The sequence below is a fragment of the Rhodococcus sp. MALMAid1271 genome (assembly GCF_049195265.1).
In the GTDB taxonomy this organism is placed as follows: Bacteria; Actinomycetota; Actinomycetes; order Mycobacteriales; family Mycobacteriaceae; genus Rhodococcoides.
Genome location: NZ_JBMIRQ010000109.1, coordinates 114,520 through 168,301, shown reverse-complemented (window position 1 = coordinate 168,301; position 53,782 = coordinate 114,520). Strand labels below are relative to the sequence as shown.

At 65.7% G+C, this 53,782-nt stretch carries 49 protein-coding genes (1 of these 49 cut by a window edge); 3 read left to right on the top strand and 46 right to left on the bottom strand.

The features are described 5' to 3' along the window. Window positions 1–25: 25 nt before the first annotated feature. The 15 genes from ppc to rpe all read right to left on the bottom strand — a co-directional run bounded on the left by ppc (window position 26) and on the right by rpe (window position 16,219). The gene (gene ppc, locus ACOQFP_RS20735) at window positions 26–2,857 is read right to left on the bottom strand and encodes a phosphoenolpyruvate carboxylase (protein ID WP_421585378.1); all 2,832 of its coding nucleotides are present in this window, start codon (window positions 2,855–2,857) and stop codon (window positions 26–28) included. Window positions 2,858–2,907: 50 nt separating this feature from the next. Continuing rightward, the gene (gene secG / locus ACOQFP_RS20730) at window positions 2,908–3,141 is read right to left on the bottom strand and encodes a preprotein translocase subunit SecG (protein ID WP_206488525.1); all 234 of its coding nucleotides are present in this window, start codon (window positions 3,139–3,141) and stop codon (window positions 2,908–2,910) included. Between the two features lie 174 nt (window positions 3,142–3,315). Beyond that, window positions 3,316–4,101 (bottom strand): triose-phosphate isomerase, encoded by a 786-nt coding sequence (tpiA, locus tag ACOQFP_RS20725; protein WP_206488524.1) that lies wholly within the window; start codon window positions 4,099–4,101, stop codon window positions 3,316–3,318. A 3-nt stretch (window positions 4,102–4,104) separates the two neighbouring features. Further along, window positions 4,105–5,316: a phosphoglycerate kinase gene (locus tag ACOQFP_RS20720; protein ID WP_206488523.1), complete on the bottom strand. Its 1,212-nt coding sequence runs from the start codon at window positions 5,314–5,316 to the stop codon at window positions 4,105–4,107. A 3-nt stretch (window positions 5,317–5,319) separates the two neighbouring features. Next, window positions 5,320–6,339: a type I glyceraldehyde-3-phosphate dehydrogenase gene (gap, locus tag ACOQFP_RS20715; RefSeq protein WP_206488522.1), complete on the bottom strand. Its 1,020-nt coding sequence runs from the start codon at window positions 6,337–6,339 to the stop codon at window positions 5,320–5,322. A gap of 121 nt (window positions 6,340–6,460) precedes the next feature. Then, window positions 6,461–7,444, bottom strand: coding sequence for a DNA-binding protein WhiA (gene whiA / locus ACOQFP_RS20710; protein WP_008716540.1), 984 nt, complete (start codon window positions 7,442–7,444; stop codon window positions 6,461–6,463). Beyond that, entirely contained in the window at window positions 7,435–8,460 is a 1,026-nt protein-coding gene (locus ACOQFP_RS20705) for a gluconeogenesis factor YvcK family protein (protein WP_206488521.1), read from the bottom strand. Before ACOQFP_RS20705 ends, whiA begins: the two co-directional genes overlap by 10 nt. Continuing rightward, on the bottom strand, window positions 8,457–9,356 hold the full coding sequence (gene rapZ / locus ACOQFP_RS20700; protein ID WP_421585390.1) for an RNase adapter RapZ: 900 nt from the start codon (window positions 9,354–9,356) through the stop codon (window positions 8,457–8,459). The genes ACOQFP_RS20705 and rapZ overlap by 4 nt, the downstream gene beginning before the upstream one ends. Window positions 9,357–9,406: 50 nt before the next feature. Next, the gene (gene uvrC / locus ACOQFP_RS20695) at window positions 9,407–11,497 is read right to left on the bottom strand and encodes an excinuclease ABC subunit UvrC (RefSeq protein ID WP_206488520.1); all 2,091 of its coding nucleotides are present in this window, start codon (window positions 11,495–11,497) and stop codon (window positions 9,407–9,409) included. Between the two features lie 72 nt (window positions 11,498–11,569). Then, window positions 11,570–12,040 (bottom strand): PH domain-containing protein, encoded by a 471-nt coding sequence (locus tag ACOQFP_RS20690; RefSeq protein ID WP_206488518.1) that lies wholly within the window; start codon window positions 12,038–12,040, stop codon window positions 11,570–11,572. Then, window positions 12,037–12,534, bottom strand: coding sequence for a 6,7-dimethyl-8-ribityllumazine synthase (gene ribH, locus ACOQFP_RS20685; protein WP_206488516.1), 498 nt, complete (start codon window positions 12,532–12,534; stop codon window positions 12,037–12,039). The genes ACOQFP_RS20690 and ribH overlap by 4 nt, the downstream gene beginning before the upstream one ends. Continuing rightward, a complete protein-coding gene (locus ACOQFP_RS20680; protein ID WP_206488513.1) occupies window positions 12,531–13,820 on the bottom strand; it encodes a bifunctional 3,4-dihydroxy-2-butanone-4-phosphate synthase/GTP cyclohydrolase II in 1,290 nt (429 codons plus the stop codon). Before ACOQFP_RS20680 ends, ribH begins: the two co-directional genes overlap by 4 nt. An 84-nt stretch (window positions 13,821–13,904) precedes the next feature. Beyond that, window positions 13,905–14,516, bottom strand: coding sequence for a riboflavin synthase (locus ACOQFP_RS20675; RefSeq protein WP_206488511.1), 612 nt, complete (start codon window positions 14,514–14,516; stop codon window positions 13,905–13,907). Further along, complete coding sequence (gene ribD / locus ACOQFP_RS20670) at window positions 14,517–15,509, bottom strand: bifunctional diaminohydroxyphosphoribosylaminopyrimidine deaminase/5-amino-6-(5-phosphoribosylamino)uracil reductase RibD (protein WP_341243376.1); 993 nt, start codon at window positions 15,507–15,509, stop codon at window positions 14,517–14,519. A gap of 35 nt (window positions 15,510–15,544) precedes the next feature. Further along, window positions 15,545–16,219 carry a ribulose-phosphate 3-epimerase gene (gene rpe / locus ACOQFP_RS20665; RefSeq protein ID WP_206488509.1) on the bottom strand — a complete coding sequence of 225 codons (675 nt, stop codon included), beginning with the start codon at window positions 16,217–16,219 and terminating at the stop codon, window positions 15,545–15,547. 36 nt (window positions 16,220–16,255) lie between these two features. Here rpe and ACOQFP_RS20660 point away from each other — a divergent pair, with 36 nt between their 5' ends. After that, a complete protein-coding gene (locus tag ACOQFP_RS20660; protein WP_341243365.1) occupies window positions 16,256–16,645 on the top strand; it encodes an MmcQ/YjbR family DNA-binding protein in 390 nt (129 codons plus the stop codon). Here ACOQFP_RS20660 and ACOQFP_RS20655 read toward each other — a convergent pair whose 3' ends face one another. The 3 genes from ACOQFP_RS20655 to ACOQFP_RS20645 all read right to left on the bottom strand — a co-directional run bounded on the left by ACOQFP_RS20655 (window position 16,646) and on the right by ACOQFP_RS20645 (window position 19,825). Continuing rightward, a complete protein-coding gene (locus ACOQFP_RS20655) occupies window positions 16,646–18,115 on the bottom strand; it encodes an RsmB/NOP family class I SAM-dependent RNA methyltransferase (RefSeq protein WP_421585377.1) in 1,470 nt (489 codons plus the stop codon). Continuing rightward, window positions 18,112–19,035 (bottom strand): methionyl-tRNA formyltransferase, encoded by a 924-nt coding sequence (gene fmt, locus ACOQFP_RS20650; protein WP_421585376.1) that lies wholly within the window; start codon window positions 19,033–19,035, stop codon window positions 18,112–18,114. The genes ACOQFP_RS20655 and fmt overlap by 4 nt, the downstream gene beginning before the upstream one ends. Before the next feature lie 88 nt (window positions 19,036–19,123). Continuing rightward, window positions 19,124–19,825, bottom strand: a complete 702-nt coding sequence (locus tag ACOQFP_RS20645) for a PadR family transcriptional regulator (RefSeq protein ID WP_421585389.1) — start codon at window positions 19,823–19,825, stop codon at window positions 19,124–19,126. Between the two features lie 329 nt (window positions 19,826–20,154). Between ACOQFP_RS20645 and ACOQFP_RS20640 the strand changes: the two genes are divergently transcribed. Further along, window positions 20,155–21,864 carry a diguanylate cyclase domain-containing protein gene (locus ACOQFP_RS20640; RefSeq protein WP_421585375.1) on the top strand — a complete coding sequence of 570 codons (1,710 nt, stop codon included), beginning with the start codon at window positions 20,155–20,157 and terminating at the stop codon, window positions 21,862–21,864. Here ACOQFP_RS20640 and ACOQFP_RS20635 read toward each other — a convergent pair. The 17 genes from ACOQFP_RS20635 to ACOQFP_RS20555 all read right to left on the bottom strand — a co-directional run bounded on the left by ACOQFP_RS20635 (window position 21,780) and on the right by ACOQFP_RS20555 (window position 40,160). Beyond that, the gene (locus tag ACOQFP_RS20635) at window positions 21,780–22,631 is read right to left on the bottom strand and encodes a cyclase family protein (RefSeq protein ID WP_421585374.1); all 852 of its coding nucleotides are present in this window, start codon (window positions 22,629–22,631) and stop codon (window positions 21,780–21,782) included. The two genes, ACOQFP_RS20640 and ACOQFP_RS20635, sit on opposite strands and share 85 nt — an antisense overlap. Before the next feature lie 80 nt (window positions 22,632–22,711). Next, window positions 22,712–24,679 (bottom strand): primosomal protein N', encoded by a 1,968-nt coding sequence (locus ACOQFP_RS20630; protein ID WP_421585388.1) that lies wholly within the window; start codon window positions 24,677–24,679, stop codon window positions 22,712–22,714. A gap of 150 nt (window positions 24,680–24,829) precedes the next feature. Continuing rightward, window positions 24,830–26,044: a methionine adenosyltransferase gene (metK, locus tag ACOQFP_RS20625; RefSeq protein WP_206488497.1), complete on the bottom strand. Its 1,215-nt coding sequence runs from the start codon at window positions 26,042–26,044 to the stop codon at window positions 24,830–24,832. Window positions 26,045–26,188: 144 nt separating this feature from the next. Further along, the gene (coaBC, locus tag ACOQFP_RS20620; RefSeq protein WP_421585373.1) at window positions 26,189–27,442 is read right to left on the bottom strand and encodes a bifunctional phosphopantothenoylcysteine decarboxylase/phosphopantothenate--cysteine ligase CoaBC; all 1,254 of its coding nucleotides are present in this window, start codon (window positions 27,440–27,442) and stop codon (window positions 26,189–26,191) included. Window positions 27,443–27,465: 23 nt separating this feature from the next. Continuing rightward, window positions 27,466–27,771: a DNA-directed RNA polymerase subunit omega gene (gene rpoZ / locus ACOQFP_RS20615; RefSeq protein ID WP_008716576.1), complete on the bottom strand. Its 306-nt coding sequence runs from the start codon at window positions 27,769–27,771 to the stop codon at window positions 27,466–27,468. Window positions 27,772–27,843: 72 nt separating this feature from the next. Continuing rightward, the gene (gene gmk / locus ACOQFP_RS20610; protein WP_341243362.1) at window positions 27,844–28,458 is read right to left on the bottom strand and encodes a guanylate kinase; all 615 of its coding nucleotides are present in this window, start codon (window positions 28,456–28,458) and stop codon (window positions 27,844–27,846) included. A 5-nt stretch (window positions 28,459–28,463) separates the two neighbouring features. After that, entirely contained in the window at window positions 28,464–28,784 is a 321-nt protein-coding gene (gene mihF, locus ACOQFP_RS20605) for an integration host factor, actinobacterial type (RefSeq protein ID WP_206488490.1), read from the bottom strand. Window positions 28,785–28,993: 209 nt separating this feature from the next. Continuing rightward, window positions 28,994–29,821 (bottom strand): orotidine-5'-phosphate decarboxylase, encoded by an 828-nt coding sequence (gene pyrF, locus ACOQFP_RS20600; protein ID WP_341243361.1) that lies wholly within the window; start codon window positions 29,819–29,821, stop codon window positions 28,994–28,996. 46 nt (window positions 29,822–29,867) lie between these two features. Further along, window positions 29,868–33,206 (bottom strand): carbamoyl-phosphate synthase large subunit, encoded by a 3,339-nt coding sequence (gene carB, locus ACOQFP_RS20595; protein WP_206488486.1) that lies wholly within the window; start codon window positions 33,204–33,206, stop codon window positions 29,868–29,870. After that, window positions 33,206–34,336, bottom strand: coding sequence for a glutamine-hydrolyzing carbamoyl-phosphate synthase small subunit (carA, locus tag ACOQFP_RS20590; protein WP_421585372.1), 1,131 nt, complete (start codon window positions 34,334–34,336; stop codon window positions 33,206–33,208). The genes carB and carA overlap by 1 nt, the downstream gene beginning before the upstream one ends. Continuing rightward, a complete protein-coding gene (locus ACOQFP_RS20585) occupies window positions 34,333–34,839 on the bottom strand; it encodes a transporter (RefSeq protein WP_421585371.1) in 507 nt (168 codons plus the stop codon). The genes carA and ACOQFP_RS20585 overlap by 4 nt, the downstream gene beginning before the upstream one ends. Window positions 34,840–34,843: 4 nt before the next feature. Then, window positions 34,844–36,160 carry a dihydroorotase gene (locus tag ACOQFP_RS20580; RefSeq protein WP_206488481.1) on the bottom strand — a complete coding sequence of 439 codons (1,317 nt, stop codon included), beginning with the start codon at window positions 36,158–36,160 and terminating at the stop codon, window positions 34,844–34,846. After that, window positions 36,157–37,137 (bottom strand): aspartate carbamoyltransferase catalytic subunit, encoded by a 981-nt coding sequence (locus tag ACOQFP_RS20575; RefSeq protein WP_206488479.1) that lies wholly within the window; start codon window positions 37,135–37,137, stop codon window positions 36,157–36,159. Before ACOQFP_RS20575 ends, ACOQFP_RS20580 begins: the two co-directional genes overlap by 4 nt. Next, entirely contained in the window at window positions 37,134–37,721 is a 588-nt protein-coding gene (gene pyrR, locus ACOQFP_RS20570; protein WP_421585370.1) for a bifunctional pyr operon transcriptional regulator/uracil phosphoribosyltransferase PyrR, read from the bottom strand. The genes ACOQFP_RS20575 and pyrR overlap by 4 nt, the downstream gene beginning before the upstream one ends. Window positions 37,722–37,859: 138 nt before the next feature. Beyond that, window positions 37,860–38,414 (bottom strand): transcription antitermination factor NusB, encoded by a 555-nt coding sequence (nusB, locus tag ACOQFP_RS20565; protein WP_341243360.1) that lies wholly within the window; start codon window positions 38,412–38,414, stop codon window positions 37,860–37,862. Between the two features lies 1 nt (window position 38,415). Further along, the gene (efp, locus tag ACOQFP_RS20560) at window positions 38,416–38,979 is read right to left on the bottom strand and encodes an elongation factor P (protein WP_206488475.1); all 564 of its coding nucleotides are present in this window, start codon (window positions 38,977–38,979) and stop codon (window positions 38,416–38,418) included. A 77-nt stretch (window positions 38,980–39,056) separates the two neighbouring features. After that, on the bottom strand, window positions 39,057–40,160 hold the full coding sequence (locus ACOQFP_RS20555) for a M24 family metallopeptidase (RefSeq protein WP_206488473.1): 1,104 nt from the start codon (window positions 40,158–40,160) through the stop codon (window positions 39,057–39,059). A 107-nt stretch (window positions 40,161–40,267) separates the two neighbouring features. Between ACOQFP_RS20555 and ACOQFP_RS20550 the strand changes: the two genes are divergently transcribed. Further along, on the top strand, window positions 40,268–40,924 hold the full coding sequence (locus tag ACOQFP_RS20550; protein WP_341243359.1) for a B-4DMT family transporter: 657 nt from the start codon (window positions 40,268–40,270) through the stop codon (window positions 40,922–40,924). A 90-nt stretch (window positions 40,925–41,014) separates the two neighbouring features. On the opposite strand, the gene aroB is transcribed toward ACOQFP_RS20550, so the two are convergent. The 11 genes from aroB to ACOQFP_RS20495 form a co-directional block, all read right to left on the bottom strand. After that, on the bottom strand, window positions 41,015–42,127 hold the full coding sequence (aroB, locus tag ACOQFP_RS20545; protein WP_206488470.1) for a 3-dehydroquinate synthase: 1,113 nt from the start codon (window positions 42,125–42,127) through the stop codon (window positions 41,015–41,017). Between the two features lie 10 nt (window positions 42,128–42,137). Continuing rightward, window positions 42,138–42,692, bottom strand: a complete 555-nt coding sequence (locus ACOQFP_RS20540) for a shikimate kinase (RefSeq protein ID WP_206488468.1) — start codon at window positions 42,690–42,692, stop codon at window positions 42,138–42,140. After that, window positions 42,689–43,876 carry a chorismate synthase gene (gene aroC, locus ACOQFP_RS20535; protein ID WP_421585369.1) on the bottom strand — a complete coding sequence of 396 codons (1,188 nt, stop codon included), beginning with the start codon at window positions 43,874–43,876 and terminating at the stop codon, window positions 42,689–42,691. Before aroC ends, ACOQFP_RS20540 begins: the two co-directional genes overlap by 4 nt. Before the next feature lie 12 nt (window positions 43,877–43,888). Beyond that, complete coding sequence (locus ACOQFP_RS20530) at window positions 43,889–44,473, bottom strand: prepilin peptidase (protein ID WP_421585368.1); 585 nt, start codon at window positions 44,471–44,473, stop codon at window positions 43,889–43,891. A gap of 159 nt (window positions 44,474–44,632) precedes the next feature. After that, on the bottom strand, window positions 44,633–45,445 hold the full coding sequence (locus tag ACOQFP_RS20525; RefSeq protein WP_421585367.1) for a shikimate dehydrogenase: 813 nt from the start codon (window positions 45,443–45,445) through the stop codon (window positions 44,633–44,635). 1 nt (window position 45,446) lies between these two features. Then, a complete protein-coding gene (locus ACOQFP_RS20520; RefSeq protein WP_421585366.1) occupies window positions 45,447–46,883 on the bottom strand; it encodes an endolytic transglycosylase MltG in 1,437 nt (478 codons plus the stop codon). After that, the gene (gene ruvX, locus ACOQFP_RS20515) at window positions 46,880–47,410 is read right to left on the bottom strand and encodes a Holliday junction resolvase RuvX (protein ID WP_374222352.1); all 531 of its coding nucleotides are present in this window, start codon (window positions 47,408–47,410) and stop codon (window positions 46,880–46,882) included. Before ruvX ends, ACOQFP_RS20520 begins: the two co-directional genes overlap by 4 nt. A gap of 5 nt (window positions 47,411–47,415) precedes the next feature. Further along, on the bottom strand, window positions 47,416–50,085 hold the full coding sequence (alaS, locus tag ACOQFP_RS20510) for an alanine--tRNA ligase (protein WP_421585365.1): 2,670 nt from the start codon (window positions 50,083–50,085) through the stop codon (window positions 47,416–47,418). Between the two features lie 42 nt (window positions 50,086–50,127). Beyond that, the gene (locus tag ACOQFP_RS20505; RefSeq protein ID WP_421585364.1) at window positions 50,128–51,519 is read right to left on the bottom strand and encodes a replication-associated recombination protein A; all 1,392 of its coding nucleotides are present in this window, start codon (window positions 51,517–51,519) and stop codon (window positions 50,128–50,130) included. Between the two features lie 49 nt (window positions 51,520–51,568). Continuing rightward, window positions 51,569–52,738, bottom strand: a complete 1,170-nt coding sequence (locus tag ACOQFP_RS20500) for a kinase (RefSeq protein ID WP_341244427.1) — start codon at window positions 52,736–52,738, stop codon at window positions 51,569–51,571. A 156-nt stretch (window positions 52,739–52,894) separates the two neighbouring features. Continuing rightward, window positions 52,895–53,782 carry the 3' portion of a transglutaminase family protein gene (locus ACOQFP_RS20495; protein ID WP_206488457.1) on the bottom strand. The gene runs 12 nt beyond the window's last position, so 888 of the gene's 900 nt are visible here — the last part of the coding sequence; its start codon lies beyond the right edge, outside the window; it ends in the stop codon at window positions 52,895–52,897.

Sequence of the window (53,782 nt, the reverse complement as noted above, 5' to 3'; positions counted from 1 at the left end):
AACGCCCCACGACGGGAGAGTGCTTCTAGCCGCTGTTGCGCAACGCCGTTGCGAGACCGTTCATCGTCAGCAGGATTCCGCGCTTGACGCGTTCGTCCTCGTCACCGCTGCGGTAGCGGCGCAGCATCTCGACCTGCATCTGGTTCAGGGGCTCGAGATACGGGAACCGGTTGTGCACCGAACGCTCGAGCGAGGGATTGTCCTCGAGCAGTCGGCTGTGGCCCGTGATCTTCAGATACATCTGCACCGTTCTGGCGTGTTCGACCTCGATCATGCCGAAGATGTGGGCACGCAGTTCGGCGTCGGGCACCAGCTCGGCGTACCGCGCCGCGATGCCCAGATCCGACTTGGCCATCACCTGCGCGAGGTTCGACAGAACGGTCTGGAAGAACGGCCACTTTCGATACAGATCGGTCAGCACCTCGAGTTTGGCGTCGTCGCCGTCGACCCACTCCTCGAACGCCGAGCCGGTGCCGTACCACCCGGGCAGCATGACGCGGCACTGACTCCACGACATCACCCACGGAATAGCGCGCAGGTCGTACACCGAGTTCGTGGGCTTGCGTGATGCAGGACGCGAACCGATGTTCAGCTCGCCGACCTCGGCGACCGGGGTCGACGTGCGGAAGTACTCGACGAATCCGGGCTCCTCGTGCACCAGGCGACCGTATGCGGCACGTGCCTTGGCAGCCAGGTCGTCCAGAACCTCGTAGGCCGCCTCGGCACCGTCACCGAGACCCTCGACATCGAGCAGCGTCGACTCCAGGGTGCCCGCGACCAAGGACTCGAGGTTCCGACGCGCCAGGGACGGCTCGGCATACTTCGCAGCGATGATCTCGCCCTGCTCGGTGAGCCGCAGAGATCCCTGCACCACTCCTGGCGGTTGCGCCAGGATGGCGTCGTAGCTCGGGCCGCCACCGCGACCGACCGTCCCTCCCCGGCCGTGGAACAGCCGCAACCGGATTCCCGTCTTCCGCGATGCCTCGAGCAGATCCAGCTCGGCCCGGTACAACGCCCAATTCGCCGCAAGGAACCCGCCGTCCTTGTTCGAGTCCGAGTATCCGAGCATCACCTCCTGGTTCATCCCGCGTCCGGCGACCAGGGCCCGGTAGATGGGAACGTCGAGCGTGGCGAGCAGAGTCGCTGCACCGTGCTGCAGATCCTCGATCGTCTCGAACAGCGGAACCACGCCCACGGTCGATGTGGGCGACGAGCCGTCCGCACCGGGGTCGAAGATGCCGGCTTCCTTGAGCAACAACGCCGCTTCGAGCATGTCACTGACCGACTGGCACATGCTGATGATGTAGTTCTGGATCGTGTCGGGCCCCAGGTGGTCGATGGCTTCCTTGGCCGCCTTGACTATGCCGAGTTCCTTGGTCGCGAGCTCACTGAGTTCTGCGTGCGGGCCGATCAGTGGGCGACGAGTGGTGAGCTCCTGCGACAGCACGCGGACCCGCTCGTCTTCGTCGAGCGAGCGATAGTCGGGGTGTACCCCGGCCCAGGACAGCAGTTCGGCCACCACTTCCTCATGCGTTTCGGAGTTCTGCCGCATGTCCAGAGCCTGCAGATGGAATCCGAACGTCTCGACCGACTGCCGCAGCCGCAGCAACCGATCGTCGGCGATCACGGCGTCCCCATCGGCGCGCAGAGCACGATCGATGACGTCGAGATCGTCGAGAACGTCCTGCGGACCGTCGTACTTCCGCGCACCGAGGTCGATCCCGGAAACCGGCACAGCGTCGAGTACCGACCGGGCCGTGGCCGTCAACCGAGCTCGAATGCCCACGACCGCGACCCGATAGGGCTCGTCCGATCGCCGATCGTCCGGCTCTGCCGATGCATCGGCCAGCGCCTTCAGGTCCTCGGTGACGTCCACCAGGCGCGCGGACATCGACAATTCCTTCTCCAGCGCTACCAGTTCGTCCAGATAGCGCTCGAACGCGACATACCCGGCCTGATGCGTCGCCGTGTGTACCACCTCGGCCGTGACGTTCGGGTTGCCGTCTCGGTCTCCGCCGATCCAGGATCCGGGGCGCAGGATGGGACGAGGCAGTAGGTCACCCTCGGGCCACCGCGCCCGCAGCGCGGCACGTACATCTGCATTGAGGGCGGGCATCACCTCGAAGAGGGAGGACTCGAAGTAGCGCAGACCCACCTCGATCTCATCCTGGATCCGCAACCGCGACAAGCGAATCAGCGCCGTCTCCCACAGAGTCAGCACCTGCCTGCGGATCTGCAGGTCGATGGCGGCCAATTCTTTGGTCGCGCTGGCGGCTTTGCCCTCCTGCGCAGCCGATGCCACCTCACGCCGTCGCATCAGCTCGGTGATCTTCGATTGCACGTCGAACACAGTTCGCCGTCGCGTCTCGGTGGGGTGTGCGGTGATCACCGGGGCCACCAGGGCGTCGGTCAGTGCGCTCGCAACCTGTTCGCGTGAGGGAGCCAGGGTATCGATCTTGAGCCAGGTTGCGTCGAGACTGCTGTCCTGCGGCGGGTCCTCGCGGTCGAGATGAATTGCACGACGGCGTTCGCGGTGCAGATCCTCGGCGAGGTTGGCCAGCAACGAGAAATGACTGAAGGCTCGAATCAGTGGAACTGCCTGTGCCACCTCGACATCGGTGTACCGACCGACCGAGTTCTCGCGTTCGATCTCCGACCTGCGCACGGCGAAGGACTCGAGCCGGGCAGATTCGATGAGATCGAAGACTGCCTCGCCCTCGTGCTCACGAATGATCTCACCCAGGATGCCGCCGAGATACCGGATGTCCTCGCGGAGCGGCTCGGTCAACTCCCGGCCCTGAGCGGTCGGTGTGACGAATGCTGGGGAACCGACTGAATCGTAAGAGGATTCGCTCATCCATCCAGTATCGCTGCTTCACCGAGAACTCGCATTCGGAGGAACGCCGATCAGGTGTACTTGATCTCCAGGCCGATTCCGAGGATCGCAATGAGCCAGACCAACCCGGTGAAGATCGTCAGACGGTCCAAGTTCTTCTCGACGACGGTGGAACCGGACAGGCTGGACTGCACTCCGCCACCGAACAGACTGGACAATCCGCCGCCCTTGCCGCGATGCAGCAGGATCAGCAAGATCAGCGCCAGGCTGGTGACGACCAGCAGAATATCCAGAAACAGATCCATGTCCACCTCAAACTCGATTCGATGCCTCCAGCAGCCTACCTGTCCCCACGAACTGCTTCGGACACCCCGCCGTCCGCGGGATGTCCGAAGCAGTTCTGTGCAGCATCACCGATGAGCCGACACAGCGATCGGCGCGATTATCAGTGCATGTCCACGATCAGGGCATGGCCACGATCAGGGCAGTGGTCCGCCTGCTGCGATGGCAGACAGTGTGGCGAACTCGTCGGCCTTCAGCGAGGCTCCACCGACCAGTGCACCGTCGACATCGGGCTGGCCGACGATCTCGCCGACGTTCTTGGCGTTGACCGAGCCTCCGTAGAGCACCCGAACGCCCGCCGCCACCGAGTCCGAGGACAGCGACTTCAGTTCCTCACGGATGGCACCGCACACTTCCTGCGCGTCCGAGGCCGAGGCGACCCGGCCGGTGCCGATTGCCCACACCGGCTCGTACGCGATGACGACCTTGGAGATGTCCTCGGCCGACAGTCCGTCGAGCGATCCCCGAAGCTGGGCCACGTTGTAGGCCACGTGCTCGCCCGCCTCGCGGATGTTGAGGCCCTCGCCGATGCAGACGATCGGAGTCAGGCCGTTCTTCAGGGCCGCCTTCGTCTTGGCCAGTACGACGGCGTCGTCCTCGCTGTGCAACGTCCGACGTTCGGAATGACCGACGACGACGAAGGTGCATCCCAGCTTGGCGAGCATCGAACCGCTGATCTCGCCGGTGAAGGCACCCTTGTCCTCCGCCGAGACGTCCTGTGCCCCGTAGGTCAGCAGGAGCTTGTCGCCCTCGACCAGAGTCTGCACACTACGAATATCGGTGAACGGCGGAATCACCGTCACGTCGACCTTGTCGAAGTACTTCTCGGGCAGAGAGAACGCGATCTTCTGCACCAGCGAGATGGCCTCGAGGTGGTTGAGGTTCATCTTCCAGTTGCCCGCGATGAGCGGCTTGCGTGCCATGCGTTACGCCTCCAGGACGGATAGACCGGGCAGCTGCTTGCCCTCGAGGTATTCGAGGGAAGCACCGCCGCCGGTGGAGATGTGCGAGAAACCGTCGTCGGGCAGTCCGAGGGTGCGGACCGCTGCCGCGGAGTCACCGCCGCCGACCACACTGAATGCACCCTTCTCGGTGGCCCCGATGATCGCCTCCGCGATGCCCTTGGTACCGGCCGAGAACTTGTCGAACTCGAACACCCCTGCCGGGCCGTTCCAGAAGACGGTCTTGGCGTTCGAGAGCACCACGGCGAAACGACTGACCGAGTCCGGGCCGATGTCCAGTCCCATCCAGCCGTCCGGAATCTCGGAGGCCTTCACGGTCTTCGCCTCGGCATCGGCAGCGAACTTGTCCCCGACGACGATGTCGACCGGAAGGTGGATGACGTCACCGAAGCGCTCGAGCAGGTCCTTGCAGACGCTGATCTGATCTTCCTGCAACAGCGAGCTTCCTACCGAATAGCCCTGTGCTGCAAGGAAAGTGAATGCCATACCGCCGCCGATGACGAGGGTGTCGACCTTGGGGGCCAACGCCTCGATGACACCGAGCTTGTCCGAGACCTTGGAGCCGCCGAGCACCACCGCATACGGACGCGTCGCATCCTCGGTCAGCTTGGCCAGGACCTCCACCTCGGCCGCGACGAGCGTGCCTGCGTAGTGCGGCAGCAACGTGGCCACGTCGTACACCGACGCCTGCTTGCGGTGCACGACGCCGAATCCGTCGGAGACGAAGGCCGCGTCGTCCCCGGCCAACGCGACGAGTTCGCGAGCCAACGCCGCGCGCTCCGACTCGTCCTTGCTGGTTTCGCGCGGATCGAAGCGGATGTTCTCCAACAGCAGCACGTCACCGTCGGTCAGCCCCTCGGCCCGCGCCTCTGCGTCCTGACCCACCACGTCGCCCGCGAGTTGCACGTGGCGTCCGAGTAGCTCACCGAGCTTGGCCGCGACCGGAGCCAGACTGTACTTCGCATCGGGCTTGCCCTCGGGCCTTCCCAGGTGCGCAGTGACGATGACCTTGGCACCGGCCTCGACCAACGCCTGCAGCGTCGGAATCGAAGCCTGAATGCGGCCGGGATCGGTGATCGTGCCGTCCTCGAGCGGGACGTTGAAGTCCGATCGCACGAGGACGCCACGTCCTTCGACACCGGTATCGAGCAGATCTTGCAGTGTCTTGACAGCCATCGGTCAGAGGGACTTGCCGACGAGACCGATGAGGTCGGCGAGGCGGTTGGAGTAGCCCCACTCGTTGTCGTACCAGGAGACGATCTTGACCTGGTCGTCGATGACCTTCGTCAGCGGCGCGTCGAAGATCGACGAGTGCGGGTCGGTGACGATGTCCGAGGACACGATCGGGTCCGTGCTGTACTTCAGGATTCCCTTCAGCGGGCCCTCGGCAGCAGCCTTCATCGCCGCGTTGATCTCCTCCACCGAGGCGCTCTTGGCCAGGTTCGCGGTGAGGTCGGTGACCGAACCCGTGGGGATCGGGACACGCAGGGCGTAGCCGTCGAGCTTGCCGAGCAGCTGCGGGAGCACCAGGCCGATGGCCTTGGCTGCGCCGGTGCCGGTGGGCACCACGTTGAGCGCGGCGGCACGCGCGCGGCGCATGTCCGAGTGCGGGCCGTCCTGCAGGTTCTGATCCTGCGTGTACGCGTGGACCGTGGTCATCAGGCCTTTGACGATGCCGAATTCGTCGTCGAGGACCTTGGCGATGGGACCGAGGCAGTTGGTGGTGCACGACGCGTTGGAGATGATGTTCTGGCTGCCGTCGTACTTGTCGTCGTTGACGCCCATCACGATGGTGATGTCCTCGCCCTTGGCGGGCGCGGAGATGATGACCTTCTTGGCACCGGCGTCGAGGTGGCCCTTGGCCTTCGCAGCGTCGGTGAAGATGCCGGTGGACTCGACGACGACGTCGACGCCCAGGTCACCCCACGGAAGTGCGGACGGGCCCTCGCGCAGCGACAGTGCCTTGATCTTCTGGCCACCGACGACGATGGTGTCCTCGCCCTCGAGCGATACATCGTGCGGCAAGCGACCCAGGATCGAGTCGTACTTGAGCAGGTGTGCGAGCGATGCGTTGTCGGTCAGGTCGTTGACAGCAACGATTTCGATGTCGGTGGTACCGAGCGCCTTCTGCGCGTCGACAGCCCTGAAGAAGTTACGCCCGATGCGGCCGAAGCCGTTGACGCCTACCCGGATCGTCACTGTTCGCTCCTAAAAGTTGTGTAAACAGATGTCTGTTCGTGCCTGCGTGCGGGGTTGCCACACGCGATTACCACCCTAGTGTGCGCGTTGGCCGAGCGCGCGCGTCACTCGTGCGTGGCGATCACGCCTCGTCGAGCAGCTCGGCCGTGACCGCGGACTCGGTGTCCGGAATTCCGGTTTCCTTGGCCTTGCGATCGGCCATGGACAGCAGCCGTCGGATTCTGCCTGCCACCGCGTCCTTGGTCATCGGCGGATCGGCCAACTGGCCGAGTTCCTCGAGTGAGGCCTGACGATGCTGCACGCGGAGCGAGCCGGCCGCGGCCAGATGATCGGGCACGTCGTCGCCGAGGATGTGCAGTGCCCGCTCGACGCGCGCCGCGGCGGCAACGGCGGCGCGAGCCGACCGGCGCAGGTTGGCGTCGTCGAAATTGGCCAGTCGGTTCGCCGTGGCTCTGACCTCGCGCCGCATCCGTCGCTCTTCCCAGACGAGCCGGGTGTCCTGTGCCCCCATCCGAGTGAGCAGCGCGCCGATCGCCTCGCCGTCCCGGACGACCACCCGATCGGTTCCGCGAACCTCACGAGCTTTTGCGGCCACGCCGAGCCGCCGGGCGGCTCCGACGAGGGCGAGCGCAGCTTCCGGCCCTGGGCAGCTGATCTCGAGCGCCGAGGATCGGCCGGGTTCGGTGAGGGAGCCGTGCGCCAGGAACGCACCGCGCCAGGCCGCCTCGGAGTCTCCGACGGTGCCGCCGACGACCTGAGCGGGCAACCCGCGAACCGGACGGCCACGCAGGTCCAGCAGGCCGGTCTGGCGGGCCAGCGCCTCCCCGTCCTTCGCGACACGGACCACGTATCGCGAGGTCTTGCGCAGTCCGCCCGCGCCGAGCATGTGCACGTCCGAGGAGTAGCCGTACAGCTCGAAGATTTCTCGGCGTAGGCGTCGTGCGATGGACCCGAGATCGACCTCGGCCTCGACTACCACTCGGCCGGCGACGATGTGGAGTCCACCGGCAAATCGCAGAAGCGCGGACACCTCGGCCTTGCGACAACTGACCTGACTGACGGTGAGCCTGCTCAGCTCGTCCTTGACCTCCGCTGTCATGGCCACGAAGTGATCCCCTCTCTGCGTGCGGCAGCCGACCCGGTGTCGCCGGTGGACGACACGATGGAGCCGAGAGCCGCAGCAAGCTTGCCGTAATGATGTGCGTGAGTGCCGTTTTCGGCAACGTCGACGTAGACGACCTCGGCACCGAGCCGAGCCGCAGCCCGCGCTACATGTTCGCGGTTGTTGCCTTCCGGGACCGAGGCGGAATCGACCACGATGTAGTCGATTCCCAAATCAGGTGCGTGTTGGGAGAGTACGTGGACATGGCGCTCTGCGGAGAATCCGGTGGTCTCTCCCAGTTCGGGTGCCAGGTTCAACACGAGCACTTTCGGAGCGGACGTGCGAGCCAGCGCGGCCCGTTGATCCGGCACGAGCACGTGCGGAATCACGCTCGAGAACCACGAGCCCGGCCCGAGTACCACGAGGTCGGCCGCCTCGATTGCGGCGAGCGCCTCCGGGCAGGCAGGCGGGTCCGGTGGCAGCAGTCGCACTCGTCGAACCTTGCCTGGAGTGGTGGCCACGGCAACCTGTCCCCTGATGACGCGGCTGACGCGGGGATCGTCCTCGAGTCCCGAGACGTCCGCTTCGATGTCGAGCGCGATCGGCGACATCGGAAGCACACGTCCCTCGATTCCGAGGGTGCGCGCCATCTCGTCGAGGGCGGCGATGGGGTCGCCCAGCACCTCGGTGAGCCCGGCCAGAATGAGGTTACCGACGGAATGTCCGGCCAACGCGCCGGTACCACCGAACCGATGCTGCAGGACATCGGTCCACAATCGCGTCCGCTCGTCGGGGCTGGACAGCGCAGCCAGCGCCATGCGCAGGTCCCCGGGGGGAATGACCCCGAGCTCAGCCCGTAGCCGTCCCGAGGACCCGCCGTCGTCCGCGACCGTGACGATGGCCGTGACGTCGTGTCCGAGAAGCCGGGCCGCCGACAGGGTGGCATACAGACCATGTCCACCGCCGAGGGCGACGACGTTCGGACCCGATCCGAGCACCTCGGTACCGAATTCGCTCATTCGCGACCCAAATCGCGATGCAGCACCCGGACCGACACGTCACCCTGTTCGGCGAGAATGCCGGCCAAGGCCTCGGTCATGGCGACACTTCGATGCTTGCCTCCGGTGCAACCGACGGCGACCGTCATGTATCTCTTGCCTTCCCGCACGTATCCTTCGATCGTCAGATTCAACAGGTGGGTGTACGTCTGCAGATAGTCCCGGGCACCGTCCTGCCCCAGGACGTAGTCACGGACGTCCACGTCCTGGCCGGTGTGTTCTCGCAGCTCGGGTACCCAGTGCGGATTGGGCAGAAATCTGACGTCACAGACCAGATCGGCGTCCATCGGTAGGCCGTATTTGAAACCGAACGACTGCACGGTGACACCGACACCGGTAGCGCCACCGTCACCGAAGACGGTCTCGATCTTGCGACGCAACTGATGGACCGACAGCGCCGTGGTGTCCACCGTGAGATCCGCCGCCGCCTTGACCGCAGAGAGCCGCAACCGTTCGGCGGTGATGCCCTCGGTCAGCGTGGCGTCCTGACCGTCGTTCTGCAGTGGGTGGCTGCGCCGGTTGGATTCGAACCTGCGGATGAGGACGGCATCTGATGCGTCGAGGAACAGCACTCGGTTGCGCACGCCCTTGGAATCGAGCTCACGCACCACCCAGCCCAGATCCCCGGTGAACAGTCTGCTTCGGACGTCCATCACCAGGGCGAGTCTTTCGATTCGCGGTTTGGATTCCAGTCCGAGATCGACCATCTTGGAGATGAGCTCGGGGGGTAGGTTGTCGGCGACGTACCACCCGAGGTCTTCGAGAATCTTCGCTGCGGTGCGCAGCCCGGCACCGGAGACTCCGGTGACCAGTGCCACCTCTATCCCGTCGTGCCGCGACCGATCCTGCGCGAGCAGCTCGACGCGCTCCTCGGACGGTGGATGTCTCTGTGTCTGGTGTTCGCTCACTACGAAGCCTGTCCCGCCGATTCCACACGCGGTGCAATCGCATGTTCCGTCGTGTTCTCGCCCGATGTCGTTGACGTTGCGCTGTCATCATCGCCTACATCGGCGTCGTCCGTGTCGGAACCGAGCGCGGCCAGCACCGACTTGGCCGTGGTCTCGCCGATTCCCGGTACCTCTACGATCTCCGCGACCGTCGCACGTTTGAGATTGGCGACCGAGCCGAAATGTGCGACCAGGGCCGTTCGACGCGACTCACCGAGTCCGCGAACCGAATCCAGTGCCGATGCCGTCATCCGCCGCGAGCGCTTACTGCGATGGAACGTGATCGCGAACCGATGTGCTTCGTCGCGGACACGCTGCAGCAGATACAGCGACTCGCTCGTGCGCGGCAGAATAACCGGATCCTCCTCCCCCGGTACCCACACCTCTTCGAGCCGTTTCGCAAGACCGACCACCGCCACGTCGGTCACTCCGAGCTCGTCGAGCACCGCGGCCGCCGCGGCGACCTGAGGTGCACCGCCGTCCACGACGAACAGGTTGGGTGGGTAGGCGAATTTTCGCGGTCGGCCGGTCTGCGGATCCAGCGCGGCCTCCGGTGCGAGATCGCCACCGCTTCCTCCGGCCGATCCGTCGGCCGAGTGTCGTAGGAACCGGCGACGAGTCACCTCGGCGATGCTGGCGACGTCGTCCGAATGTCCGTCGCCGGCCGCCTCCTTGATCGCGTAGTGCCGGTAGTCGCTCTTGCGAGGCAATCCGTCCTCGAAGACGACCAGCGACGCGACCACGTCGGTTCCCTGCACGTGTGAGATGTCGATGCACTCGATGCGCAGCGGTGCCGAATCCAGATCGAGAGCTTCCTGAATACCCTGCAGCGCGGCAGATCTCGACGTGAAATCGCCTGCCCGCTTGAGCTTGTGCTGCTGCAGGGCCTCCTTGGCATTGCGCTCGACGGTTTCCGCCAACGCCTTCTTGTCGCCGCGCTGGGGAACGCGCACCGTGACGTTCGACCCCCGAAGTTCACTGAGCCACTGCTGGACCTCGTCGGCATTGTCCGGTAGCACCGGCACCAGTACCTCGCGCGGAACGGCATTGGATCCACCGTCATCACCGCTCGGTGCCTGTGCCGTCAGCGCGGCCTGCTCGCCGTAGAACTGAGTGAGGAACTGTTCGACGAGGGCCGGCAGATCGGCCTCGTCCTGCCGCTCGATCACCTCACCTGCCTTTTCCACCACCCAGCCGCGTTGACCTCGCACTCGGCCTCCGCGGACGTGGAAGACCTGCACAGCGGCTTCGAGGGCATCGGTGGCGAAGGCGACGAGATCGGCATCGGTGCCGTCCCCCAACACCACCGCCTGCTTCTCCAACGCGCGGCGTAGCGCTCCGACGTCGTCGCGCAGTCGGGCGGCGGTCTCGAAATCCAGATCCTCGGACGCCGCTTGCATCTTCTTCTCGAGCTGCCGGACGAGCTTGTCGGTCTTGCCTGCCAAGAAATCACAGAAGTCCTCGACGGTGGCGCGGTGCTCCTCGGGGCTGACCCGACCGACGCACGGAGCCGAACACTTGTCGATGTAGCCCAGCAGGCAGGGACGACCGATCTGATTGTGTCGCTTGAACACTCCGGTCGAACAGGTCCGCGCAGGAAACACCCGGAGCAACAGATCCAGCGTCTCGCGAATCGCCCAGGCATGTGCGTACGGACCGAAGTACCGCACACCCTTGCGCCGGGGCCCTCGGTAGACGAACAGCCGCGGGAACTCCTCGTTCATCGTCACCGCGAGCATCGGGTAGCTCTTGTCGTCGCGATACCGAACATTGAACCGAGGATCGAACTCCTTGATCCAGTTGTATTCGAGCTGCAGTGCTTCGACCTCGGTGGTGACCACCGTCCATTCGACGGACGCCGCGGTGGTCACCATCTGGCGTGTGCGGGGATGTAACGAGGCGACGTCGGCGAAGTAGGAATTGAGCCGACTGCGCAGGCTTTTGGCCTTTCCTACGTAGACGACGCGACCGTGCTGATCACGAAATTTGTACACCCCCGGCTCCACCGGGATGGTTCCGGTGGCCGGGCGGTAGGTAGCGGGGTCGGACACGGGTTCCACGTTAGCCGTCGGGTCCGACGTTCTCCGCATCCGCAGCTCAGCTGCCGTGCCGACCCGAGGACGTCAGTCCTGATCGACCTCGACGGGCGCATACTTGCGTTCGAGGGTGCGGAACCTGCGAACCGCCGCGACAGCATGCTCGCGATCGTTGGACTGGATCGCCATCACATTGATGAACTCGTCGTCGGGAATGTCCACTCGGGCCCACATCGCACCGTCCGGGAACGACAATCCGCGCACGAGGTCCCACTCGATCAAGCGTTCCGAGAACACGTTCCGCACCGCGACACCCGCAGGACCGACGCGGATACGGGGCCGAGTGAGCAGCAGGGCAAGGCCGCCCAGCAGGATCCCGATCCCTGCCATCGCGAGTTGGTCGGCAGTGCGGAAGTACACGCCCGTCGGAGAGACTCGAAGCAGGACGGCGACGGTCGAATGAGCCACGACCAGCAGCACCGCGGCCGCGATGGCGAACCGCGCCGACTTGCGCGACTTCACTTCCATGTCCCAGCCCGGCGGCGTACCGGTACTCATGTGAACTCCTGGTTGGTCCAGGGCTGGCGTAGATGCTTGAGCGTCAGGGCGGTGTCGATCGCGGCAGCGGTGGCCTGGGCACCCTTGTCCTCGAACGAACCGGGCAGGCCGGCACGATCACGGGCTTGCTGCTCGTCGTTGGTGGTGAGCACGCCATTGGTCACCGGGGTGCCCTCGTCCAGCGACACTCGCGTCAGGCCTGCGGTGACGGCGTCGCACACGTACTCGAAATGTGGAGTGCCCCCGCGGATCACGACACCGAGCGCCACAACGGCATCGTGGTTGCGGGCCAGCGCCTGTGCAACGACAGGCAGCTCGATGGCCCCGGCGACGCGAATGACCGTGACGTCCTTGACCCCCGCGGACTCGGCTTTGCGTAGTGCGCCGTCGAGCAACGCCTGAGAAATCTCTCGATGCCACTGGCCTGCGACGATGGCCAGTTCGAGGTCGCTCGCGCCCGCGAGCTGCAGGGTCGGCTCGCCTTCACCACTCATGGGTTGACTCCGTTCTCTTGGGCGGGAGTGGAGCCTGCGGAATGACCGTTTTCGTACTCGTCGAGGCCGGTCAGATCGTGTCCCATCCGGTCGCGCTTGGTGCGTAGATAGGTGAGGTTCTCGGCGTTGGCGCGCAGCGGCATCGGCACCCGCTCGGTGACCTGTAGTCCGTACCCGTCCAGTCCGACTCGCTTGGCCGGATTGTTCGTCAACAGCCGCATCGAGGAGACGCCGAGATCGACGAGAATCTGTGCGCCGATGCCGTAGTCGCGGGAATCGGCAGGCAAACCGAGTTGAAGATTGGCATCGACGGTATCGGAGCCGGCGTCCTGGAGCTGATAGGCCTGGAGCTTGTGCAACAGGCCGATTCCGCGGCCCTCGTGCCCGCGCATGTACAGCACGATGCCGCGATCCTCGGCGGCCACCATTTCCAGGGCGGCGTCCAATTGCGGTCCGCAATCACAGCGCAGCGAGCCGAAGACATCGCCGGTGAGGCATTCGGAGTGCACTCGAACCAGGACGTCGCTGCCGTCACCGTCGGGCCCGGCGATGTCACCGCGCACCAACGCAACGTGCTCGACCTCGTCGTAGATGCTCTGGTAGCCGACGGCGCGGAACGTGCCGTGTTCGGTGGGGATCCGGGCATCGGCAACTCGGACGACATGCTTTTCGTGCTTGCGACGCCATGCGATGAGATCGGCGATGGAGATCAGCGCGAGATCGTGCTCGTCGGCGAAGACGCGCAGTTCGTCGGTCTGGGCCATCGAGCCCTCGTCCTTCTGGCTGACGATTTCGCAGATCACGCCCGCAGGCCGCAGATCGGCCATCCGGGCGAGATCGACGGCTGCCTCGGTATGGCCCGGGCGACGCAGTACGCCGCCGTCCTTGGCCCGCAGTGGCACCACATGGCCGGGGCGGGTGAAGTCGCCCGCGCCGGTGTCGGGATCGGCCAGCAGTCGCATCGTGGCCGCGCGATCGGAGGCCGAGATTCCGGTGCCGATGCCTTCGCGTGCGTCGACGGTGACGGTGTACGCGGTGCCGTGCTTGTCCTGGTTGGTGGCGACCATCGGTGGGAGACCGAGGCGGTCGCAATCCTCACCCGACAGTGGCACACAGAGGTAGCCCGAGGTGTAGCGAACCATGAAGGCGACCAGTTCCGGAGTGGCCTTCTCGGCGGCGAAGATCAAGTCGCCCTCGTTCTCGCGGTCCTCGTCGTCCACGACCACCACTGCTTTGCCCGCAGCGATGTCCGCAACTGCGCGCTCGATACTGTCGAACCTGGTCACGAAAGTGCGCTCCATACGTCTCGGGCCTGGCTCAGCGCCCTGGAATTCTCCGTGCATCGCTCACGGCGTGCACCTCAACAGTACTTACTGTGCGTCGATCGTCTGCAGCCGCTCCACGTACTTGGCGATCACGTCGACTTCGAGGTTGACCGGCGAACCGACCTCCGCCCTGCCGAGGGTGGTCAGGTCCAAGGTGGTGGGAATCAGGGAGATCTCGAACCAGTGCGAGCCGTCGTCGACGCCCAATCCGGACACGGTGAGCGAGACGCCGTCCACCGTGATCGAGCCCTTCTCCACCACGTAGCGCGCGACCGAGGTGGGCATGCCGACACGCACCACGGTCCAGTTCTCGGACGGCGAGCGGCCGAGGATGGTTCCGGTGCCATCGACGTGGCCCTGCACGAGGTGCCCGCCGAGTCTGCTGCCCAGTGCGGCTGCACGTTCGAGGTTGACGCGGCTGCCCACGCTCAGGGCTCCGAGCGACGATCGGTCGAGGGTCTCCTGCATCACGTCGGCGGTGAAACCGCCGTCGGCGAGCACCTCGACGACGGTGAGGCAGACTCCGTTGACCGCGATGGAGTCGCCGTGGCCCGCGTCCGAGGTCACCACCGGGCCGCGGACGGTGAAGCGAGCAGCGTCGGACAAGTCGTCCTTCGCGAGGATCTCGCCGAGTTCTTCGACAATTCCGGTGAACATCTACTTCGCTCCTTCGGGCACGACGCCGATCAGGATGTCGTTGCCGATCATGGTCACTGTTTCCGTGCGAAACCGAATTGCGTCGGCAATTGTTCCGATGCCCGCATTCTCCACCGCTGCAGATCCGCTGCCCAACACGGCCGGGGCGAGGTAGGCCACGACGCGATCGACCACCCCGGCAGCGAGGAACGCGCCGGCCAAGGTGGGACCACCTTCGATCTGGATGTCGGTGTACTCGTCCAGCGCATCGATCACCGCCAGCGGATCGTGCGTGTCGAGGAACATCGTGCGCGCATCGGCATTACGAATTCTCGCCGTCGAGGGCGTCGGTCTCGAGCCCACGACGACTCGCACGGGCTGATGCGGAGCAAGGGTGCCGTCGGGCAGGCGTGCGGTCAGCCGCGGGTCGTCCGCCAGGACTGTTCCGGTGCCGACGACTATCGCGTCGAGCTTGGCCCGCTCGGTGTGCACGTGCTCTCGCGCCTGTGGTCCGGTGATCCACTGGCTGGTTCCATCTGCTGCGGCGCTGCGCCCGTCGAGGGTTGCGGCGTACTTCCACGTCACGTGCGGCCTCCCGGTGCGCTGCTTGTGCAACCAGGCTCGCAGCGGACCCTGGCGCACCTCACGTTCACCGATTCCCTGTTCGACGCGAACGCCCGCAGCCCGCAGGGTCTCTGCGCCGCCGGACGCGAGTGGATTCGGATCGGCGACAGCGTGCACGACCGCGACGATGCCTGCGTCGATCAGGGCCTTCGAGCACGGTCCGGTGCGGCCGGTGTGGTTGCACGGCTCCAGCGTCACCACCGCCGTACCGCCCCGGGCCCGATCCCCGGCCTCGGCCAGGGCGACCACCTCGGCGTGAGGCCCACCAGGCGGCCGCGTCGACCCGATGCCGACGACGGTGCCGTCGATGTCGAGAATCACCGCACCGACGGCGGGATTGGGGCTGCTGATTCCCCGGGCCGTCTCGGATGCGTCGACGGCGAGGGCCATGGCCTCCGCGATCGAGACGGCGCCCGGAGCAACCACTACGACAGGTGGTGCGAGGCGCGGGCGGCTCGGGCACGCAGACCGCGCACGGCAGCGGCCGGGTCGTCGGTGTTGTAGACGGCCGATCCTGCGACGAAGCAATCGATGCCTGCCTCCGCGGCCTGCTCGATCGTGTCGGAGTTGATGCCCCCGTCTATTTCGATCACCAATCGCAGATCACCGGAGTCGACCAATTTCCGAACCGCCGCGGCTTTCGAGAGCACCTCGGGCATGAACGACTGCCCGCCGAATCCCGGTTCCACACTCATCACCAGCAGTGTGTCGAAGTCGCGCAGGATCTCGAGGTACGGCTCGATGGGGGTTCCGGGCTTGACGGACAGGCCCGCTTTGCCACCGGCGGCCCGGATGTCGCGCGCCACCGCGGAGGGGTCGTCGCTCGCCTCGGCGTGGAAGGTGACGTTGTACGCGCCCGCCTCGGCGTAGGGCGGAGCCCAACGCGCCGGATCCTCGATCATCAGGTGGCAATCGAGCGGGATGCTCGTCGCCTTCAACAGACTTTCCACGATCGGAAGCCCGAGGGTGAGGTTGGGTACGAAATGCGCGTCCATGACGTCGACATGTAGCCAATCGGCCCCGGATACGGCCTCGGCTTCGGCGGCGAGCCGGGCGAAATCGGCGGACAGGATGGAGGGGGCAATCATCGGGGAAACCACGATTGACGAGCCTAGCCCAGCCGGTATCGTTCGCCCATGGCCACCATCGACTCCGCGACGGCGATGATCGCCGCACTGCCCGAGGTCACCGAAGGAGTCCGGTACGGGCATCCGACCTGGGCCGTGGGAAAAAGTGTGTTCGCGTGGATTCGTCCGTTCAGCAAAGCCGATCTGAAGCGATTCGGCGACGCCACTGCGCCCAGCGGGCCGATTCTTGCCGTGCGCACCGCCGACCTGCACGAAAAAGAGGCCATTCTCGCTGCACACCCTCGCGCATGCTTCAGCATCTCGCACTTCGACGGGTTCGCGGCTGTGCTGGTCGACCTCGAGAACACCGAGGACGACGAACTGCGCGAACTGATCATCGACGGGTGGCTGGTCTATGCCCCGAAGAAGCTGGCCGAGACGTTCCTGGCCGGCAACTGATCACAGTGGCTTACGCAGCGCCGCCATGAACATCGCATCGGTGCCGTGTCGATGCGGCCACAGCTGCACCGACGTGCCGTCACCGAGCTGCGGCACCCCGGGAACCAGCTCGCGGGTATCGAGCTGGTCGACTCCGTATCGTCGAACCGCGTCTGCGACGACGGCGGCGGTTTCGGACAGGTGCGGCGAGCACGTCGAATACAGCACCACACCGCCGGGTCGGACCAGTTCGATGGCGGCCGCCAACAGTTCTCTCTGCAGCGTCACCAGGGCCGCCACATCCGACGGTTGCCGACGCCACCGCGCCTCGGGGCGACGGCGCAGGGCCCCGAGGCCGGTGCACGGGGCATCGACGAGAACACGGTCGTAGCCGCCGCCGAGTCCGGATGCTCGTCCGTCGACCGTGTGCACCGTCACCGGAAGGTCCTTGGTCGTCTTCGAGACCAGATCGGCCCGATGCGGCGTCGGTTCGACAGCGTCGACCCTGGCCCCGTCGATGCCGGCGATTGCTCCCAACAGGGCAGCCTTGCCGCCGGGGCCGGCACAGAGATCGAGCCATCGGCCGCCGTCCTCACCGACGAGCGGCGCAAGGGTCAGTGCCCGGGCGACGAGCTGACTGCCCTCGTCCTGGACTCCGGCCAGGCCGTCTCGGACGGCGTCGAGCTTGCCTGGATCGCCTCCGTCGAGGTGCACCGCGTACGGGGAGTACGGACCTTCTTCTCCCCCGGTGATCAGCGCCAATTCCTCTGCAGATATCTCGCCGGGCCGAGCGACCAGGTGGACCGAGGGGCGAGCGTCGTCGGCTTCGAGCACTGCGGCGAGTTCGCCGGCGTCCGCGCCGAGCGCGTCGGCGAACGCCTGCGCGATCCATAGGGGGTGCGCGTACTCGAATGCGAGATGGCCGACCGGATCGACAGCCGCGGCTGGAGCGAGCTCGTCGACCCACTGGGCGGACGTGCGTTCGGACACGCGGCGCAGAACAGCATTGACGAAACCTGCTTTGCCGGTGCCGAATTCGGACCGAGCGAGATCCACGGAGGTCGCGACGGCGGCGTGCGGTGCCACCCGCGTACGCAGGAGCTGATAGGTACCGAGCCGCAGAATATCGAGCAGTGGCCCATCGATCTCTCCGGCCGGACGGCCGGCCGAATGAGCGATCACCGCGTCGAGCACACCCCGAGCGCGGGACGCACCGTAGGCGAGTTCGGTTGCCAGTGCGGCATCGCGCGAGTCCAGCTTTCGCTCTCTCAGCAGGCCTGGTAGCACCAGGTTGGCGTAGGCATCGCGCTCGCGGACCGCTTTCAGCACATCACGTGCGGCGCGACGCGCCGGATCGATGGCATCGATGGCACGTGGGCCCGCTCCCTGCGGGGGCCGGTTCCCCTTCGGGCCTCTGACCCCGGGCGAGTTCTTGGTGACCTTTCGGGGCCTTCCCGACTGGCGCTTGCGAGGTCTGTCGGGATCTGTCATCGCGCTACCGCCGTCTCGTCCAGCCGGGCGCCGCGCGCCCAGTCGAGTGCCTTCATCAGTTTCTTGCCCTGCGGTTGGATATCGCCCAGGACGATTGCGCTTGTGCCTGTTCCGATGTGCACGCCCGATTTCCGAACCTCGATCACGCCCGGTTCGAGCGTGTCCGACGAACATTGCACCGGGGCGACCTTGACGCGGAGTTCACCGATCGTCGTCCAGGCACCGGGCGCAGGGGTGACCGACCTGATGTGTCTGTCGATGAACGCTGCGGAGCGGTTCCAGTCGATCCGCGCGGCATCGACGGTCACCTTGCTCGCGTACGAGACACCGTCCTCGGGCTGCGGCTGCGCGCCTGCGGTGCCGTCCTCGATCGCGTCGAGCGTGGCGGCCAACAACTCGGCTCCGCTCGACGCCAATCGGGTGAGCAACTCCCCCGTGGTGTCGGTTGCCCGCACCCGCTCGGTGACGACGCCGAGTACCGGGCCGGTGTCCATGCCCGCGTCGAGCAGGAACGTGGAGGCACCGGTGATGTCGTCGCCCGCTGCGATGGCCGCGTGCACCGGGGCAGCGCCGCGCCAGGCGGGCAGCAACGAGAAGTGCAGGTTGATCCATCCGAAGCGGGGAATGTCGAGCACGGGCTGCGGTAGCAACGCTCCGTAGGCCACGACCGGGCACACATCCGGTGCCAGGTCGACCAGCTGCGACACGAAATCCGGTTCCGAGGGCTTCGCGGGCGTGCACACCGGAATCCCATGCTCGTCGGCCAGCTGTCCGATGGGCGAGCGAACGGTCTTACGTCCGCGACCGGACGCGGAATCGGGCCTGGTCACCACCGCGATCACCTCGTGGCGCTCGGACTCCAACAGCCGCCGAAGGGACGGGACTGCGGGTTCCGGTGTTCCGGCAAAGACAACGCGCACTGAAGGCAACTCCCTGGGACGAACGAATTCACATCAGTGGTTCATCCTAGGGAGTCGGGACTGCAACAGGCGATTCCGCACCTGGCGATCACGTTGCGTCGGGATCGGACACAGCGTCCGTCGATCCTCGATCCGGGGTGTCGTCCTCCGCAAGAACGCGGTACAGCGACCGACGGGCATCGGTCAAGATCTCCGCGGCCCGCTCCACTTGCCGGGCGGTCCCGACGCTTGCGACCTGCCCTGCCGCTCCCATCAACTGGCCGATGAGTCCACGCAGGTCTCGGGCGTCCACTCCGATGGAATCTGCAACGTCGTCCCATGGACTGCCCAGGTCGCCGCGATTGGCGTCGACGAACTCGCGCCCCTCGCCGGTCAGTGCCGCGGTTTTGCGTCCGGCAACCTTGTCGATGGACACCAGACCCTCGTCCTCGAGTTGGGCCAGTGCCGGATAGATCGAACCAGGACTGGGCTTCCACGTGCCATCGCTCTTCTCGGCGATCTGCTGGATCAGTTCGTATCCGTGCATCGGACGGTCCTCGAGCAGTAGCAGAATCGCCGCGCGCACATCACCACGTCGACCTCGCCCGCCGCGACCTCGACCCCGGCCGAAATCTGCATGTGGCCCGAAACCACCGGGTCCGAAACCACCGGCCCCGAAACCACCCTGTATGCGACCTCGCCCCATCGGACCACCGGCACCACGCCTACCTCGTTCACCCCTCTTCCCTCGGCCGCGATCTCGATGGCCGTCGTCCGGATTTCCGTGCTCGTCGGTCTGCGCCGCCCACATCTGAAACGGCGCACCATGTGGACGAGCGCGACCGCCTGCATCGGGTGCGAAGCCCCGCATGTGGGGTCCTCCCCGACGGCCGAATTCGTGTGCGAATCCTTCGAATGCGTACTTCATGTCGTTCTCCTTCTTATCGTTCGACAAGTCGACGATATATCGGCAATAGAACTTTGACAAGGTATCGGGACGAACAGTCCGCACCCGCATCCGCGGAATCCCTCGCCCACCGCCGCCTCTCGTTAGGATGGCGCGATCTGTAACTGCCGATATCGGGCGAACCGAATTCAGCGGCCGGATCGCCGGTGTCCGCAGACGAAGGAGGAGGGCCGATGACCGGACCACCGATTCGACGCGTCGCCGTCGTACTCGGCTGCGTGCTGTCGGTCGTCCTGGTGGCTGGGACCGGCGTCCTCGGCCACCGCACTTCGGTTCTGATCGATGACATCGCGCAACTGGCGGGCGGTGTCACCGCCACCGTCGTGTGCTGGCGGACAGCGTCCCGAAGAACGGGTTCCGAACGGCACTGGCGAGTATCGATGGCCGCAGGAATGGCCTGCTGGAGCGCGGGGATGGCGGTATGGGCGTTCTACCGATCCGCTCTGAACACACCTCTACCCACCACATCCGTCGCAGACGTCGGCTTCTTTCTGTTTCCCGTGTTCGCCGTTCCCGCCTTGCTTGCGTTCACAGGCCTCTCGCCGCGGCGCGCCGCGGCCGGTACCCGACACCTCTGGTCGATGTCGCTGCTCGACGGTGCCATCATCGTCGGTTCCCTGTTCGTGCTGTCGTGGGCGACCGCACTCGGAGCCACCGTGCGATCGACGCGATCGCACTCACTCGAGTTCCTCGTGGCGATCATGTACCCCATCACCGATCTGGTTCTGGTGGCCATGATCGTGCTGCTCGCGACCATCTCCAGGACCTCCGCGCGGTACCGGACGCAGCTCGCCCTGCTCGGCTCGGGCATTTCGATGATGGCGGTCTCCGACAGCATCTATGCCTATCTCGTCGCCGTCGGAGCGGACATGATGCCGGTATTGACCGACAGTGGATTCATCGCGGGCACTGCACTCATCGCACTCGCGGCTGCCACCCCCAGCACGATCGATGCCGACCGCTCGACCACCGGCACGACATCCACTGCGCAGCTACCACCGAAGTCCGCTGCCGTCGAACGAACGCAACTGCTGCTGCCGTACGCACTCATGGGCGTGATCGGAGTGGTCCTGGCGTTCGTCTGGGTGCACACCGGCGAACTGGACTCCCCCGTCATCGTCGTCGGCTCGGCAGTGGTGCTCCTCGCGCTCGTTCGCCAGATGATCACTTTGATCCAGCACGACAATCTGCTCCGCAGCCTGTCTCGGGCGCAGGCGGAACTCTCGCACCGAGCACACCATGACGGGCTCACCGGCCTGCTCAACCGGTCGTCCTTCGACGAACACCTTCGATCGACAGTGGCCGACGTCCGAGCCGGACGAGGGCAGGCCGTTCTGCTGCTGATCGACCTCGACGACTTCAAGAGCGTCAACGACCGATTCGGCCACGCCGGCGGCGACCAGCTGTTGATCGAGCTCGCGCGCCGCCTCGAACGATGTGTCGTCGACGGGGTCGTGGCCCGCTACGGAGGGGACGAATTCACCGTCCTGGTTCGCGTGGACCTCGAGACCGGGCACGCGACGGCTGTACGGATTGCGTCGGCGTTGCGTTCCCCACACGTCATCGACGGTCGGCCCGTGGCGGTCGGCGCGTGCGTGGGCGTGGTGCAGATCGGCCGGTGCGAGACGAACGACGACGGCACCCCCTACTCGAAACCCCATCGCATCGACGACGTCGAGGAGGACGAGCTGATGCGATTGGCCGATCGCGCGATGTACCGGGCCAAACACGGGGGCAAAGCCGGCATCTACGCCTACGACTCCTCGGGCATTCTCAGCGAGGTACCGAACCTCCTCGATCAGGGTATGCGGGGTACCAGTCCGAAAATCGTTGCAGGGGAACCGGACCCGTCCCGGTTGATCGTTCCGCCGACCAGAACGTAGGCACCGGTGGTCGGAATGGCCTCCAGATTCGTCAGATTCTCGAGGCTGATTCGACGCCGATCGTAGAGCTTGACCGATACCGGATACGTCTCGTCGTTTCCCAGATCCGGACCGAAGGTATCGGTGCCGAGCGCACCTCGCTCGCCGAGTTTGCCGGTGTCTATCAGCCATTGCGCGGCCTCGGCAGAGAAACCGGGCTGGTGGGTCACGCCGTCCGAATCCGCGTTGGCGTAGGCGTCGGTACCCCAGCGCGACGCCCACCCGGTCCACGCGATGACGGCAGAGCCAGGCGGAATCGGCCCGTTGCTCTTCTCCCAATTCTGCAGATCCGCCACCGTGATGGCGTAATCGGGATCGGTCGCCGCTCGATCACGAATATCGATCTTCACCGCCGGCAGAAACAGATCCTCGGGATCGAGTTGGTCGGCGGTCAGTCCACCCTCCCGAAAGTGCGCGGGTGCTCCCCAATGCGTACCGGTGTGCTCCCCCTCTTTGACATATTGAAGGTAGAAGCCGTCCTCGGCCACGGTGAATGCGGTCTCGAGCGAGAACTCGGGATCGCCGGGAAAGATCGGGGTGAACTCTGGATCGTTGATATGTGACAGCGACACGATCTGCACCAAGCGGTCGAGTGGAACCGTAGGCCTCGCGGGTTGCGCCGAACCCGTACCCGGCAATGCTCCGGCGGTCTCCGGTGCTACCAGCCGTGCCCCGATCAATACAGCCAAACCTGTTGTCGCACGCCGAAAGAGCTGCCTTCTCTTCATCTCGCCGATCCCACCTCTCGTCGGCGCCGTGTGCGCCACCCCGACGAAACCCTAGGCCACGTGGAGCCGCGACCGCAGCATCATCCGATACGAATCGGATCGATCTGCACCCGCACTCCGCCACCGAGCTTCTTCGCGCTTCGCGATGCCTGCGCGGTGGCGAGCGCTCGCGCGAGGGCAGCCCCAGTGCTGCGCGGTACGCGAATCAGCAATCTCTGTACATCACCGGGAAGCGTGTCCTCGCCGCCGCCTGCCGGTGCCCGCTGCCCGTCCGGTAGATCCACGGGTCCGAGAATCTCCACTGCCTCCGGAAGTTCGGCAGTGTCCACCAGTGCAGTGATCGCCTCGGTGGTGCCATCGATCGCGGCGACGTGAACGGCCGGCGGAAAGCGCACCTCTACGCGCTCGTCCAATTGACTTCGCGCATGCCACAGCGGGTCCCAGCGGACCAGAGCCTGCACTGTCGGTATCTCCGACTCCGCAACGACCACCACCCGGCCACCGATGGCTCCAGGTCTCACCATCGCTGCTGCCGTCATCCACCGACGCAAGGCCTCCTCGGCAGCGCGTAGGTCGGCACGACCGAGCAAGGCCCAGCCGTCGAGCAGTAACGCAGCCCCGTAACCACCCTCGACGGTCGGCTCGGCACCGACCGTCGAGACCACCAACGCAGGACCGGACTTCACGGAGTCCAGCACGGCCGCGCCGCCCGAATTGTGCACCGGCACGCCGGGAAACGCCCGTCCCAGTTCCTCGGCCGTTCGGCCTGCCCCGATCACCACTGCACGGAGATTGCGGGATCCGCACACCGTGCATCGATGGGCCGCGTCCGCGATTCCGCACCATGAACACGTCGGGCTCCCCGCCCCGTCGCCGTCGGCGGCCGACGGCAGAGCCAGCGGACCGTTGCAGCGCCGACACCGTGCCGGATTACGACACTTGGCGCACGCCAGCGACGGCACGTAGCCGGCGCGGGGAACCTGAACCAGTACGGGGGCATCCGCTTTCAACGCCGCTCGCGCCGCCTCGAAGGCGATTGCCGGCAGTCTCGCAACGCGCGCGGCCGGATCCCGTGCGAGGGCGTGATCCGAATCGGCAAGAGCCACCACGTGTGGTTGACGTTGTCGAATCAGCTCACGTGGAGCGACGAGATCGTGGGCCCAACCGGAATCGACGAGTGCTTCGGCCTCCGCAGTGCGTGAATGCCCTCCGATCACCATTGCCGCCTCGGACACGTGCGCTCGGAGGAGAGCCACCTCGCGTGCATGCGGATACGGAGAGCGTGGCTCGGCAAAACTGTCGTCGCCGTCGTCCCAGATCGCGATCATGCCGATCGAGGACACCGGAGCGAATACCGCACTGCGGGTTCCCACCACGACCACCGGTACCGACCGAAGGCATCGCAACCATTGCCGGTAACGCTTCGCCGGGCCCAGTCCGGCAGACAGGGCCACTACCCGCTCGCTGCCGAGCAATGCCGTGCATGCCGTCTCCAGGCGGTCCAGATCGCGCTGATCGGGAACCAACAGCACCGCAGAGCGACCGCTCGCCACCGTGACGGCCGCCATTTCGGCCAACCGAACCGACCACTGCTCCCCGGGCAGTGCCTGCCATACAGCGCGCGGAACGCGACCGGATGCCAGGGCATCGAGGAAATTCGAGCCGTGGATGTATGCGGACCACGCAGCACGGTCGACGGCAGCGTCGTTCGGGGTCTCGACAACGGGTGTGACCTCCGCTTCGACCCGGGCATGGCGGGCCGGGACCGCCAGGCGCAGCACGTCCGCGCGCGTTCCGGCGTAGCGATCGGCCACCGCTCCGGCGAGCTCGGCGATCTCCGGAGTCAGCACCCGCTCCGGGGACACCACACGATCGAGCCATCCGAGCTTGCCGGAATGTTCGGTTTCGGCGAGCCGGGACAGCAAGAAGCCGTCGACCAGCCGGCCCGCGAACCGCACACGAACCCGGACACCGGGCTGCGCGTCACCACTGAACTCTTCCGGCACGAGGTAGTCGAACTCGCGGTCGAGATGTGGCAGGGGCAACATCGGGAGAATGCGGGCGATCGGTAGATCCGACGCCGCCACCCGTCCTGCGAACGCCACCACACCTCCTCCTCGACTCGCCCCGACGGGACTCGGCACGCGAGCACACTGCGCCGTGCGTGCAGAGTACGTGCAGGACGGTCGTCGACGTGCTTACAGGCCCGCAGCGTCCCGAAGCTTGTCCGCGCGATCGGTGGACTCCCACGGCAGATCGATGTCGGTGCGGCCGAAGTGACCGTACGCGGCCGTAGGAGCGTAGATCGGACGCAGCAGATCCAGATCACGAATGATCGCACCGGGACGCAAGTCGAACACCTCGCTGATCGCAGCTCGGATCCGGACCGGATCGGTCTTCTCGGTGCCGAAGGTCTCGACGAACAGCCCGACCGGTGCCGCCTTCCCGATCGCGTACGCGACCTGGACCTCGATTCGATCGGCCAACCCGGCAGCAACAGCATTCTTGGCAACCCACCGCATCGCGTACGCCGCGCTGCGATCGACCTTGGACGGGTCCTTACCGGAGAATGCGCCACCGCCGTGCCGCGCCATACCGCCGTAGGTGTCGACGATGATCTTGCGGCCGGTCAGTCCGGCATCACCCATAGGCCCACCGAGGACGAATTTTCCGGTGGGATTGACCAGCAACCGCACGTCCGAGGTATCCAGCGTCGGCACGTTCAACTCCGCGAGAACGGACCCCAGCACCTTCTCGCGAATATCCGGCGTCAGTAGGTTGTCGAGATCGATGTCGGCGGCATGCTGACTGGAGATCACCACGGTGTCGAGACGGACAGCATCGTCGCCCTCGTACTCGATGGTGACCTGAGTCTTGCCGTCCGGGCGCAGGTACGGCAGTACGCCGTCCTTGCGAACCTCGGTCAGCCGACGAGCGAGCCGATGCGCCAATGCGATCGGCAACGGCATCAGTTCGGGTGTGTCGGTGTTGGCATAGCCGAACATCAACCCCTGGTCGCCCGCGCCTTGGCGGTCGATCTCGTCCTCCGACAGTCCCTCGACCCGCGATTCGTGCGAATTGTCAACGCCCTGAGCAATTTCCGGAGACTGTGCACCGATAGCGACGTTCACTCCGCACGAGTTCCCGTCGAAGCCCTTGGCCGACGAGTCGTAGCCGATCTCGAGTACCTTCTCGCGCACGATCCTCGGGATGTCCGCGTACGCGGTGGTGTTGACCTCACCCGCGACATGCACCTGACCGGTGGTGACCAACGTCTCCACGGCGACCCGGGCTCGCGGATCCTCCGCCAGCAGAGCGTCGAGAATCGAATCGCTGATGGCGTCGCAGATCTTGTCGGGATGACCTTCTGTAACGGACTCACTGGTGAAAAGCCGACTTCCGGACGTGCTCACGGACTTCCTCTCGACGCATGTTCCTGCCGACCCGACGCATCACGTCGGCCGAGCACTCAACTGAATTGGACATTCCCTCGGTGTACATCGCCCAGGACCGAACCTGGCAAACCTACCGGCGACATCGCTCGAACACCCGCGCCGTCATCGCGGACCCGACGTTGCTCGAGGACTGCGGGCATCGAGCATCTGAGCCACGGAATCGAGCACGCGGCTTGCCAGGAGAGCCTTCGAACCCTCACCCAACGCGGACTCGGAACCGTCCGAGCCGAGCAACCACCCGTCGTTGTGATCGACCTCGAACGCTCGGCCGTCCCCCACCGCGTTGACCACGAGCAGGTCGCAGCCCTTTCGCTCGAGCTTGGCCCGCGCGTACGTCAGTACATCACCGTCCGCATCGCCTGTCTCGGCGGCGAATCCGACGATGACGGTCGAGGGCGAAAGTTCGCCGTCGTGACGAGCAGAAACGAGCCCTGCCAGGATGTCGTCGTTGCGGGTCAACGGAATCGATGACGGTTCGTTCGACCCCTTCTTGATCTTGTTGACCGCGATCGACTCCGGGCGGAAGTCCGCGACGGCGGCCGCCATGACCACGGCATCGGCACCGACCGAGTGCTTACGAACGGCGTCCCGCATGTCCGATGCGGTCTTGACCTGCACCACATCGACCGAGGCCGGGGCGTCGAGGTCGCTGGTGTAGCCCGCGACCAGAGTCACGCGGGCCCCGCGCTGGGCGGCTACTCGCGCGAGCGCGTAGCCCTGTTTGCCGGAACTGCGATTGCCGAGAAAACGCACCGGGTCGAGTGGCTCGCGAGTTCCGCCGGCGGATACGAGCACGTGCCGACCGTCGAGATCGCGCGGTAGTGCGTCCGCGCGTTCGGTCAGCAGCATCGACAGCGCGAAGATCTCGGCAGGCTCCGGCAGCCGTCCCGAACCGGTGTCGCGTCCGGTCAGCCGCCCGGAGGCCGGTTCGAGCACGTGCGTGCCGCGCCCTCGAAGGGTGGCGACATTGGAGACCGTGGCGGGATGCTCCCACATCTCGGTGTGCATCGCCGGTGCGAGGATCACCGGGCACCGCGCGGTCAGCAGAGTTGCCGTGAGCAGGTCGTCAGCGCGACCGCCCGCGATCCGAGCCATCAGATCGGCAGTGGCCGGTGCCACCACCACCAGGTCCGCCTCTTGGCCGAGACGGACATGCGGGACCTCTGGTACGTCGGCGAAGACGCCGGTGTGGACCGGCTGTCCGGACAGCGCCTCGAACGTGGCACGCCCGACGAATTCGAGGGCCGACGACGTCGGAACCACTCGAACCTGGTGCCCGCTCTCAGTGAAGCTACGGATGAGTGAACAACTCTTGTAGGCGGCGATACCTCCGCCGACTCCGACGACAACGCGCAAGTCAGGTGTCCTCTGTGGGGTTCTTATTCGCCTTCGGTGTGCTCGAGCAGATCAGCGTGGATCTCGCGAAGAGCGATCGACAGCGGCTTCTCCTGAAGACCCGGCTCGACGAGCGGTCCGACGTACTCGAGGATGCCGTCACCGAGCTGGTTGTAGTAGTCGTTGATCTGACGCGCACGCTTGGCTGCGTAGATCACCAAGGCGTACTTGGACGACGTGCGGGCGAGCAATTCGTCGATGGGCGGATTGGTGATGCCGAGCGGCGTGTCGTAGGCCGGCAGAGCGCTGCGTCCGTCGAAATCGGAAACGGCCGCTGAAGTGCTGCTCACTGATGATCTCCTGAAATTGCATCGTTGATACTACGAACTAGCTGGTCTAGGCCTCGTGCGCCGTGGGAATGGTCAGCTTGTGCCGACCGACGACCTACCGACCAACAAGGATACCAACTGTTCGCACGAGTGGTCGACATCGGTATTGACAACCACCGTGTCGAACTCGTCCTGTGCGGCCAATTCGACACGCGCAGTTTCCAGCCGCCGCTCGGTGGCAGCGCTTTCCTCGGTCGCTCGCCCGACCAGTCGAGAGACGAGATCTTCCCACGTCGGCGGAGCCATGAACACCAGCAGCGCCTCGGGCTTGGACACGCGCACTGCACGGGCCCCGGCCAGATCGAGTTCGAGCAACACCGGACTTCCCGCGTCGAGAGCGGCATCGACAGGCGCGGTCGGAGTCCCGGAACGCTGCAGGCCACCGTGAATGCTCGCCCACTCGAGCAGCTCACCGTCGGCGATCATCCGGTCGAACTCCTCCGCAGACACGAAGTGGTAGTCCTGACCGTCGATCTCGCCCGGGCGCGGCGAGCGCGTCGTGACCGACACGCTGAAGACGAGATCGGGCAATGCCGCGCGAACGAGTCGAACGACACTGGACTTGCCGACGCCCGAGGGCCCGGACAGCACCACCAATCGACCCCGCGCCGTCGACGGAACAGGTGCGGCCGCGGTGTCACTGCTCACAGTCGTCAGGCCTCGAAATCGAACTTCGCCAACAGCGCTTTGCGCTGCCGATCTCCGAGACCACGAAGTCGACGGGTAGGCGCAATCTCCAATTCCGTCATCAATTCGGCAGCTTTGACCTTGCCCACCTTCGGCAGCGCCTCCAGCAGGGCGGAGACCTTCATCTTGCCGAGAATCTCATCCGTCTCGGCATCGGTGAGCACCTGCTTGAGGTCGGTGCCGCCACGCTTGAGACGCTCTTTGAGCTCGGCACGAGCCTTGCGTGCGATAGCTGCCTTCTCGAGGGCAGCCGCGCGCTGCTCCGGGGTCAACTGGGGAAGGGCCACTGTCGGTTCCTCCGTCTTCTCGTTCGGGCGATCCGGCGTATCGGATCGATCTTCTGCGCGCCGATCTGGTGTGTTTCACCGACGCGGCTCCGACCACCGGGTAGGCGGCGAGGGAGTCCACCGTGTTCGTCGGCAGCGTTAGCGACCGTACCGACGACCGGCGTCGACCGCTAACCCACCCCCGCACTGCCGGAGGCAGGCGAGGTCGACTAGGCGAGAGCGGCTTCGACCTCGTCGCGTAGCACTCGCGCCGCGTCGCGTAGTGCCGTCACCGATGGGCCGGCGGCCAGGACTCCACGCGAAGAGTTGGGTAGCAACAGGTCTCGACAGTCGCGGAATATCTCCGCGAGATCGGTCACCGTCGCCCCCTGCGCCCCGAGCCCGGGAGCGAGCACAGGACCGGTGAATCCCGACAGATCGAGACCGTGATCTCGAGTGGCCCCGACGACCAGTCCCACGGTGTCCGCGTCGACGCGGTTGCACGCGGCGGCGGAGTCGACGATCGACTGAGCCACCGATACGCCGTGCGGCGTCGTGGCCTGCTGCAACCCTGCCCCCTCCCCGTTCGAGGTCCGGGCGAGAACGAACAGTCCGCGGTCATGGCGTACCGCTCGCTCGACGGTCTCCCCCAGCGAATCGAAGCCGAGGTACGGCGAGACCGTGACCGCGTCGGAGGACAGCGGCGACGACGGCTCCAGCCAGGCCCTGGCATAGGCATCCATCGTGGTGCCGATATCGCCGCGCTTGGCATCGGCGATCACCAACGTGCCCGCGTCCCGCAGCACACTGACCGTGCGCTCGAGCACCCCGTAGCCGGCAGCACCGAAAGCCTCGAAGAACGCCACCTGCGGCTTGACGATCGCAACCTCGCCGACGAACGCCTCGACGCACAATTCGGCGAACACCTCGAGACCGTCTGCCGAGGCAGGTAGCTCCCAGGCTTCGAGCAATGCGGGGTGGGGATCGATGCCGACGCACAGCCGTCCGCGCGCCCGCACCGCCGAACGCAACCGGTTCGACCAACTGTGATCACTCATACCGCTCCCAGCTCCTCGGACTCTCGGTCGACTCGGACAACCCGCCTCAGGCTCCCAACCCCTCCTTCAGACCCGCGTGCAGGTCCTGCAGCGAACGCACTCCGATTCCGCCTGCGATCGCGGCCTCGATTCCCTGCACGGCAGCCGACGCGCCCTGCACCGTGGTGATGCACGGGATGTTCTGCGCCACCGCTGCGCTACGAATCTCGTATCCGTCGACGCGGGGGCCCGAGTTGCCGTACGGAGTGTTGATCACCATGGCGACGTCACCGGCCAGGATGCGCTCGACGATGGTCCGCTCGCCGCTCGGCACGTCCTCGCCGGACTGCTTGTACACCTGTTCACACTTGATTCCGTTGCGCCGCAACACATCTGCAGTACCTTCGGTCGCCAGAACGGTGAAGCCCAGATCGGCGAGTCGTTTGACCGGGAAGATCAGCGACCGCTTGTCCTTGTTCGCGACCGAGACGAATACCGCGCCGCCGGACGGCAGCGATCCGTACGCTGCGGTCTGGCTCTTGGCGAAAGCAGTACCGAAGTCGAAATCGATGCCCATCACCTCACCGGTGGACTTCATCTCCGGGCTGAGCAGCGTGTCGACCCCGGTTCCGTCCGCACGCCGGAATCGGTTGAACGGCAACACCGCTTCCTTGACGGCGATCGGTGCACCGGCAGGCACCGTGCCGCCGTCACCGGACTCCGGCAGGATGCCTGCGGTCCGCAGCTCGGCGATGCTCTCCCCCAGCATCACCCGTGCACAGGCCTTGGCAAGCTGAACCGCGGTGGCCTTGGAGACGAACGGTACCGTGCGGCTCGCACGCGGATTGGCCTCGAGGACATACAGAATGTCGTCCTTGAGCGCGTACTGCACGTTCAGCAGACCCTGCACTCCGATTCCCTTCGCGAGGGCTTCGGTGGATCGCCGCACATTCTCGAGGTCGGTCTTGCCGAGGGTGATGGGAGGGAGTGCACATGCGGAGTCACCGGAGTGGATACCGGCCTCCTCGATGTGTTCCATGATGCCGCCGATGTACACCTCGGTGCCGTCGCACAGTGCGTCGACGTCGATCTCGACCGCATCCTCGAGGAAGCGGTCGACCAACACCGGTCGGTCGTCCGATATCTCGGTCGCGTTGGAGATGTACGTCGCCAGGGACGCCTCGTCGTAGACGATCTCCATGCCGCGCCCGCCGAGCACGTAGGACGGCCGCACCAGCACCGGGTAGCCGATACCCGCGGCGATCTCACGAGCTCCGTCGAATGTCGTCGCGGTGCCGTACTTCGCTGCCGGTAGTCCGGCCGCGTCGAGCACCTTGCCGAATTCACCGCGATCCTCGGCGAGATCGATTGCTTCGGGCGAGGTTCCGACGATCGGTACGCCTGCCGCCTTCAGTCGCTTCGCCAGGCCGAGCGGGGTCTGCCCACCGAGCTGGACGATGACGCCCCGCACCGTGCCCGATGCCGCCTCGGCCCGGTACACCTCGTACACGTCCTCGAAAGTGAGCGGCTCGAAGTACAGGCGATCGGCGGTGTCGTAGTCGGTGGAGACGGTTTCGGGGTTGCAGTTGACCATCACCGTCTCGTAGCCGGCCTCGGACAGCGTCAGAGCCGCATGCACGCAGCTGTAGTCGAACTCGATGCCCTGTCCGATGCGATTGGGACCGGAGCCCAGGATCAGTACCTTCGGCCGGTCCGGTTGCGGGGCGACCTCGGATTCGGCTTCCGGGTCGAGCTCGTAGGTGCCGTAGTGGTACGGCGTCTTGGCCTCGAACTCGGCGGCGCAGGTGTCGACCGTCTTGTAGACGGGATGCACACCGAGTTCGTCGCGCAGCGCACGTACACCGTCCTCACCACCCAGTTCGGGACGCAGAGCCGCGATCTGGCGGTCGGACAGGCCGTGATACTTCGCCTGACGCAGCAGTTCTTCGTCGAACTCTGCGGCTTCGCGGACCTGCACGCCGAGTTCGTGGATCTGCTGGAACTGATCGAGGAACCACGGGTCGATCTTGGTCGCCTCGAACAGTTGCTCGAGGGTGGCACCGAGTGCGAACGCCTTCTCGATTCCGTACATCCGACCGTCCTGCGGAACCGACAGGTCTTTCAGCAGCGCTTCCAGGCTGTCCGCCTCCACGTCCGAACCCGTCCAGTAACCGGCGCGCTTGGTTTCCAGCGAGCGCATCACCTTGCCGAAGGCCTCGGTGAAGTTGCGGCCGATGGACATCGCCTCGCCGACGGACTTCATCGTCGTGGTCAGCGTACCGTCGGCACCGGGGAACTTCTCGAACGCGAACCGCGGCGCCTTGACGACCACGTAGTCCAGCGTCGGCTCGAAGCACGCCGGGGTCTCCCGGGTGATGTCGTTGACGATCTCGTCGAGGGTGTAGCCGATGGCGAGCTTGGCGGCCATCTTCGCGATGGGGTATCCGGTTGCCTTCGACGCCAGCGCCGAGGACCGCGACACGCGCGGGTTCATTTCGATGACGACGAGTCGGCCGTCGGACGGGTCCATCGCGAACTGGATGTTGCAGCCGCCGGTATCGACGCCCACCTCGCGCAGGATGTCGATCGAGAGATCCCGCATCTTCTGGTATTCACGGTCGGTCAGTGTCATGGCCGGAGCGACGGTCACCGAGTCGCCCGTGTGGACGCCGACCGGATCGACGTTCTCGATGGAACACACGATCACCACGTTGTCGCGGCCATCGCGCATGAGCTCGAGTTCGTACTCCTTCCACCCGAGGATCGACTCCTCGATGAGGACGTTCGCCGAGGGCGAGGCGGCGAGTCCGCCGCCTGCGATCCGAGTCAGATCCTCGTCGTCGTAGGCCAGCCCCGACCCGAGACCGCCCATGGTGAACGACGGACGAACCACGACCGGGAACCCGAGCTCGGCGACGGTGCTGCGAACCTCGTCCATCGTGTAGCAGACGGCCGACTTGGCGGATTCTCCACCGACCTTGGCCACGATGTCCTTGAACTTCTGCCGGTCCTCGCCCCGCTGGATCGCGTCGAAATCGGCACCGATCAGCTCTACGCCGAACTTGGTGAGAATGCCCTGATCGTGCAGCGCGACAGCGGCGTTGAGTGCCGTCTGTCCACCCAGCGTGGCGAGCACAGCCTGGATCGGGTGGCCCTGTTCGGCCTCACGGACGAAGATCTTCTCGATGAACTCCGCCGTGATCGGCTCGACGTAGGTGGCGTCGGCGAACTCGGGATCGGTCATGATCGTTGCCGGGTTGGAATTGACGAGGCTGACGCGAAGTCCTTCCTCGCGCAACACTCGGCAGGCCTGGGTGCCGGAGTAGTCGAACTCGCAGGCCTGACCGATGACGATCGGGCCGGATCCGATGACCAGGACGTGGTTCAGGTCTGTACGGCGTGGCATTACTTGCTCTCCTGAAGGACGCTGGTGAAACGGTCGAAGAGGTAGGCGGCGTCGTGTGGGCCTGCCGCGGCCTCGGGGTGGTACTGCACGGAGAAGGCGCGACCGCTGATCAGCTCGACGCCCTCGACGGTGCCGTCGTTGGCGCACGTGTGCGAGATCCGGGCTCGACCGAAATCGGTGTCGAACTCCTCGCCCGCGTCGCCTTCCAGAGCGAACCCGTGGTTCTGTGCGGTGATGGCGATCCGGCCGGTGGTGTGCTCGATCACCGGAATGTTCATGCCTCGGTGGCCGAACTTCATCTTGTAGGTCCCCCGGCCCAGTGCCCGCCCGAATATCTGGTTGCCGAAGCAAATGCCGAAGAGCGGCAGCTCACGTTCGAGGATGTGCCTGGTCAGCGCGACGCTGCTGTCTGCCGTGGCCGGGTCGCCCGGGCCGTTCGACAAGAACACCCCGTCCGGGTTCAGCTCGAGTACCTGATCGATGCTGGTGTTCGCGGGAACCACGTGCACGCGGATGCCGCGCTCGGCGAACATCCGCGGCGTGTTGGTCTTGATCCCGAGGTCGACGGCGACGACGGTGAATCGAGCGTCCCCGGTCGGCTCGATGGTGTATCCGGCACCGGTGGTCACTTCACCGGCGAGATCCGCCCCGAGCATCGACGGCTGGCCGAGTACCTGCTCGAGCATCTCCTCGGAGGTTCCGAGCGCATCGCCCGAGAACACTCCTGCGCGCATCGAGCCGCGGGTACGCAGATGCCGCACCAGGGCGCGAGTGTCTATGCCCGCGATACCCACGACATTCTGTGCCTCGAGCTGGTCCTGGAGCGTTCCGGTCGAACGCCAGCTCGACGTGCGGCGAGCGGGATCGCGAACGACGTATCCGGCGACCCAGATCTTGTTCGGATCCTGGGCGCTGGCCGCCTCACCGTCTTCCTGGTTCCAGCCGGTGTTGCCGATCTGCGGCGCTGTCGCGACCACGATCTGCCGGTGATAGCTCGGGTCGGTGAGCGTTTCCTGGTAGCCGGTCATTCCGGTGCAGAACACGGCCTCACCGAGCGTGCGCCCCTGGGCTCCGAAAGTGGTGCCGCGAAACGTCCGGCCGTCCTCCAGAACAAGAACTGCGCTGCTCACGCGGTTTCCTCCTTGGTTTCTCCGGTGGCACTCGCTGTCCACACCGGGTAGATCTGCTTGTCGTCGGCCCGAAAGCCGCTGTCTATCTCGGTACCCGTCGGCAGCTCCCAGCGAATGACCAGCAGCCCGTCCTTCGTCATGACCTTGCCTGCGAGCCCGCGTTCGGTGCGGATCGCGCGGATCGATTCCGTCGGAATCCAGATGGGCGATTCGCCGTCTCGATCGAGGAGGATTCCCTTCTCGTGTCGGGACAGCTCGCCGGTGGCGCGATGACCGATATCACCGACGGCGATACGGTCCTGCCAGCTGGGCGCGATCGTGCTGCCGACGTAGAGACCCGTGGCGGGCTCGATGTGGGTGGCACCGAGATCCTCGGGCACAGCCGGGAACTCGCCGATCAGCCCTTCCTGACGCTTCTGCCGTCCCCGCCAACCCCACAAGACGAGCGCGATCATCAGCGCCCAGAACAGAACGAAACCGATGACGATGAGAACTCGGTCCACGGCGCTACTCCCCTGCTCTGCTCGCCACGGCTCCGCCGCGGACGGTGATACGGCCGCGGAGCACGGTGGTGGTCACCTTCGCGGAGAAGCTCATGTCCTCGAACGGCGTGTTGTGCGCGACGCTGGCGAGGTTCTTGCCGGACACGGTCCAACTGGATTCCGGGTCCACCACTGTCAGATTGGCGATTTCACCGATCTCGATGGGCCGGCCCTGGTCCGATAATCCGACGATCTCGGCCGGGCGCTCGCTCATCACTCGCGCCACGCCGCGCCAATCGAGCAATCCAGGTCTCACCATGGTGTCGACCACGATGGACAGTGCAGTTTCGAGTCCCAGCATTCCGGGTCGGGCCACCGAGAATTCACAGCATTTGTCCTGCTCGGCATGTGGAGCATGATCGGTTGCCACACAGTCGATCACGCCGTCGGCCAAGCCCTTGCGCAGGGCCTCGACATCGGATTTCTCGCGCAGCGGAGGGTTCACCTTGTTGATCGCGTCGTAGGTTTCCAGGCGCGAGTCGTCCAGCAGGAGGTGATGCGGAGTGACCTCGGCGGTGATCGAAATGCCTTGCGCACGAGCCCATTTCATCAGCTCGACGGTGCCTGCGGTGGAGGCGTGACAGATGTGCACCCGCGCGCCTGCATCGCGGGCGAGCAACGCATCGCGCGCGACGATCGATTCCTCGGCCGCCCGCGGCCAGCCTGCCAGTCCGAGCCGCGCCGCGTTCGGACCCTCGTGGGCGACGGCACCGACGGTCAACCTCGGTTCCTCGGCATGCTGAGCGACGAGTACGCCGAGCGCACTGGAGTACTCCAATGCTCGGCGCATGATGAGCGGGTCGTCGACGCAGTGTCCGTCGTCGGAGAACATCTTCACTCGGCCGATTCCCGCGGCCATCGTGGCCATCTCGGCGAGTTGCTTGCCTTTCAAGCCGACGGTGATCGCGCCGACGGGGTGGACGTCGACGAGACCGACTTCCTGTCCGCGCCGCCAGACGTGATCGGTCACGACCACCGAATCGGCGACCGGGTCGGTGTTCGCCATCGCGAACACCGCGGTGTAGCCACCGAGAGCTGCTGCTGCCGAGCCTGATTCGATGGTTTCGGTGTCCTCACGCCCGGGCTCGCGCAGATGCGTGTGCATGTCGACGAATCCGGGGAGCAGAATCTGGCCGCGAGCATCGACGATCTCGGCTCCGTCCTCGTCGAGGTCCGAACCGATTCCAGCGATCTCTTCTCCGGTGATCAGGACATCGGTTTCGGGGCCCTCGCCGTACAGCAGCACGCCGCGGAGCAGGACGGAGTTCGTAGGCGCGTTCACGACGTACCCCCGTCCGAACCGACCAGCAATCGGAACAGCACCGCCATCCGCACGTGAACTCCATTCGTAACCTGTTGCAGAACTGCAGTTTTCGGAGAATCGGCCACCGAGGACGCAATCTCCATCCCGCGGAGCATCGGACCCGGGTGCAGTACGACGGCATGCTCGGGCAGCAGTTCGAGTCGGCGCTGCGAGAGCCCGTACGTGATCGAGTACTCACGCGCGGAGGGGAAGAAACCGCCGTTCATGCGCTCGGCCTGCACTCGGAGCATCAGCACCGCGTCGAGACCGGGCAGTTCTGCATCGATGTCGTGCGAGACCCGCACCGGCCAGCCGGCCACGCCGATGGGCAGCAGAGTCGGTGGTGCGATCAGCACGACCTCTGCACCGAGCTTGGCCAGCAGGATCGCGTTGGAGCGCGCCACCCGGCTGTGCAGGATGTCGCCGACGATCGCCACTCGACGGCCTGCGATGTCCCCCAGCCGTTGACGCAGCGTCAAGGCGTCGAGCAAGGCCTGGGTCGGGTGTTCGTGAGTGCCGTCACCGGCGTTGATCACCGCAGGTCCGCCGCCAGGAACGGCTTCCGCGGGACGACCGTCGACGCCGGTGCCCTGATTCGAGGTCCAGTGAGCGATCTGGTGTGCGGCACCGGAGGCGGGGTGCCTGACGATGAGCGCATCGGCACCGGCGGCGCGCAGCGTCATCGCGGTGTCGCGGAGTGACTCGCCCTTCGACACCGACGAGCTGCTGGCGCTGACGTTGATGACGTCGGCGCTCATCCACTTACCTGCGACCTCGAAGGACACTCGGGTTCGAGTCGAGTTCTCGAAGAACACCGTCATGATCGTGCGCCCGCGCAGTGTCGGCAGCTTCTTGACCTCTCGGCCCAGCAACGCCTGCTCGAAGCGTTCCGCCTCGTCGAGGAGTTCGGTGGCCGATTCGACGGTGAGATCGGCGACCGAGAGCAGATGCTTCATCGGCCCCGTCCTCCCTCGGACAGGCTGACGCCATCGCGGCCGTCGTGCTCGGAGAACAGTACCGATACGTCCTCGGTGCGCGCGGTCGGGACGTTCTTACCGACGTAGTCCGCACGTAGGGGCAGCTCACGGTGCCCCCGGTCGATCAACACCGCCAGTTGCACTGCGCGGGGACGACCGAGATCCCGAAGGGCATCGAGCGCGGAGCGGACCGTCCGGCCCGAGAACAACACGTCGTCGACCAGCACTACCAAGGCGTCGTCGACACCGCCGGTCGGCACCGAGGTGCGCTCGAGCGGACGGTGCGGCTTGTTACGCAGATCGTCGCGGTACAAGGTGATGTCGAGCGAACCGAGCGGGGGCCGCACTCCGGAGAACGCCTCGATGCGGTCTGCGAGACGCTCCGCAAGCGTGGTACCGCGGGTGGGAATGCCGAGCAGCACCACCCGCGGTGAGTCGGGACCGTCCAGCGCAGTCTTCTCGATGATCTGATGAGCCATGCGAGAGATGGTTCGTCCCACGTCGGCCGGGGACAGCAATTCGCGAACTGCGGGGTCCACGGAAGGGCGTTCGGGCGCAGGCAAACTACGACCTCCTTCTCCGCCTCTCTGGACGGATCGTTAAAGGATGTCTGACAGAACTGCGTAGAGCCTAGCAACGCTCTGCGAACCATGACCAGCAGGCTCGCAGAGCGTTCGGTCACACGAGCCTCGGCGTTCCGATCACTGCTCGGTATCGACCTGTGTTTCACCGGACGCATCGGACTGCGGACGGCTCGAGACCGCCGCGGCCGCGGCGCGTACCTGCGGCGCGACCAGGACGATCTGACCCAGCACGCCGTTGACGAACCCGGGCGAATCATCGGTGGACAGCTGTTTGGCCAGCTCGACGGCCTCGTCCACTGCGACCACCGGTGGCACATCGGTGGCGTGGAACAACTCCCACACCGCCACGCGAAGGATGGCCCTGTCGACCGCGGGCAGGCGGGTGAGAGTCCAGTCCTTGAGGTGATCGGCGATCACGCCGTCGAGTCGATCGAGATTCTCGGCGACACCCTCGACCAGGGTCGAGGTGTAATCACTGACGGGAGCGATCGTCTCGTCACGGCGTGCGAGTTCGATGCGCTCGGCGGTCAGGTTCACCGGGTCTACGTTGCGCGCCTCCGCCTCGAACAGAAAGTCCACCGCACGCTTGCGGGCCTTGTGGCGCGCGCCCAGCTTCTTCGCGCCCGGGGCACCGTTCTGCGCGGCGGAGGAGGTCGACTTCTTCGATGACACGTTAGGAGTTCACACGCCCGAGGTAGTTTCCGTCACGCGAGTCGACCTTGAGCTTGTCACCGGTGTTGATGAACAGCGGCACCGAGATCTCGGCTCCGGTCTCGAGTGTCGCCGGCTTGGTTCCTCCGGTGGAACGGTCGCCCTGCAGACCGGGATCGGTGTGCTTGACCTCCAGCTCGACGGTCACCGGCAGTTCGACGTACAGCGGGACGCCCTCGTGCATGGCGACCTGAACCCGCAGGTTCTCGAGCAGGAAGCGCGCGCCGTCACCGACGGTGGCCTCACCGATGGCGAGCTGGTCGTAGGTGTCGGCGTCCATGAACACGTAGTCGCTACCGTCGTGGTACAGGTACGTCATATCGCGGCGGTCGACAGTCGCGGTGTCGACCTTCACACCCGCGTTGAACGTCTTGTCGACGACCTTGCCCGAGAGCACGTTCTTGAGCTTGGTCCGCACGAACGCGGGTCCCTTGCCGGGCTTGACGTGCTGAAATTCGATGATCGACCACAGCTGGTTCTCCAGGTTGAGAACCAGTCCGTTCTTGAAATCGCTGGTGGAAGCCACTTGCTTCGCGTCTCCTCAATCGGTTGTGCGCGTGACGCGCCGTCGGCCACGTGCTTGGATTCGCTCCCGCTCGCGCGCTAGACGGACGTGAGTTCCTTGCTTGTCAGGGTGAGCAGTTCCGGACCCTCGTCGCGAACGACGAGTGTGTCCTCGATCCGAACGCCGCCGCGGCCGGAGAAGTAGACACCTGGCTCGACGGTGACCGCTGCACCGCAGAGCAGTGTACCGGTGCTCGTCTTCGCGATTCCCGGCGCTTCGTGGATTTCCAGGCCGACACCGTGACCGAGGCCGTGGAGGAAGTACTCGCCGTAGCCCGCATTCTCGATCACCGAACGTGACGCCGCATCGACCGCAGCGGTACTCACACCAGGAGTCAGCGCCTCTCGTCCGGCAGTCTGCGACTGCTGCACGAGCTCGTAGAGATCACGCTGCCACTGTGCCGGAGTACCGATGACGAACGTCCGAGTCATGTCCGAGTGATATCCACCGACCAGCGCGCCGAAATCGAGCTTGACGAAATCGCCGTCCGCCAACACCGCGTCCGTGGGGCGATGATGCGGAACCGCCGAGTTGGCCCCGGCCGCCACGATGGTCTCGAAGGAGATCGCGTCCGCACCGTGATCGAGCATCGACGATTCCAGATCGCGCGCCACCTCCCGTTCGGTCCGGCCGGCCCGAATTCCGCCCCCTGCGATCAGCTGCGCCAGCGCCTCGTCCGCCGCCCGGCAGGCGTCCCTGAGCAACCCCACCTCGAACTCGTCCTTGACCATCCGCAACGACTCCACGACGCCCGGCGCGCGCACCAACTCGACACCACCATCGAGTTCGGACCATGCTCGATGGGCGTCGACGGTGACCACGTGACTCTCGAATCCCACTCGACCACCGACACCCGAGACGCCCGAACGCAGCAGATGTACCGCCGAGGCCCGGTCGATCTCGGCACGCAGATCCGGTACCTGTTCGGCCACCTGCGTGACGTATCGACCGTCGGTGCAGATCACTGTCGAGTCCTCGGCCCCGGCCGTATCGGCCGACGCGACGAGCAAAGCAGCGTTGGAGCCGGTGAAGCCCGTCAGATATCGGACATTGAGCAGATCGGTGATCAACATCGAATCGAGGCCATCGGCGGCCAACAGTTCTCGTAGGGCACCGCGACGGGCACCGAAATCGGCAGTCATGGCTCCGAGATTACTGCTCACAGTCAGTTGCTCGCGCCCGGCTGCACAGGACCGACGCCGTGTGGTCCCTGACACACAAATCGGCGAGTGCGGATATGCTGTGGCGCATGACAGGGTGGGTAGTGCGTGGCATAGGTATGGGTTTGACGAACTTTGTCGTTCGACTGCTGCTGGGGGCGGCAGTGTCGGCGTGGCCGCTGAGCGGATCTGCACTGCGATGGGTGGGTTACGCCCTCGTGCTGCTCGTGATCATCGTGTGGGCCGGCATCGACGGCGTACGCGATCGTCGCAAGCATCCGGACCCGGACGACGGTGAAGACCTGACGATGCTCTGGCTCAAAGCCGCAGTGGTCGGTGGACTTCTCAGCGGTCTCCTCAGCTGGATCGCCGATTTCGTCGTCGACTTCAGCCTCGGCCAGAACGGCCTGCTCTTCGAGCTCACCTCCGGAGCTGCGTTCACGATCCTCACCATTTTCATCGCCGCAAGCGTGGCCGTGTTCGTGGGTCGATTGATCGTCAACCGCGAAGCCAACAAGAAGCTGGCCGCGTCCGATTCCGAGCGCACACGCGAACGCCAACTGGTCAACGCGGGCAACAGTGGCCACGCCGAGTCCGGCGGCGACACCGGGACGAGCGACGCCGAACCCCAGTGGGCTGCCGAGCACAGCGATGCCGACACCGAAGTGTTCTCGGCCGTGGACGCCGACGGCAAGCCTCGCCTGGACAAGCGCGGCGAGCGTCGAGGCGGCACCGACGGGTCCTGACCGCCACCGCTGAAAGCTACGGGCGGTGACCGACGCGCACTGCGTCGGTCACCGCCCGTTTTCGTATCCGCGCGAGCCGGACAGCGGCAACTACAGCAGGATCGCCGAACCGCCCGCCGCGGGGGCCTCTCGCCCGACCGCGGAGAACGCAGCGACGAGCAGGGCCGGATCCGGACCTTCGAGCCGCCCGGGCTTGGCCAGACCGTCCAGGACCACGAACCGCAGCAGACCGGCACGGTTCTTCTTGTCCTTCTGCATCCCCGCGAGCAGGTCACCGAATGCGTGTTCGTCATAGGTCACCGGCAGGCCGACCGATTCGAGAATGGAGCGGTGCCGATCCGCGGTGGCGTCGTCCAGACGACCCGCCAGGCGTCCGAGCTCGGCCGCGAACACCAGACCGACCGATACCGCCGCGCCGTGACGCCAGCGGTACTGCTCGCGCCGCTCGATGGCGTGCGCGAGGGTGTGACCGTAGTTGAGAATCTCACGCAGGCTCGACTCGCGCAGATCCGCAGCCACGACCTTTGCCTTGACCTCCACCGAACGCCGAATCAGCTCCGGCAGTACGTCACCGGTCGGATCGAGGGCAGCGGCGGGATCGGCCTCGATGATGTCGAGAATTGTCGGATCGGCAATGAATCCGGTCTTGATCACCTCGGCCAGCCCGGAGACGATCTCGTTCTTCGGCACCGTTTCGAGCGTCGCCAGATCGATCATCACGGCAGCAGGCTCGTGGAAGGACCCGACGAGGTTCTTGCCCGCGTCGGTATTGATGCCCGTCTTGCCGCCGACAGCTGCGTCGACCATGGCGAGCAGGGTCGTCGGGACGTGCACGATTCGCACTCCGCGCATCCACGTCGCCGCCACGAATCCCGCCAGATCCGTTGCCGCTCCCCCGCCCAGACTGACGATCGCATCGCTGCGGGTGAGGCCGATTCGCCCCAGAACCTCCCAGCAGAACCCCGCGACGGCAAGGTCCTTGCCGTCCTCGGCATCCGGAATCTCTACGCGGTGAGCGTCGATTCCTTTCTCTGCCAACGTTGCTCGAACGGCTTCGGCAGTCTCGGCCAATGGCGGCTGATAGAAGATCGCCACCGTGGTGGTATCGGCAAGCTCGTCGACGAGGTCCGTCAACAGACCTCGGCCGATGATCACCGGGTACGGATTGGCCGTCTCGACCTGGACACGCACTGGCTCGGTCATCGAATCACCTTCATCTACTGGGGGTTTCGTCGTTCGGATCAGCGAGGGGAACAGGAGCGAGAGCGGCCAACTTCGCGACCAGTTGGCCCACCACACGGGCCGGACTGCGACTGTCCGTCCGCACCCGCACGGTAGCCACCGAGCGGTACAACGGCCGGCGATGCCGCATCAGCTCCTGATACTTGGCGCGGTGATCCGGCCCTGCGAGCAGCGGCCGAGCCGTGTTGGCTCCCGTTCGCCGAAGCCCCTCTGCCACACTGATTTCCAAATATACGACCGTATGCTCGGACAGCAGCGAACGAGTCGAGGCCGACAACACGGCCCCGCCACCGAGGGACACGATGCCCTGATGCGAGGCCAACGCCTCCGCGACGACCCGCTCCTCGATCTGCCGAAATGCCGGCTCGCCGTCGCGGGAGAAGATGTCCGCTATCGTCCGCCCCGTGTCTCGCTCGATGGCGACATCGGTGTCCAACAGTTCGAGATTCAACGCCTGCGCGAGCCTGCGACCGATGGTCGACTTGCCTGCTCCCGGCGGTCCGACGAGGACCGCGTAGGGGCTCATCGTGGAGGTCGGGCGGCGGCGCCCTTCACATAGTGGTCGACATTGCTCACCGTCTCCGCCAGCGAATCCCCACCGAACTTCTCCAACGCCGCCTGAGCGAGCACCAGAGCGACCATCGTTTCGGCCACGACACCGGCTGCAGGAACAGCGCAGACGTCCGAGCGCTGATGAATCGCCACCGCCTCGTCGCCGGTCGACATGTCGACCGTGGCCAGCGCGCGCGGCACAGTGGAGATGGGCTTCATCGCCGCCCGCACCCGCAGGGCTTCACCGTTGGTCATGCCGCCCTCGATGCCGCCTGCACGGTTGGTCGATCGCAGGACACCGTCGGGGCCCGGCTTCATCTCGTCGTGAGCGACACTGCCGCGTCGACGCGCGGTCTCGAAGCCGTCGCCGATCTCCACACCTTTGATCGCCTGAATACCCATCAACGCAGCGGCCAGCCTGGCGTCGAGTTTGCGCTCGCCGGAGACGAACGACCCGAGACCCACGGGCAGGCCGTGCACGACGACCTCGACGACTCCACCGAGAGTGTCGCCGTCCTTCTTCGCGGCCTCGATCTCGGCGATCATCGACTCTTCCGCGGCCGTGTCGAACGCTCTGACCGGCGAAGCATCGATCGCATCGAGATCGGCGGTTGCCGGCGGCGGCCCCACGTAGGGATCGGACGCACCGATGGAAATCACATGGGACACGATGTGGACGCCGAACGCCTGTGCCAGGAACTGGCGAGCGACCGTTCCGATGGCGACCCTGGCCGCGGTCTCACGCGCGCTGGCCCTTTCGAGCACCGGCCGCGCATCGTCGAAGCCGTACTTGAGCATCCCGGAGAAATCCGCGTGCCCGGGGCGTGGCCGGGTCAACGGCGAGTTTCGTGCCAGATCGGCGAGCACGGCCTCGTCGACCGGATCGGCCGACATGACCTGTTCCCACTTGGGCCATTCGGTATTGCCGACCTCGATCGCCACGGGCCCACCCATCGTGCGCCCGTGCCGCACACCACCGGTGAGAGTGACCTTGTCCGCCTCGAACCTCATTCGGGCCCCTCGTCCGTAACCGAGGCGACGGCGAGCGAGTTGGGAGGCAATATCGTCCGAGGTCACCTCGACTCCCGCGACCATTCCTTCGAGAATGGCGACGAGAGCGGGACCGTGGGATTCTCCGGCAGTTATCCAGCGCAGCACTCGAACATCTTTTCACGTCAGGCAAGCTGCAGATGCCAGCAGGGTCGCCGCACACATGGAAGGACCGTGCGCGATCCGCGCGCGGCCGTGCCCGCCCACGGCGAGAACCGACCCGACCACGGCAGTCGCCAGCGGTGCCGACACCGCCGCGATCGACCACCCCGCCCCGCCGCCGAGGGCGGCAATCGACCCCACCGACCATGCGAGCTTCACATCACCCGCGCCGAACGCGGCCGGGGCGAGAAGGTGGACGAGGAGATAGATCGCGAACAGCAGCGCTCCCCCGAGCAAGGCGCTCGCAGATCCGATCGACACGAGCGTCACGGTGACCACCATCGCGCCCGGGATGGTCAGACCGTTCGGCAACCGGCGCCATCGCAGATCGACGGCGCTGAGCGCCGCGAACCACCAGACCATCGCACACAACGGAACCGCGTACTCGGAACCCCCGAACCGCCACCAGACCCACCCCGTCCCGATCGCAGACAGCAGCGGCAGATACCGAGGACTCGGCCAGATCAGGCCGTACCGCATCGCTACCCCCGCCAGACCGCCCACCACGGCCGCCACCGCCACCGCCACCGCCACGCTCACCATGAACGAAGGGTCGCATCCCCCGCACACGTGAATGCTTCGAAAGCCCAGGTCCGCAATTGCCCTGTGTAGAACCGAAACCCCTGTGTACAACCGAAGCCCCTGTGTACAACAGAATCCCTGTGCAGAACCGACTGGCCGTCGACTATCGGATGCCGGTACTCACTCGAGCGTGTCCAGCGCCGCCTGCATTGCGGCCCGAGGTGCCGGCCTGCCGGTGAACTGTTCGACTTGCCCGTACGCCTGCTCGAGCAGCATCGACAGGCCACCGACAACGGTCCCACCGGCTGCATCGACAGCAACGGCCAACGGCGTCGGCCACGGATCGTAGATAGCATCGAGCACCACCGGAGATCGGGCGAGGGCAGGCGCGATGTCTGCGGCCCCGACGGCAGGCACGGTGCTGACCAACACGGCCGACGCACCTGCGATCGCGGCAAGACGAGAATCGGTCGTGTGCGCGAACTCCGCGCGTATTCCTGCCGCTTCGGCGCAGGCCAACGTGTCTGCCGCGCGGTCGACCGAACGCGCCACGACAGTCACTGCAGCAGCACCCAATCCGGCCAACGCGACCACCGCGGGACGCGAGGTACCGCCCGCACCGACCACCGTGACGTTGCGTCCGGACAGGTCCGTCACACCAACGCCGCGCAGAGCGCCGACGATTCCGTCGACGTCGGTGCAGTCGGCACGCCAGCCGGACGGGATGCGCACGAGAGTGTTCGCGGATCCGGCCAGCACCGCCCTGTCGGTGCGCTCGGTGGCATGGGCCAGAGCTGCGACTTTGCCCGGCATCGTGACCGACACCCCGACCCATTCGGGCCCGAAACCGTCGAGCATGCCCGGTAGCTGTTCTCCGGTGCACTCGATGCGGTCGTAGGTCCAATCGTCGAGCCCGAGGGCGCGGTACGCAGCGCGGTGCAACAGCGGGGATTTCGAGTGCCCGACGGGACTGCCCAGTACTGCGGCGCGCATATCAGCGTCCGCTGTCCAAGAAGCCCGGCTCGACCTTCGCGATGTTGGCCAGATGTTGTTCGTAGCTGCGGGTGAACAGCGTTTCACCCGCCTGGTTGATGGTCACGAAGTACAGCCAGTCACCCTCGGCCGGTGCCTCGACGGCCTGCACCGCTTCGATGCTCGGCGACGCGATCGGGGTGGCCGGCAGGCCCTCGCTCGCGTAGGTGTTCCACGGGGTCACTCGGGCTCGGTCGGCGTCGGTGGTGGCCACCTCGGTCGTGTCGAGCGAGTAGTTGACGGTCGAGTCGAATTCGAGCTTCTGCGGTACGGCGAGACGGTTGAGGATCACCCGAGCCACCTTGCTGAAATCCTGCGGTAGGGACTCGCGTTCGACGAGCGACGCCGCCACCAGAGTGTCGTACGGAGAGAGCCCCGAATTGGCTCCCGCGGTGAGGATTCCGGTGTCCTCGTAGCGGGTGGCGCTCTCGGACACCAACTGCCGCAGAATGTCACCGGGTGCGGCAGTGGGATCGAAATTCCAGGTTCCTGCGGCAATCAGGCCCTCGAGCTGGCGGTCACGGTCGGGGACTCCTTCGACTCGATCGGTCGCCCAGTCCGGCACGCCCAACGCCGCCGGGTCGTTCACCGCTCCTGCGGCGTTGAGGTCGTCGTAGCTGACACATACGGGTGTGCCGTTCCCACTTCGATCCACGCAGCTGGCCTCGGAAATCAGCGTGTAGATGCCCTTCTTGACAGCGCCGGTGTTCACATCGCGCGCGTCGTGCAGCTGACGTCCCTCGGAAATCACCACATTGCCCACTCTGGACGCGGGATCGACGAGTTCGCTCACTGCCTGCGAGGCAGGAATATTGGTGTTGATCAGATAGAAACCGGGTTGGACCGAGGTGATGGAATCGTTCGCAATGGCGGCTTCGAGGAATGCTCCCGAGCTGGCGACGACACCCTTGTCGGCTGCCTCGGTTCCGATCTGCTGTGCGGTGTCGTTGGGGTGAACCTGAATCACCACGCCGTCACCGGGCGAACCGGCGGCGAAGTCCGCGTTCGGGGTCGTGCGATCGGCGAATTTGTTCACGGCGAAATATCCCCCACCAGCTACGGCGACGAGCAACAGCAGCCCGAGCACGGCGGCCACCAGCCGTCCGCGGCGCTTGCGGTTGGACGCAGCCCGATCCTGTCGACTTGCAGCACGGCTGCGGCCGACTTCTCTCGGTGCAACCGGACGTTCGGAATCCGAACCCGACTCACGGCGGGATTCCCGACCCGACGCCGGTACCGATGCCGGGTGCGGCTCTTGCCGCTGTGGTGGGCGCGGATGTGGGTGCATGCGGCGGTGGAAGTCGCTGTCCTCGTCCACGCGGTATCCGATCGGATCGGTGTGTGCCTCGTCCGAGGGCGTCTGTCGCCGGTCCCGATCGGAGGGTCCATGGTTGCTCACTCGTCGACCTCCGTCGATCCTGGATCGGTCCGACCTCGGTCCGACACTGCACGGCGCTCGTCGAGCCACCCCTGCAGTATCGCAACCGCGGCAGCCTGATCGATCACCGATCGTTGATTCTTGACCCGTATTCCACTGTCTCGTAAGGCACGCGACGCACTCACCGTAGTCAGTCGCTCGTCGGCCATCCGAATCGGCACGCCGCCCACCCGTCTGTGCAGTGACCGGCCGAATTTCTCGGCAGCCTCGACTGCACTGCCGCGCTCGCCACGCAGGGTGCGCGGCAACCCGATCACGATCTCGACGGCCTCGTACTCGGCCACGATGTCCGCTACCCGCACCACGTCCGGTGCGTCCGGGCCCTTGACCTTCGATCGCGGCACGGTCTCGACGGGCGTCGCGAGCACGCCGTCGGGATCGCTCGACGCTATTCCGATGCGAACGCTGCCCACGTCTATGCCGATACGCCGCCCTCGGCCCGGATCGTCGACGCCGGGCCGATCGGGCCCGCGCCCCTGTGAAGTCACGATCGTCAGTGGGTGGTGAGTTCGGCGAGGCGAGCGCGGGCTGCAGCGATCCCGGCGTCGATTCCGGCGATATCGGAACCCGACCCCTGAGCGAGTTCGGGCTTGCCACCGCCCCGGCCTCCGATACTCGGACCGAATGCTGCCACCAGGTCGCCGGCAGCGATGCCCGCATCCTGAGCGGCTTTGTTCGTCGAGACGACGAACGGAACCTTGCCGCCGACCGTGCCGAAGAGCACTACCACGGCCGGATCGGTTCCCAGTCGTCCACGAATATCTGTCACCAAGGTGCGCAGGTCGTTCCCACCGACACCGTCGGGAGCCTGTGCGATGACCGCGCGCACCTCACCGAATCGCTCCGCCTTGCCGACGAACTCACCCGCCGATGCCAGCACCGCGGCCGCCTTGACTGCGTCGAGTTCCTTTTCGGCGACGCGAAGACGCTCGACCAGGTTCTCGATCCGCCCCGGCACCTCCTCGGAGGGCGCCTTGAGCGACGATGCGATACCTGCCAGCAGAGCACGTTCCTTGGCCAGGTAGCGGTAGGAGTCGAGACCGACGAAGGCTTCGACGCGCCGCACACCGGAGCCGACCGAGGACTCACCGAGAATGGTGACCGGGCCGATCTGCGACGAGTGCTGCACGTGGGTACCGCCACAGAGTTCCATCGAGAAGGGTCCGCCGATCTCGACCACGCGAACCTCGTCGCCGTAGTTCTCACCGAACAGCGCCATCGCGCCCATCTTCTTGGCGCTGTCGAGGTCCGTGACCATGGTGTTGACCGCGAAGTCCGAGGCCACCGCGTCGTTGGCGACGTTCTCGATGTCATCGCGCTGCGACTCCGTCAGCGCGCCCTGCCACGAGAAGTCGAAGCGCAGGTAGCCGGGCTTGTTGAGCGATCCGGCCTGGGTCGCATTGGGCCCGAGGACCTGCCGCAATGCGGCATGCACCATGTGAGTACCCGAGTGGCCCTGCGTGGCACCCTTGCGCCAGGCATGGTCGACATCGACGTGGACGGTGTCGCCCTCGGTGATCTGCCCCGATTCGACCACCGACTTGTGCGTCCAGACCGTCTTGGCGATCTTCTGCACATCGTTGACCTTCACCTCGAGGCCAGGAGCGGTGATCGTGCCGATATCAGCGATCTGGCCACCCGACTCGGCGTAGAGCGGGCTGCGGTCGAGGATGATCTCGATGTTGTCTCCCGCAACCGCGGTCGGCACCCGAACACCGTTCGAAATCAAGGCCAATACCGTTGCCTCCGAACCGAGTTCGTCGAATCCGGTGAATTCGGTCGGCGAACCGTCGACGAAGTCCCGATAGACCGTCAGATCGGTGTGCGCATGCTTGCGCGCGCGGGCGTCGTCCTTGGCCCGGTTGCGCTGCTCGGCCATCAACGACCGGAAACCGTCCTCGTCGACGGACAGCCCCGCTTCGGCGGCCATTTCGAGCGTCAGATCGATCGGAAACCCATAGGTATCGTGCAGCGCGAACGCCTCGGCACCGCCGATCCGATTCGCGCCCGATGCCTTGACGGCGTCTGCCGCGCCCTCGAACAGTCGCGAACCCGAGGTCAGCGTCTTGAGGAACGCCGTCTCCTCCCCCACTGCGACGGTCAGGATGCGGTCGAAGTCGGTGACCAGGTTCGGGTAGGACTCCGCCATGGTGTCGCGGACGACCGTGACGAACTGCGCCATCGTTTCGTCCGGTGCTCCGAGCAGGCGCGCCGAGCGCACGATGCGGCGAAGCAGACGACGCAGGACGTATCCGCGGCCGTCGTTGCCGGGGTTGACCCCGTCCGAGATGAGCAGCGCCGCGGTACGCGCATGGTCGGCAATGACGCGGAAGCGCACGTCGTCGTCGTGCCGGGCACCGTATGCACGTCCGGAGAGTTCCTCGGCCTTGGCGATCACCGGTCGAACGAGGTCTGTCTCGTATACGTTGTCCACGCCCTGCAGCAAGAAGGCGACGCGCTCGACGCCCATGCCGGTATCGATGTTCTGCTTCGGCAGTGGGCCCAGGATCTCGAAATCGTCCTTGCTGATTCCCTTGCCGCGCTCGTTCTGCATGAACACGAGATTCCAGATCTCGATGTACCGATCCTCGTCGGCCTCGGGGCCGCCGTCGACCCCGAACTCGGGTCCGCGGTCGTAGTAGATCTCCGAACACGGCCCGCACGGGCCCGGGATGCCCATGGACCAGTAGTTGTCGGCCATTCCGCGCCGTTGGATGCGCTCGTCCGGCAGCCCGGCGATCTCCTTCCAGAGCTCGATCGCCTCGTCGTCGTCGAGATACGCGGTGGCCCAGATCCGCTCGGGGTCGAAGCCGTATCCACCGTCCTCGACGCTGCCGGTCAGCAGGGTCCAGGCGTACCGAATCGCGTCACGCTTGAAGTAGTCGCCGAACGAGAAGTTGCCGGCCATTTGAAAGAAAGTGTTGTGCCTGGTGGTGATGCCGACGTTCTCGATGTCGAGGGTGCGGACGCATTTCTGGACGCTGGTCGCGGTCGCGTACGGCGGCGTCTGCTGACCGAGGAAGAACGGCACGAAGGGAACCATGCCCGCATTGACGAACAGCAGGTTGGGGTCGTCGAGAATCAACGACGCACTGGGTACTTCAGTGTGTCCTGCCTTCACGAAATGGTCGAGGAAACGCCTGCGGATCTCATGGGTCTGCACTGGTACAGGTTAGCGTCCGAGACGCCGCACCGACTCGAGGGCCTATCGGCCCCGGACGATCCGACGCAGTTTCCCCACCCTGGTCGCAATTTCCCGCTCGGCACCGTGCTCGGTGGGCTCGTAGTAGTTCACGCCCACCAGTTCGTCCGGCGGATACTGCTGCCCGAGTACGCCACCCGCACTGCTGTGTGGATACCGATACCCGACGGCGTTTCCCAGTCCCTGAGCTCCCTTGTAGTGACCGTCGCGCAGATGCGGCGGCACCGATCCCGATTTGCCGGCCGCGACATCGGCCATGGCCGCTCCGAGGGCCGCTATCACCGCACCCGATTTCGGCGCTGTCGCCAAGTGAATCGTCGCCTGCGCCAGGGCCAGACGAGCCTCGGGCATGCCGATCATCTGGACGGCGTTCGCTGCGGCGGTCGCGGTCTGCAGGGCCGTGGGGTCGGCCATCCCGATGTCCTCGCTGGCGTGCACCACCAGGCGGCGAGCGATGAACCGAGCGTCCTCGCCTGCCGTGATCATGCGGGCCAGATAGTGCAGCGCCGCGTCCACATCGGATCCGCGGATCGACTTGATGAACGCACTGATCACGTCGTAGTGCTGATCGCCGTCACGGTCGTACCGCACTGCGGCCTTGTCGACACTGGCCTCCACGGTCGCCAGATCCAGCACTCCGTCGGTGGCCGCGCCCGCCGCGGCCTCGAGTGCCGTCAACGCTCTTCGCGCATCGCCCGCCGCGAGTCGAACGAGGTGCTCCATCGCGTCCTCGGCGATGGTGACCGCGCCGTCCAGGCCGCGTGGATCATTGGCCGCACGGGTCAGCAACCGTTCGATGTCCTCCGATGCCAGCGGCTGCAGCTGCAGTACCAGCGATCGCGACAGCAACGGCGACACCACCGAGAACGACGGATTTTCGGTGGTCGCCGCCACCAGGAGGACGATGCGGTTCTCGACGGCTGCGAGCAACGCGTCCTGCTGCGTCTTGGAAAATCGGTGCACCTCGTCGATGAACAACACCGTCTGCTCACCCGAGAGCAGGCGCCGTCGGGCGAGTTCGATGACGTTGCGTACTTCCTTGACCCCTGCCGACAACGCGGACAACGCCTCGAACTTTCGTCCGGTCGCCCCGGAGATCAACGAGGCGAGCGTCGTCTTTCCCGTGCCAGGAGGCCCGTAGAGCATCACCGAAGACGCGCCGGATCCCTCCACGAGCCGACGCAGTGGCGCGCCGGGGGCCAGCAGATGAGTTTGCCCGACCACCTCGTCGAGGGTCGACGGACGCATTCGGACCGCCAGCGGCGCGTCGGGCCTGACGTAGGTCGAGGTCGCCCGCGATTCGGCGATCTCGGTCTCCGGCGTTGCAGGTGGGTCGAAGAGTCCGTCGTCGGACTCGTCCGCACCCGAGAGGTCACTGTCGATTCCGCTGCTCACCGGTCGAACGCTACCGATCGCGCGTCCCGGAATGCGAACGACGTCGTCGCTACCGCTGCCACTTCGCTCGCAGCGCAGTCACGACCGCCGCTGCGTACTCGGCAATGCCGCGCTCGCCTGCCCGGTCGGCACTGTCGGCCAGGGCCGACCAGCGCGATGTCAATGCCTGTGATCGTGGAACCGACAGGTGATGCGCACGTGCCGCCGCGATACGGGTGTGGTCGTCGGGCAGGAACCAATAGGTGCTCAGCCACACCCAGATCAGACGAGCGTCGAGAATCTTGCCCGCCAAGGTGGTGTCATCGGACAGCGCAGGCCAGATGCCCACCACCTCGGCGCGCCAGGCGTCGATCATCTCTTGCTGACGGTCGTGCGAGAGCTCGAAACTGCACAGGCACCCGGGGAACGAGGCCAGGGCGTAGGTGATGTCGAGAGTGGCGTCGCGGAATCCACCCCACTCGTAGTCGAGGAAACGGACGCCCTCGTCGTTGACGATGATGTTGTCGGGGCACAGATCGGATGGGCTGAATGCACGGAAGGCACCGTGCGCGAACAGGCGTCCACTCCGGGACACCCGATCGAGGATGTCGTTCGGCGTCGCGTCGATGCCCAGAAATTCGGTGAGCAATCCGGGGACCTCGGCCAGGGCGTCGGGAATCTGCGCGGAGATCCCGTCGGTGGAATCCGGCTGTCCGACGCGGCGCAGCAGAGCTGCGAAATCGTCCTCACGGCCGACCGTTGCGGCGTGCATCCGACCGAGCGCCTGGGCCATGGCCATCAGCGAGTTGGTCACCGCAGCCTCGTCGGAATTGCGCAGCAGGGTGGTGATCGGACTGGCGTCACCCAGGTCGCTCAGGACCAGTAGCCGCGCGTCGAGATCGTAGGCGTGCAGCTCCGGTCCCGGCCTGCTGTCGGTGGCGAGAGCGTTGGCGAATTGGTAGGACGCGGCCTCGCGCAGGAATGCACTCGACCCGTTGGAATCGGCGAGGTCGCCCTGGCGTTCGGAGTCGCCGGGAACGTCGCGAACCTGCTTGAGCACCAGGGTGCGGGGCAGCTGGAATGGGTTCTCGGAGACCCGCACTCGCAGTACGACCGCTTGACCGCTACCACCCAGATCGACGGGGTCGATCAACGTCACCGGAGCCCCGGTGCGTCTGGTGAGGAGCTTTTGAGCTGCGGCTACTACCTCTGATACAGGATCTGCCAGTGTTGCGGTCATCGATATCCAAGCTACCCGTTCGCTACGTTCTGCTGTGCTGAGTCGAGGACTACGAATGGGACACGATCGACCGTTTCACGGCTTCTCGCACGCCACATTCCCAGATTCGACCAGATGGTCTGATTACCCCCGAACCATCGAATTATGCAGGGTTCGCTATTGGGGTGCAACGTCGACCGAGACGGAGATCGTGCTCTCCTCCGCCTCGGTGTAGATGACCCCGCGCAGAGGAGGTACATCGGCATAGTCGCGTCCCCATGCCACCGTCGCGTATCGCTCGTCGACCAACTGGTCGTTGGTCGGATCGAACGCGAGCCACCGATCGTTCGGCATCCACACCGCAGCCCAGGCGTGAGTGGCATCGACACCGATCATCCGTTCCTTGCCGGGTGGCGGTTCGGTTGCGAGGTACCCCGACACGTATCGCGCGGCGAGACCCTGCGACCGCAGACAGGCAATGGCAAGTCGCGCGAAGTCCTGACACACCCCCGAGCGCGCAGCGAGGACGTCGACCACGGTGGTCGAGACCGTCGTCGAACCGGACAGATACCGGAAGTCCGTGAAAATGCGATGCGTCAGATCGACGATCACATCGGCGAGGGGCCGCCCGGGCCAGAAACTGGGTGCGGCGTATGCACGGACCTCGTCGGTGATCTCCGGAACGGGCAGATCGAGAGCGAACTCCACCGCGGTCGAGCGGGCCGGATCGGCAGGCACGCTCGCGTCGAACAGGGCCATTCGAGCGGACTCCCACGGTGCCGTCGCCGGCCACGACGCCGTCTCGTCCACGGGACGCGGATACACCTCCACCAGCGAATCCGCCGTGACAACCAGCTTCTCGTGATCGCTGGTCACGTGGAAGTAGACGTCCTCGTTTCCGTAGACATCGACGCCGAACGACTGATCGGTGGGCGCAGGCTCCACGGTGACCGACTTCTCGACGCAGTGCTGCCCGTCCATGTCTCTCGGCGCGAGGAATCCGCGTCCGTACGAGGACGTCACGCGATCGGAGTAGGTGTAGGTAGTGATGTGCTTGATTCGGTA

Bases quoted from the DNA above. Each gene is read 5' to 3' on its own strand.
- ACOQFP_RS20635 (WP_421585374.1), bottom strand. From the start codon at position 22,631: ATGAAGAGAAGGCAGCTCTTTCGGCGTGCGACAACAGGTTTGGCTGTA.
- ACOQFP_RS20500 (WP_341244427.1), bottom strand. From the start codon at position 52,738: ATGACCGCAACACTGGCAGATCCTGTATCAGAGGTAGTAGCCGCAGCT.
- ppc (WP_421585378.1), bottom strand. From the start codon at position 2,857: ATGAGCGAATCCTCTTACGATTCAGTCGGTTCCCCAGCATTCGTCACA.
- ACOQFP_RS20630 (WP_421585388.1), bottom strand. From the start codon at position 24,679: ATGTTGCCCCTGCCACATCTCGACCGCGAGTTCGACTACCTCGTGCCG.
- ACOQFP_RS20540 (WP_206488468.1), bottom strand. From the start codon at position 42,692: ATGAGCCCCTACGCGGTCCTCGTCGGACCGCCGGGAGCAGGCAAGTCG.
- ACOQFP_RS20640 (WP_421585375.1), top strand. From the start codon at position 20,155: ATGACCGGACCACCGATTCGACGCGTCGCCGTCGTACTCGGCTGCGTG.
- pyrF (WP_341243361.1), bottom strand. From the start codon at position 29,821: ATGAGTGATCACAGTTGGTCGAACCGGTTGCGTTCGGCGGTGCGGGCG.
- ACOQFP_RS20720 (WP_206488523.1), bottom strand. From the start codon at position 5,316: ATGGCTGTCAAGACACTGCAAGATCTGCTCGATACCGGTGTCGAAGGA.
- aroB (WP_206488470.1), bottom strand. From the start codon at position 42,127: ATGACCGAGCCAGTGCGTGTCCAGGTCGAGACGGCCAATCCGTACCCG.
- ACOQFP_RS20690 (WP_206488518.1), bottom strand. From the start codon at position 12,040: ATGAGTACCGGTACGCCGCCGGGCTGGGACATGGAAGTGAAGTCGCGC.
- ACOQFP_RS20530 (WP_421585368.1), bottom strand. From the start codon at position 44,473: ATGGTGAGCGTGGCGGTGGCGGTGGCGGTGGCGGCCGTGGTGGGCGGT.
- ACOQFP_RS20655 (WP_421585377.1), bottom strand. From the start codon at position 18,115: ATGACAGATCCCGACAGACCTCGCAAGCGCCAGTCGGGAAGGCCCCGA.
- carB (WP_206488486.1), bottom strand. From the start codon at position 33,206: ATGCCACGCCGTACAGACCTGAACCACGTCCTGGTCATCGGATCCGGC.
- ACOQFP_RS20660 (WP_341243365.1), top strand. From the start codon at position 16,256: ATGGCCACCATCGACTCCGCGACGGCGATGATCGCCGCACTGCCCGAG.
- ACOQFP_RS20525 (WP_421585367.1), bottom strand. From the start codon at position 45,445: ATGCGCGCCGCAGTACTGGGCAGTCCCGTCGGGCACTCGAAATCCCCG.
- ACOQFP_RS20555 (WP_206488473.1), bottom strand. From the start codon at position 40,160: ATGACTGCCGATTTCGGTGCCCGTCGCGGTGCCCTACGAGAACTGTTG.
- tpiA (WP_206488524.1), bottom strand. From the start codon at position 4,101: ATGGCACGCAAGCCGCTCATCGCGGGCAACTGGAAGATGAACCTCAAC.
- ribD (WP_341243376.1), bottom strand. From the start codon at position 15,509: ATGGCCCTCGCCGTCGACGCATCCGAGACGGCCCGGGGAATCAGCAGC.
- secG (WP_206488525.1), bottom strand. From the start codon at position 3,141: ATGGATCTGTTTCTGGATATTCTGCTGGTCGTCACCAGCCTGGCGCTG.
- ACOQFP_RS20550 (WP_341243359.1), top strand. From the start codon at position 40,268: ATGACAGGGTGGGTAGTGCGTGGCATAGGTATGGGTTTGACGAACTTT.
- ribH (WP_206488516.1), bottom strand. From the start codon at position 12,534: ATGAGTGGTGAAGGCGAGCCGACCCTGCAGCTCGCGGGCGCGAGCGAC.
- ACOQFP_RS20705 (WP_206488521.1), bottom strand. From the start codon at position 8,460: ATGAGCGAATTCGGTACCGAGGTGCTCGGATCGGGTCCGAACGTCGTC.
- ACOQFP_RS20575 (WP_206488479.1), bottom strand. From the start codon at position 37,137: ATGAAGCATCTGCTCTCGGTCGCCGATCTCACCGTCGAATCGGCCACC.
- ACOQFP_RS20675 (WP_206488511.1), bottom strand. From the start codon at position 14,516: ATGTTCACCGGAATTGTCGAAGAACTCGGCGAGATCCTCGCGAAGGAC.
- ACOQFP_RS20645 (WP_421585389.1), bottom strand. From the start codon at position 19,825: ATGTGGGCGGCGCAGACCGACGAGCACGGAAATCCGGACGACGGCCAT.